This window comes from Scytonema sp. PCC 10023, from assembly GCF_963920835.1.
Taxonomy (GTDB): domain Bacteria; phylum Cyanobacteriota; class Cyanobacteriia; order Cyanobacteriales; family Nostocaceae; genus Kalymmatonema.
This window is the reverse complement of sequence record NZ_CAWUDP010000055.1, coordinates 1-57,671: the sequence shown is the minus strand read 5'-3', so window position 1 is coordinate 57,671 and position 57,671 is coordinate 1. Positions and strand designations below refer to the sequence as shown.

The window sequence follows — 57,671 nt, the reverse complement described above, 5'->3', positions numbered from 1 at the left end:
ATAAAAAAAGTCTATTGATACCGGAACTAGAGTTGCGCAATTTAGCTAGAAGCATTGCCTCACATTCTCACGTCTTCGTAACTAGAGAACAGCGATTATTAGATATAGCAGATGAAATTTATGAAAATTTTAGAATGTTAATTATTCGTTCTAGTGACCTGCTTATTCAACTAGAGGAGCTTCGTCGAAAACCTGACTATCAGCCTGTAAGATTGGCTGGTACTCGACTGGAGCAAGTACGAGTTCAAAGAGGACAGGAATATTTATTAAAAAATGATTTTCATAGTGTAAAACAGGGTGAAACTAAGGCTGAATTTCAGCAGCAGTTGCAGCGGTTTCTTACTGAATCAGAAAAATTTGAGTGTTATGTCATTTTTGAAAAAGAAAATCTACCTCTTGCTTTAGTGGTGTATGGTAAACATAAAAACTATGAGCTAGAAATTCCCATACTAAGGATTGGAGACAATCCTCTATCAGCCACACTTGTACGCCACCTGATTTTTAAGTCAATATTACGTTCTGCTCGTGAACGTCGGCAATTTACAAGAATCACTGAGTCTTACTTAGAAGAAACCGTTATTAAGGCTATTCAAGAAGATGCTTTTGTCCGAGTAAATAATGGATGGCTGAAAGTGAACTTAGCAGTTGCTGAAACTGCATCACAGCTATCCACACGTCTCACTAGTCTAGCCTCTACTTTGGGATCAGAATACAATTTTTGCCGACACATCGCCGCTAGTCTTAATACAGAAAGTTTAATCACAGATGTTCAAGCATCAGCAGATATTGAACACTTTCTTTTCCCAGCCAAAATTATTGATGCTGAAATTCCTACGTTTATCATTCCCATTCAACCTAGATGGGCAAAGGATTTATTCGATGAAGAATTAGCTAACCAAACGCTATTTGGAGCTAAACCTGAGCTTGCCTTCAACCGTGAAGCTGTCTATTATAGATCAGTTCAAAACTCCGGAGGATTAAAAGCCCCATGCCGAATTTTATGGTATGTAAGTGGAAAACAAACGGAAGGTAAAGGTAAAGGATTCAGCGGAGTAGAAGCAATTCGAGCCTGTTCTCGTCTTGATGAAGTCATAATTGGTAAACCTAAGGAGCTTTATCAACGTTTCCAGCGATTAGGCGTGTACACATTAAGTGATATTTTAAAGATAAATACAGATAAAGATGGAAATATTATGGCTCTTCGTTTCAGCGATATACAGTTATTCATATCACCTGTAACCTTAAAGAAACTTCAAGAAATATCATCTTTAAATTTATTACTTATATCACCTTATAAAATTCCTCAAAATTTATTTGATAAAGTGTATAATTTAGGTGTATTCAATTAAATATGAACGGTATAAAAATGCCTAGTAATATCCTGCTACTATCAATACGTCCTAAATATGCAAAAAAAATATTTGAGGGTAATAAGAAAGTAGAACTGCGGCGGGTTCGTACTCGATTAGATAACGGTGACTTAGTGCTAGTCTATGCTTCGTCTCCTCAAAAGGCTTTGATAGGCTCCTTTGAAGTAGATAGTATTTTGGAAATTCCTATTCAAAAATTTCCGGAAGACCTTAATAAAATTTGGAATAAAGTCAGTGAAAAAGCGGAAATAAGCCGCCAAGAATTTGATATTTATTATGCGGGTGCTTCTCTATGTGTATGTATATTTTTTAAAAATGTTGAGCTTTTACCTAATCCTGTAAATTTAACACGTTTAAGAGAGGAATTTTCTGACTTTAGACCGCCACAAAGTTATCATTACCTAACATAAAATGAATTTAATATCATTAAGTATATAGCACAAAATAATACTTCTAGTGTTTCGGGTTATTAAGTATATTATTCATAAATAAGAAAAAAATTACAGTATACGATTACATAATGTTCGCGGAAAAGAAAGATGAATTTGCGAGGCTGTTTCAGGAATTTTTAAACTCATATCCCTACACACCACTTGGGCTACGTCACACAGCAGCCTATGAAGAGCAGCGTCAGCAGGGGAAGAGGAACTTTGAAGCGATCGCAGCAGCAGCAGACTCTGGAGAAGACGTAATAGAGTTAATACTACTGCAACTACTACCTTATCCAGACACCACCAAAAATCGTCAAAGGGGGGCTTGGATTCATATTGGTTCATCTGCCACCAAAGACATAAAAGAATGTTTTGAGGCAGCAATATGGATAAAGCCGGAAGAGTGGCAGTACATTGCTTTGGCGATTTTGAATTTTGTCCGTCGCTGCAATGATGAGCCAAAGCAGTTGTCAGCAGCTTGTGGAAATTTTTCGCAACTGCCTTATGCCCAATATTTACAAACAGGAACGATCACGCCTATCCTCAACGCACTGCAACCAGAGGAATTTCTATTGCTCAACAACCAATTGATACGAGTTATTAACTATTTTGCAAATACAGCCTATACGGAAAAACTAACTGATTATCCTATATTGAATCTTACTGGAAAAAAGCTGATTGCACAATTCTCGCAGCAGATGCACCAATCAGGTGTGCCAGCTTTGAGAGACGATGACTTGTTCGATATGTTTTCTAACTGGCTAGTAGCTGTTAAAAAGTATGATTTTACTGGCAAGGATAACCCACGATTTAAAGAAGTGGAATCGCAACCAGAATATACCTTAGCTGAATGCACTGAAAAAATCGGCTTCAATGAAGCAGAACTAGAACGCTGGATACGCGCAATTAATCGCAAAAAACAAGCCATACTATATGGATCACCCGGAACTGGAAAAACATTCATTGCAGAAAAACTTGCCCAACACTTAATCGGCGGCGGTAATGGCTTTTCTGAACTGGTGCAATTTCACCCAGCGTACTCTTATGAAGACTTCATTCAAGGCATACGTCCCCAAAATGAAGATGGAAAATTATTATATCCGCTGGTTCCAGGTCGCTTTGTACAATTCTGTAAAGAGGCAGAAAACCGTCAAGGTATTTGCGTTTTAATAATTGACGAAATCAACCGTGCAAATTTAGCTCAAGTTTTTGGTGAACTAATGTATTTGTTGGAGTACCGCGACAAAGAAATCCCTCTAGCGGGCGGTAACAGGTTTCACATTCCCGCTAACGTTCGTATCATTGGCACGATGAACACAGCAGATAGGTCAATTGCTTTAGTAGATTATGCACTGCGCCGCCGCTTCGCATTTATTGAACTCCGCCCAAACTACGATGTGCTACGACGGTATCACCTGAAAACTGGTTTGGTGGTAGAGGGGTTGATTCAAACTTTACAGCGCTTGAATCAGACAATTAATGACAAAAACTATGAAATAGGTATTTCATTTTTCTTAACAGATAATTTAAGTGAAGATATTGAAGATATCTGGCGCATGGAAATTGAGCCTTATTTAGAAGAATACTTCTTTAACCAGCTAGAAAAAGTAAATGAGTTTCGCTGGGAGAAAGTCAAGCAACAGTTATCACTATGAAGTCAGGACAAGCAAGAATTCTTGAACTGACTGAATATGCAACACAGTCATTTCATTATAACGAGATACCCGAAGCAGTAGGAATAGAGTTATTTAATAAATATAAAAACCAACTAAATATAGATTTTCCTACTTATAAAACAGGTAATAAATGGCAACTCAAATCAAATGGATGGGTAGGTTACATTCCTTTAAGCACTGAATTTGATTTAAAACTTAATCCCAAAGTGCCTATAAAAAACCTTTTTGGAATGCTGGAATATGCATACACTCTAAAGAGTTTCCGCTTTTTAGAAGGGCTGATGGATTGCGAATCTCTAGAGGAATTTTACAGCCATCTGGCTTATGTCTTAGCCCAGCAAATTCTAGAACGTTATCGAAAAGGATTATATCGTACATACTTACCTAAAACAGAGCAACTAAGCTATGTATGGGGAAGGTTAGATGTGCGACAGGCTATTCAAAACCTGTGGGATATTAAACTTAAATGCCACTACGAAGAACATACGGCTGATATTAAAGAAAACCAAATTCTAGCCTGGACACTTTTTATTATTGGTTGCAGCGGCTTGTGTTCAAAAAGAGTATCTCCAACGGTACGAAAAGCTTATCACGCTCTGCAAGGATTGGTAACGCTGCAACCCTGTAGTTCACAAGATTGTATTGGGCGACAGTACAACCGCTTGAATGAAGATTATCGATTATTACATAATCTCTGCCGATTTTTCTTAGACAACACTGCACCAACTCATGAAAGGGGCGATCGCACAATGCTACCCTTTCTCGTCAATATGGCAAAGCTGTATGAAAGTTTCGTTGCAGAATGGCTGAAGCAAAACGCGCCAAAAGGCTATTTTTTCAAGCAGCAACATCAGGTAGAAATAGGTCAGAATCGACGGTTTTCTATCGACCTACTACTGTGCGATGCTGCTACTAGCAAAACATTAGCAGTGTTGGATACTAAGTATAAAGCTCCTGATAAAGCGGCAGATGCTGACATTCATCAAATGGTAAGCTATGCCACAGCTACAAAGTGTAACCAAGCCATTTTGATATACCCAAAACAGCTTACACAGCCTTTGGATGTTAAAAGTGACGACATCCAAATCCGCAGCCTCATCTTTTCCCTAGATGATAACCTTGATAGCGCAGGTCAGACCTTCTTAAAAAACCTCCTCCCCCTCTGTTAAACTTCTCTTTCCTCTGTGTCAACGGACACTTTCCTCAACGGGGGGAACCCCCGCACGGAAGTGTCCTCCTCTGCGCCTCTGCGGTTCATTAAACGCCGAAAATCACCCAAACAGGTGAATCAACAAGGCGAAGCGCACACTCAATAACAAATCGTACCCTGCATACTCGCGGTGATATTTTTTAGGCAAAGACACCAACTTTATCTTTGCGCCTTTGCGCCTTTGCGCGAAATTATCCGAAATTGTGGTCAGGGAACTGTAGTTAATACTAACGAGATTGCGCTATAATCTCTATGTAGTACAATAGTAATATACAATCAACATAAAGAGAGGCAAAAAATGAACCATCGGGACTTCTAAAACCGGACTTGACGAACCCGGCTCATGGCATTCATGCTATAAATCTTATCGTCTACAAAATAGCCGAGGATCTTCAAGCTTCCGGATATCCAGAACCAACAATTTGGCGTTCTTCCCCTATCACTACAGTCGCGAACAACTTCGACAAACTTTATTTCCCTTCAGATAGCTTGTCGCGATCGCCAAAATACACCCGCTACCTCAGCGACGGTAAACTACTCAGAACTCACACCACCGCCATCATGCCAGATTTACTCCCTAAATTGCAGGGAGAACAACTCATCGTCCACTCCGGTATTTGCTATCGCCGGGATGTGGTGGATAAACGCCATGTAGGCGAACCCCACCAAATGGACATATGGCTGATGAGCGAACATCAGCATCTGGGTAGAGAAGCTTTAGTTAAATTCATTCAAACCATCATCCATGCAATTCTTCCTGGTGTATCCTATCGCCTGAATGAAACCTCACACCCATACACCTGTAATGGTTTAGAAATTGAGGTTTTAGTAGATAACAAATGGATTGAAGTGGGAGAATGTGGCGAAGCTCATCCTGGTTTATTAAAACCAGGTTACACGGGTTTGGCATCTGGTTGGGGATTAGACCGTTTGGTGATGGTGATTAAGGGAATTGATGATATTCGCTTGCTGCGAAGCACAAATCCCAAAATTGCCGCGCAGATGACTAACCTAGAACCCTACACTCCAGTATCAAATCAACCCAGTATCAGCCGCGATATGTCCATTGTCACCGGAATAGATACCGAGTTGGAGGATATTTGCGAACAAATAGTAGAAGTGTTAAAAGATGACGCTGAACTACTAGAGTCAGTAGATATCCTAAGCGAAACCCAATATCACCAACTTCCCCAACAGGCGATTCAACGCTTGGGTATCGAACCCTATCAGAAAAATCTGCTGGTGCGAATGACTCTCCAGAGTCTACACATGTCCATCACAAATCAAAAAGCCAATATCTTAAGGGGATTAGTTTACCAGAAAATCCATCAGGGCAACAAATAATTTAACAAATGTAACGGATAAGTTATCTGTGGCTCTCACAAATAAACTATCCGTTACATCCGTTACGCTCATCCGCTGCTTACCACTTAAGTGCTGCTTCGCTTCAGCATCTGCAATTTGCCCTTATACGGAGCGTATCGCCATTTGGGATCGCTCCGCAAAGATGTGTTTAACACACTTTTGTAATGGGAAAAGGTGTCAAAACTGGCTTTACCGTGATAGTTACCAATACCGCTATCACCAACACCGCCAAATGGTAAAGATGGCACAGTAAAATGCATCACTGTGTCGTTGATACAAACTCCACCGGATGAAGTTTCCTGCAATACTCGCTTTTGAAGGTTTTTGTTTCTAGAAAATAAGTACAAAGCCAGGGGTTTTGGTCTTTCGTTAATAATTGCGATCGCCTCTGTTACATCGGTGTATGAAATCACAGGAAGAATGGGACCAAAAATTTCATTCTGCATCACCGACTCTTCCAGTGAAACATTATCAATCACCGTGGGGGCAATATAACAATCATCTGGGTTGGTTTCGCCCCCAATGATAATTTCACCATCTTTCAAAAATTCGCGCAGCCTGTCCAAGTGTTTGTGATTGATAATCCTGGCATAATCTGGGCTGCTAACTGGATTATCGCCATAAAATTCTCGGATGCATTTTTGGATGTTATCCAACAAATCTTGCTTGATAGTTTTATCTACTAAAAGATAGTCAGGGGCGATGCAAGTTTGACCAGCATTAATAAACTTGCCCCAAGTAATCCTTCTGGCGGTGTGTTCGACGTTGATGTCAGAATCTACAATACAAGGACTCTTCCCGCCCAATTCAAGAGTAACTGGTGTCAGATGTTTTGCCGCTGCCTCCATGACAATTTTGCCAATCGCTGTTCCGCCAGTAAAAAAGATGTGGTCAAACTTTTCTGCCAACAGTTTTTGGCTGGTTTCCACACCTCCTTCTACCACAGCAATATAAGCTGGGTCGAAATGCTTTTGGATAATATCAGCCAAAACATGAGAGGTATGAGGGGCAATTTCTGAAGGCTTGAGAATCGCACAGTTCCCCGCTGCGATCGCACCCACTAACGGCGAAACAACCAGCCCGAATGGGTAGTTCCAAGGTCCAATTATCAGAACAACTCCGAGCGGTTCTGGATAAATTTGCGCTCCTGTGGTAAATTGCTCAAGCAGGCGGCTTGCGGCTTTCTTGGGCTTAGTCCAGGCATTGATATGTTTGATAGCATAATCAATTTCCTGAATGACGCCAACCTCAGTTATAAAAGTCTCAAATTCTGGTTTATTAAAATCCGATCTCAACGCCTCAATAATTGCAGCTAGATGTTCGCCGACTGCTTTCTTTAGAGTTTTGAGCTGTTCAATGCGAAAAGCAACATCTTTGGTTTTACCAGTTTTAAAAAAGTCACGTTGTTGGCGGATAATGTCTCCAACGGCTAATTGAGCAATCATCATTTTTTCCTTAAAAATCCAAATTTTGGATCATGGCTTGTAGCGAAAAACCGCAACTGGTCAGTTAACAGTTACCAGTTATCAGTTATCAGTTATCAAGTATCCGCACGCTTCAGTTTCATCATTGGGAGAAACACCACACTCCTGTGCACAGAAAGCGTTGGTGTCAGTACAACCACACCAGCCCGAGAAAGCGTCACTGCGTAGGTAGCTGTTCACTGTTTTAAATTGTTGGTGCTGTAAGTCCGAACCGTTCTTGAAAAATACAAGCGCTCAACAACCTCATCAAGATAAAGTCAATTGAAGTGCGTGTAGTATCATCCATTTCAGGCAGTTCGTCTAGCAGTGCGATAACTGCTGCTTGGTTGTAAAAGGGCAATGATGCCATAGCTGAGCCGCGCAGTGTGTCTTGGATCAGTTCGTGCAATCGCTCATTCGGTTTAAAGGTAGAAGGCGGGGCAAGGAACGGGTGCTTTTGACGGTGGTAAACCGTGTCCGTCAGGAAGGGACGTGCCGCTTCTCGCAACACATATTTCTCGGTCATGCCGCGAATTTTCAGCGAAACCGGCATTTTACACACTAGCTCAACGACATGGTGATCGAGAAATGGCAAACGTCCTTCGACAGAGTGCGCCATTTCCACGCTGTCGCTCAGCATTCTGAGAATGTAGTGCAGAAAAATTGATTTAGACCACAAATAGAGGGATTGATCCACTGGTGAGCGCCCAGCAAGTTGCCCCTGCACATCGAATTGATTTAAAAAGATGCGATAGGCGTCCCGGTGTGCAAACTTTGCGGCAAATTCAGGCGCGTAGAGAGCGCAAACTTTAATACTGGTGGCTGAATTGGCTTCTATCCATGTGGGTACAAAACCTAACGTCCGTTTTATACTTGCCAACGACATCACTGCGCCGTCAGGTAGCATGAAGCCGGAAGAGACTGCATTGTTGCGCTGTAATGACAATAACTGCTGTACAGTATCTTCCTCTTGCCGTTGTGTGTTGTAGAGCAACATATCCCGGCGTAAATGGGGATAGCCTCCAAATATTTCGTCGGCACCTTCACCAGTCAGTACAACTTTGTAGCCAGCCTCACGCACAGCCTTACTCATTAGGTATTTGGCAGCACTAGAGGCGTTGTTGAAAAGTACCTCACCATGCCAAACTGCGTCAGCAAAATTGTCGGCAAGGTCAGATTGGCTCACCGGAATGATTTGGTGATTTGCCCCGGTTCGCGTTGCTGTCTCGCGAGCGATCGCTTCTTCGTCATAGGCTGCATCGTCAAAGGAGATGGTAAACGCACGAATTGGTTCAGAAGTGTGCGTTGCCGCTATCCCCAACAAGGCAGACGAATCGAGTCCGCCACTGAGATAGCAACCAACTGGCACATCAGCCCGTAAGCGGAGTCGAACCGCCTCGTCCAATGTGTACCGAAGTTTTTCAATGTATTCGCTTTCGGTATATTGAGGAAGCGGATCGTCCGTGCGGGGGTAATTAAAATCCCAGTAGCTAATCAGTTGAGTGTGGTAGCGCGAAGCAAGGAGGAAGTAACCAGGCGGCACCTGATACACGCCTTGAAAAAAGGTGCGCTGTTGGTCGAACGAGACGTTGCTGGCTTGAAAAAAGGACTCGGGATCCCATTGGGCGGGCACACCGGCTGCAAACAATGCCTTGACTTCGGATGCCACATACAGGGTATCGTTATGTACAGTCCAGTACAGCGGCTTGATGCCAAAGCGATCGCGAGCGGCAAACAGAAGCTCGTTTCGTTCGTCCCAGAGCACAAAGGCGAATTCCCCACGCAGATGATGCAAGCATTGTGTACCGAATTCGTTGTACAGGTGGAGGGCTATCTCACTATCAGAATTGGTACTGAGTCGGTAACCCCATCGTTTCAAGTCACGCTGCGTTTGTTCAAAGTCATAAAACTCGCCGTTAACAACAATATGCAGATTTTCGTCTTCGTTAGCAATCGGCTGGTCCCCCGTTCTCAGGTCGATAATGCTGAGTCTGGCGTGACCTAATCCTACTCGTCCATGGGGGGCAACCCAAGACTTCTGTCCGTCTGGTCCTCGATGGTGTAAGCTAGCAATCGCTCGCTTCAACGAGTCCTCTGAAATGGTTTCGTGTTTTGACAACAATGCCACAATTCCACACATAAATTAGGCCTCCGTTTTCCAAGTGCCATGAAAACCAAAGGGAACGGTACTGGGTAATGCCAGCCTGCAAATAGGTTCGGCGTCAAGATGAGCGGCGTCAAATATCCAAACCTCACTTTTGTCGCGATCGCCATCAAACACCACGGTCAAAACCCAACCCTGTTCCGGATTGGACGCGTCTCTTACATAAATGGGTTCTACCGGGTAACAGTTTTCACCCAAGTTTGCTTCCATGAGCCTTCCGGTTTGATGGTCGAAACGACCGATCGTACCCCACAAATCCTGCTTAAGATCAGCCCCTGACCGATATAACAATAAATAGGTAAAGCGCGAAGCTTGTCCCACCTGCTCGGAAGCGACAGTAGGGAACTCGCAGCCGCGATCAAGAACTTCATACATCTCGGTTATCTTGCCTGTTTGCGGGTTAAGGCGCAGCTGCCACAGGCTGCCTTTGGCTGCTGTCTCGGTCTGACCTGTTGGTATTTCCCTAAAATACTGATGGCTGCGAAAATCCTCGTAGCGCACAACGTCCACTACCACAGTTCCACTCGCATCTAGGTAACCATTGCTAAAATGCCACTGGAACCACGGCTCGGCTTCTCCACGACTGACCACCTCCAGAGTGGCTCGATCAATGACCAAAATCTGCGTGCCCTTGTTTGGCACCCAGGAAAACGAGTCACTAAAGCTTTTCTGCTTTGCCATGAAAGGCAATGGATTCATCCGCAGGGGAGGAATGAAAAACACCAGATACCTGCCCGCCAGGACAAAATCATGAAAAAACGGCAGACCATCGAGGGCGATCGCGGCTTGTTGCAGAATCTGTCCGGTGCGATCGCTCTTGAAGAGATTCAACACCCCTTCTTTGCCGTAGCTAATTCCATAGTTATAAATTTCTCCCGTTTGCGGGTCGCGCTTGGGATGGGCGGAATAGGCGGAGCTAGCCTTTAGCTTTCCTAATGTATCGAGTCCAAAAGTCTTTAAAGTCTGTAAATCAAGCGCATGAGGTGGTCCCCCTTCCCACATAGCTAACAGCTTATCTGGCAATGCTATCACAGAAGTGTTCGCAGCATTCTTCAACTCCATACCGAACCGTTTCCACATGTCCCCTGGTGGCGTCATGCCATAGCCCCCAAAGATCAGCTTTCCAGCTTTTTCTTCCGCTTGGTATCCTACCGTTTGCACGTAGCGATAGACCCCAGTGGCTTCTTGATTTCTGAAATGCACTCCTAGAACTGCCCCATCCCCATCAATCCAATGGTTCATTCGCTGTCCCCCGCGCTCGAATCGTGCTGGTCCATTGCGATACAGAGTACCACGCAATCCTGTGGGTATGGCACCGGAAAGAATGGGTAGTGGCGTCGATCCAAACTCAGTTGGAGGATGGGCGAATGCCTTTGCCCAAGCTTTAGCTTGAGTTGGTTGAGTCGAGAAAACCATCAAAGACCCTCCTTTTTGTGTAATTTTTTACAAAATCCCGTGCAAAACTGGGTATGAACCCAATACTTCTGGGTTAACCTCTCCAGGTGCCCCCCCGGCGTGGGGAGAGGGGAGGTAGTTTCCCCCATTCCCTTGTAGGGAACTCGGGGTCCCCACGGAGTGGGGATTAGGGTCAGGGGGGCTAGGGGGGTTAGGTCTGCCTTATCCTTTGAAGTATTGGATATGAACCCCCACTCTCCCCCTCACTTTTGTACGACGCAGGCGACCATTCGTTCTGGTCCTCGGGACAGTTGCAGTGGAAAGGTCAAGACCTGTAGCCGCTGGTTATCAACTATACCGCTGAATAAGACGGTGTCAGCTTTGCATAAGCTAATTTCGAGGCTAATTTCAGAGCCGTTGATTGCCTTACGCAAAGCCTCCACGGCTGTCCAGATCCGAGTTCCGGCTCTGGCTAGGGTATCTGTATTGTCCAGGAGTTGCTTCAAAATTGGCTGGTGTACATTGCTCAACAAGCCAGTCCATTGCAACAGCGTTCGTTGTACAACCCGTTCAATATCACAGCCTTGTGGTCCCTGTCCAACAACACAGACACAGACTTGATTGTCGTGGGAGAGGGAAACATCCAAATCCAGTCCCTCCACCGACTCAAGTACTGGTTTTCCAGACTCGCTCCACCTGAATTGAACCATTGCAGTAACATCATCGCTACTGTTTAGAGCTAGGCTGGCTGCCTTGTATAAAAGAGGCAGTTCACGCTGGTGCCGTTCCTCTTTGGGCAGCAAATGTAAACCTGGAAGATGAGCCAACGATATTTTCGGAGCGATCAAGTTGAATTGCTCAGCTTGCTCGTTCAGTTTACGGCGCAGGATTGTTTCATCCCGCGGGCTGGGAGCGACGATTTCTTCAGCAGTCGGATGATCCTCACGATGTTCCAAAAGCCGTGTCACATAACCGTTAAGCCTTTCGGTGATGTACCCGTCATCATCAATCGCAAATACAGTGCTGCTGTACTCACTCTCGTTACGCGTTTGAGGAGTCATGACTCCGACACGCATTCCAGAGAAACCGCTGTGGCGTTGATAGATTTCAATGCTATCAATCCGCACAGGTAAACACAAATCTTTCGGAATCACAACTTGAGCAGATTGGAGCAGCGCGTCCCTAAAATAGGGGTCTCCAAGTAGTAAGGGCATTGCTTTTTCATCGGAAAAGCCGTTCTTACCTGCGGACGATTCGGCACGCATTTGGGCACCGAATACAAACTTATTAGACTCAAGGCTGTAAATCTGTTGTAGACGCTGGAAGAGCGGACCTTGAAACAGTAGCCAGGTGTAGAGATCCTCCTGTGGCTGAATATCGAGAGGAGCTTCTGGAAGTTTGATATCCTCCTTTGGAGGGTTGTTTTCGATTCCTAGGACAAAGGTGGCAGAGAAATGATCGATAGCGAACCCTGTTTGCTCTGTTCTGATTGATGCGCATACCCGCCGCACTGAGTCTGAAGACTCTCGCTCGATGACTTCCGCATGAATTTCAATGTCCACTCCTTTGTCTTTTGAGACGACGATCGGACGTTCAAGCCGGATGTCTTCGATGCGAAGAGCTTCTAAGGTATGCTCACCGGTTGCATAGGCAACTGCTTGAGCCATAGCTTCTAAGCCGAACACGGTTGGGAACAGGTATGACCCCTTATAGATGTGATCCCGCAGGTATAAATCCCGCTCAAGGCTGAGGTGCGATCGCGCCACAACCTCTACGCCTGATTCGTTGACAAGAATCTGCTCAAGAAACCTTGACGCGGCTGGAAGTGGATACGGGGGTGGGTTCCAGGTATCGAAGCCTTGCATATCTAGCGCGGCTTTTGTGTACATCGCAGCTACGACCACAACTTGAACATCGCCTGGATCGTTTTTGGTTAGCCGCAAAAATCGACGTACACCCTCATCTTTAGGAATTGCGCCTATACCCATCTTCTCGAGACTCCGCACACTTCCCATCCGCGCACCCATTCCGACCTCATCCCACACACTGTATGCGACGGAAACAACAGCGGTTTGCGGGTGTTGAGCTTTAAAGCCGCGTAGAATCAAATCCATAGCTTCATTAGAGAAGGCATACCAAGCATTGCGTTGCATCCCTGTAACGCCGATAACTGACGAAAGAGCAGCAAAAAGCTTCAGTGGTGTACCTTGAAGCGCATGATACAAGTTCATGACGCCTTTGAGCTTAGGGCTGACTTCATCAAACGCCGATGCTGTAGATACCTGCTCCGCACGTCTTGGCCAGTTGAGGGCGGCTCCATGAACTACGCCTGTGATCTCGCCTAGCTCTTGTCGTATTCGTTGAATCACAGTCGTTACTGAGTCGAAATCGGAAACGTCGCATGTGTAGTACTCACAAGTCAACCCAAGAGACCTAAAGCGTTCAAGAGTACGCGCTGTTTCTGTACTCCCGCGTCCATCTTCTTTTGGGTGCGGTGAACGACCGACAAGCGCCAGGCGAGCGCCTGTATCCTGAGCTATGGCGATCGCACACTCTGCGGTGATCCCCTTGCCTCCACCTGTTACAATAATTACATCTTTAGACGACCATGTAATATTGCGGCTGTGATAAAGAGCGGGTTCTTGCAAACATGGTCTGGGAACACGACGGAGCAGTTGTGTATCATAACCCACAGCCATGTAGCCATCTTGGGTGGAGAGTTCAGTGAGTACGCGTTCCGCCAGCAAGGCTGGATTTACCTCCGGCGAGAAATCGATGACGCGAACTTTCAGATCAGGTCGCTCGAGATGAATGGTGGCTGCAAAAGAAACGGCGCAGCATTGCTGCATATCGGCTATCTGTGGCTGTGTTCCGAAATATCCCCCGCCAAATTGGACATAAGCCACCGTCGTACGCTTACCTGCTTTTCGCTCTGCTGATGGTATAGCTGCCAAACTGTTTAACCGCCCAATCGCATCGAGCAGACGAGCCTCTGGCGACAACTCGCTACTTGGTATACGGGGTAGCACAGCAATGAAGTGGGTAAAATCAGTGCTTTCCGTCAGTGCGCTAAGACGTGCTTCGGCAAAGGAGACGGCTTCAACTTTAGCCCCTTGATCGTGGAGTTGGTCGTACAACGCCTGTGCGATGTTTAGGTTGCTTTCTTCACAGAGGATGAGTACGTTCGCAGTTTGCCAATTTTCCTGAACATGTCCTTCTTTTGGAACTGATGGCAATTCCTCGACCATAGCCCGGACGATAAAGTCACGCACTAGGGTCTTTCGTTTTACCTCTTTTATCACTCCTGGCACGACACGGTTTCTATTTCCGTTTGGCTCGCTCTTGACAGTTGACCCATTCACTGATGGCTGTGTCAGTGCAGCAGCGACTTCACTGATGGTGCCGCTACTATCTGCCATGACTGCACGAATCGCTTCGGCAATCTCCTGGATTTTGGCGTTGGCTAAAGACGCTGGGTCGATCTTCGCTGCTACACCAAATTCGGAGGCGCTGGCTGCTATTACTTCACCCGCTTTGATTGAATCCAGGTTGAGATCGTCAAGTAGTCGGGTTTCTGGCGTGATGCTCTGTGGTGTGAATCCTGTTTGTTGAGCAATCAGGTTCACAAGGAAGTCCTCGATACTACCTGTTTTGTCCGAGCTAATAACATTGTGCGTTGCCGCGATTTCACTGATGGTGCCGCTACTATCTGCCATGACTGCACGAATCGCCTCGGCAATCTCTTGGATTTTGGCGTTAGCTAGAGACGCTGGGTCGATCTTCGCTGCTACACCAAATTCGGAGGCGGTGGTTGCTATTACTTCACCTGCTTTGATTGAATCCAGGTTGAGATCGTCAAGTAGTCGGGTTTCTGGTGTGATGCTCTGTGGTGTGAATCCTGTTTGTTGAGCAATCAGGTTCACGAGGATGTCCTGGATACTATCGGTTTTGTCCCGGCTGGCAATAACACCCTGTGTTGCCGCAGGCTTAGGCACTTCAGGACTAGAAGTAGGGGACACAAAAACTGGTGCCTTCCCTGTGCCATTGCTACCAATGGGAGAAGTGGAAAGCAGCGGCAAAGTTTGCAAGTCCGCTCGAATTATCTCTGTCAGAAACCCCGCACGCCGAGAAATGTAATCAGACAGTACCCCCCAGGGAACCTGAGTCTGTTCGGTGAGCATTGAATGAAGCGAGGTTTCGGACGCTCCAAGGGCAGGAGATACGCTCGTCTTAGACACCTGGAACGGTCTTTCCAACGGGTTTTCGATGAACATACGTTTTGATGCTGGGATAAAGGGACGCACAAGACGACCCTCGTACAAGGCTTCCCAGTTGATTTCACACCCGTGGACAAACAGGGCGGCTAGCATCGTGTTCAAATCCCGGTCAAGTCCGGCTTTCGATTCAACAGGAAAACACTTTGGCTGTTCTGAACCAACAATATCGCGCACCAAACCGGAAAGCACTTTGCCAGGACCTACCTCTACTAGCAAATCGCTCTTCTGTACCAGTGTTTTCACTAGAGAGATGAAATCTACTTGTGCGACTACTTGATTTGCAAAGTGTTCACGCAGTCGAAGTCCCTGTGCTGGTTCCCGCCCGTCCAAACTTGAAAATAGGGCAAAAGGTGTCTCTAAGAGCGTTTCTGGTACCAGTTCGTACTGACTCAGATGCTTGGCGGCTGTAGAGACTAGTTGAGAATGAAAGCCATTAGAAACCGGAAGCCGACGCGTTTGGATTCCGGAAGCTGTGGCAAGTTCAATCACCTGCTCAATACTCGCCTGCTCTCCAGAAATCACCATCTGCTTTGGGCTATTGATGTTTGCTAGGACGGCGTAGCCACTGACTTGCTTTAACAGTGTTTCGGCTGTTTGTTGCGAGCAAGCGAGACTTGCCATAGCGCCTTGGCTATTGCCGTTTGCGGATACGGACATAGCCTGTCCTCGAACCGCTGCTAGACGTAGCAGAGCCTCCTCGTCAAAAGCACCTGCTGCGTGAAAAGCAGTTAGCTCTCCCAGGCTATGACCACCCACAGCAGTTGGCTTTACCCCGAGACGATTGAGGTAACGCATCCAAAGAAGCGAAGCAAGACAGATAGCTGGCTGAGCAACTTCGGTTTGTGCCAGTGTCCTCGACCACCCTTCAACTTGCTCTGTATTAATAGCGCGGTCTACTGGACGGTAAATGAATTCACTCACTCCTTGGCAACCAACAGAGCGCAGCCAGCCATCCGCCTGCTCCACCAGTTCCCGTGCCCAGCTAAAGCGCTCTACAAGCGATCGCGCCATATTTAACTGCTGGGAACCCTGTCCAGGAAACAGAAAGCCGACTTGGTTCTGCCGAACAGCATTCCCAACCCAGACTTCTTTCTCTTGAGAGATGACTACCTCTCCTTTAGGAGGGGGTGTTTCACGCAACAATTTTTCCAGCAGGCTGAGACGTTCAATCAGCTCCTTAGGTGTACCCGCAATCACCGTTGCTCGAAGAGGCATTTGCGGTTCTAGTTCGCGGGTAAGGTGCAAAGCCAGATCGGTAAGTTCGCACACGCTCAACCCGGACGCAATACTCATCACAGCCGCAGTGCGTTGCAGCAAAGCAGAAACGGATGCAGCACTGAGCACGAATATCTCCGTTTCTTGGTTGGAAACCAGCAAAGACCGCTCCTCAATAAACGGTTTGAAGTGAGCAGCCGGAGCATCGCCAGATTCAAGAGTCACGTGGCAATTAATTCCACCGAATCCCATTGCAGAAACGCCTGCACGCACGGTCTCCGTCGGGCTGCGAATTTGTCCTTGCAGGATCGGGTAAAGACACTGGGCGGAACTCTCAAATACTGCGTTTGGCTCCTTGCAGCCAGCTACCGGAGGCAAAACACGACGGTTGACAGCCATAACCGCTTTAATGAAAGCTCCTATACCAGCCGCCGCTTTGGTATGACCGACGAGGGATTTGAAGGAGGTGACACCGCAGGAGCGAGGACTTGGCTCATCAGAACTCATTGCCAAGGCAATTGCTTCGAGTTCGGTGCGATCGCCCACAGGTGTGCCGGTGCCATGTCCCTCTATGAAGTCGAGTTTGCACGGACTGTAAGGAGCTCGCTCATACGCACGGCGTAAGGCTTTCGCCTGCCCTTGGCGGCTCGGGGCTGTCAGTCCACCTTTTCCATCAGATGAGATTCCCCACCCATTCAACACGGCGTACACATAGTTACCGTCAGCGCGAGCATCCTCTAAACGCTTAAGAACAACAAACCCACATCCCTCTCCTGGAATAAAGCCACTCGCCTTACGGTCGTAAACTGTCATATCTCCAGCAGTTAGGGCACCGGTCTTGGCAAAACCAATCAATTCAAAAGTGTCCAGACTGATATCGACGCCCCCAGCAAGGGCAAGGTCGAGGTCGCCGTTGGTCAGAGCGTTAGCAGCAGTGGCTACGGCAATCAGTGATGAAGAACAAGCTCCATCCACTGTGTAACCGCCACCGTCAAAGTTGAAGAAGTTGCAGATTCTGCCTGCGATCGTGTTGGAAAGATTACCTGAAAGCGTGTCCTCGGTAATTGGTGAAAACACAGACTTGTAATACTCCTCCATAGTCTCTGCTAGGGAGGTGACAACTTGCGACGGTAGACCTTTTGCCTCGGCTGCTGCAATCAATGCACGGCGGACATACGGCCAGCGCAGTCGAACGTTAGTAGAGCGCGAAAACTCTCCTGTCATAGTGTTTCCGAGCAACACGCCAGTACGTTCAGTCGCAACACTTTCACGTGTGTACCCAGCATCCTCTAAAGCCTTCGTCGCGACTTCTAAAGCCACCCAGTGGGCGATATCTGCTGTGTCAACCACCGTTTTCGGAATGCGTTTACTGGCCCAGTCGAACTCAAACCCATCAATAACCGCCATCCGAGATCCGTAGGTTTTGTCTGGCACTGTAGGATCTGGAGCTTGATAGTCAGAAAGCGGTAACCGCTGATCTGGCGTTCGCCGGAACTGTTGCCGCCTCGCCAGTATGTTTTCCCAGAGTTGCCGTAAATCGCTTGCTCCTGGATACAAGCAGCCCATTCCAATAATTGCAATACCTGGGGTAGATGCTTTGGTTTGCATAACAGTGTTTTTTCTGATTCAATATACAGATAACTGGTTTAAAGGCTTATGTCACAGGTTTTTCAAACATACCGCCTATCATCAATTCACGCGCTGTCGTTGGATTCATATAAATGGGCACTTACGTTTCCGGTAGGCGAGTGTGAAGATAGCCTTGGGTAGAAATTCCCCTCGCCAGACCGATATAATGATTCAAGCCTGCCGCCACCAACTGCTCAACGGCGAAATAGAGAAACAAACGGTTGAGGCGCATCCATTTTGGCAGTATCGGTGCAAGCTGTGTGAACTGGTCGGCAGCTATGCGGTCTATCTCAAAGTTGTGGTTGCCGCCTAAAAGGTAGTTGTTAATGCGACTGACGCTAGGCTTGGTTGTCTCGATGTCCATTTAGCTCTCCGTTAACAGAGTTGTGCTCAGAAGAGAGGTTTGGCACTACAGAAACGATTCTGTGCGCTTATAGACCAGGGACTGTTACCTTAGTATAATTACTACTAGTGTTGGCAAACTTAAAATTAATATCAATCATATACTCAGCTAAAATGCGGTTGCCATGAATAATATTTTGATAACTTTGTCATTTCTTTCGATCTTGTTTTTGTAGAGTCTGATCCACCAGCACCTTACCCACAGCCCACAATATCCATACCGAGCAGCACCGACCTATCCAACGGATCTCGGCTACTACGCCAGGGCAAATACATCTAAATCTGCTTGACAAATTATTATTTATCTGGCTAAAAAAATGGGATAATCGTGTGTCGTAAACTATCTGACTCTCCAAACAGGGCGATCGCTTCCTTTAGAGAATCGATAATGGTGGTATTGTTCAGAAAGACTCTTTAAAGCAAGAAAAACCACCGTATAGAGCAAGTTCCTCTGAAAGTGAAGCCGAAAATTACGATTCCAGACCACTTTGCTGATTTGGAAGATCCCAGAGTAGAGCGCACAAAACAGCATAAATTAATTGATATAATCACTATCGCCATCTGTGCTGTCATTTGTGGAGCAGATAGTTGGGTTCTTCCTCCCTATCTCCCCACCTACTCCTGTGCGTCCTCTGCGCCTGGTGCGGTTGATTTCTCCCACCCCCTCATCGCCAACAACGCCGTCCCATACGCCGCTTCCATGTTCACAGGCTGCACCACAGGAACCTGCAAAAGACGCTCCCTAATTGCCGTCCAGGTAAAATTCGCCGCACCACCACCAGCAGTATAGACGCGGGTTAATCGGTCGGCTCCCAATTCCTGTAACAATTCATACCCTCGTACTTCTATCCGAGCAATGCTTTCCAGCAACCCATGCAAAAATTCCACATCATTATTCGGGCGCGGTTCCAATCGCGGCGGTAAATTTGCCTCATTAATCGGAAAGCGTTCCCCAAGCTTCAACAACGGATAATAATCTAACTCGCTGACTTTTGACCCATCAATCTCACGACTCAACCTTTCTAACTCAGCATGAGTGAAAAATTGCCTTAGCACAGCACCCCCAGTATTGGAAGCACCTCCAGTCAGCCATAACCCCCCCTCTGTCCCCCCCTTGTTAAGGGGGGGAAGGCGGTGGCTGTAAATCCCATATTTCGCATCTTCCACACGGGTGCAACTCAACAGTTTCAGCACCAGTGTTGAACCAAGCGAAGTTACTGCTTCACCAGGGAATTGGGCACCACTGGCGAGAAAAGCTGCAATACTATCAGTTGTTCCAGCACATACATAGCAATCTCGATGCAAACCGAACTGAGACGCAATCTCAGGGCGTAATTCAGCAATAAAAGTTCCAGGAGTTACTACTTTAGGTAGATGAATTCCTATTTGGATACTCTCTAACCAGTCTGGGTATGTTAACTTTTCTACGTCATAACCCAGCTTTAAAGCATTGTGGTAGTCACTAATACCTAATTGCCCATGTAGGAGAAATGCCAGCCAGTCAGCTTGATGCAGAAAATATCGGGCTTGAGCAAAAGATGGTAATTGCGACATCCACAGAAGTTTAGCAAGGCTAGAAGTTGCACTTAATACTGTATGATTTGAAGGCGCTATGCTTCTCAACTGCTCTATCACCGTCGCTCCTCGTGCATCGTTGTACAGCAGTGGTACATCCACAGGTTTACCAGCATCATCGCACAGTAAGACCGTGGAAGACGTGCCGTTGATTGCGATCGCCCTCATTTCGCCCCGCAATTGTTGAGGAATTTGCTCAAGCAAGCTAAACAATGCTGTTTTCCAACAACTTGCTAAGTCCGAAACTTCTGACATTTCAAAGGGATAACGCCCTTGGGCTTGAATACAAGCTTGCTCGTCAATCACCACAGCCCTTGCACCTGACGTGCCAAAGTCTATGCCCAAATAACAATCCATATTTTTATAAATTTTTTTAATAACTCATAACTTATGATCAGCGATTGTTGCATCTTGTAACAACCTATTCCCCAATCTTGGCAAAACAAGGAAAAGTAGTAAACGAGCTATTCAAAATCTGTTGATATTGGGAGGTTTCAAATCATGTCAATGTTAGATACTCTGTACCTTGCTCAGGTGACAACTTCGATCTCAGATACTCAAGTGTACATCGCTCTTGTTGTGGCGCTGATTCCAGGCGTTCTTGCTTGGCGGTTGGCAACAGCACTTTACAATTCGTAACACCTTGAAGAGCTAATATAGCGCTTCTTGTTTAGATGAAGTACAGATTTATCTGTGTTCATCTGTGTCCATCTGTGGTTCTTATTTCTTGATGTATTGCACTCAACTAAGAACCGTTATAAACCTGGCAGTCCAGGGTGCAGTTCAAAAGACGCTTGCGGCTTACTGTCGTAATTTGTTGGAAACCGCACACGTAGTCATGCCAGGTTTATTTTTTCAACAAATAATCTCAGTGTGCCAAGTGCGAAAAAATGAAGTAATATGACAGCTAAATAAAACCGCAATTAGTGCAGCTACGCTTTTTGTGGTGCGTCCGCTCATAAGTGCGAGGTTCTTTTTATCACTATGAACGCCTTTCAACCCTCTAGACCCCCGCTACAACCTATACAACAGCGTCGAGTCACCCCTCGACCAAAGCGACGTCTGCGCCAACGCTCTTATCAAGTGATGGCAGTGGAAACTACGGCAAAAATAGCGGTTAATGTTGTCATTTCAACAGCAGCAATATCCGCTCTGATACAACTTTTGCCTGAGCATTGGTCACAGCAAGATAAGTTACGAGCGATCAGCATTGATGTCAAGCAAATGGAAGAACGTGTGTATAAGTTGCAGGCAGAATTTAGCCGTAGCTTTGATCCGCGCCAAGCTAAGATGATTATGCAAGAACAGGGCTATCGATTTGACCCTAACCAGCGTCAGATCGTCTTTCCAAAGGATGCCACAGAAGTTGAACAAGCACAATAAAATAAAACTGATTCCTTATTGCGTAGTTATGACTCCATCAATAAATTGGGGAGATTGCAACAAAGATAATAGCTAATAGTGAATAGCTAGTAGCTCAGTTTTTAGGAGCTATGTAGTTATCATCTATTAGCCATTGATGGTTATCAGGATGTTTCTGACTTTGCATTTCATGGATACGCCATGCATACGGCAATGAGTGCAAAATCTACCAGTTAAGATGCTGTGGACGCAGCAATTCATCTAACCAATTCTCAACTTGTAAACGCAAGCGCAAACCTGGCTCCTCGCTGTTAAACCCAACAGAAGGCAGTTGAGTTAAGGCGCGACGATAATCAGCGATCGCACAATTCCAATCGCCCCAAATATGATAAGTTCTACCTCGTTCTGCTATAATATGCCCTTCTAATTGACCAAAAAGCAGAGCCACCTCAAAATTCTCAATTGCCTCTTCGTATTGCCCCAAGTCGCGTAAGGTAATGCCTCGGTTAATCCATGCCCTAACGTGGCTGGGATTTAAATCTAATGCCCGATCATAATCAGCGATCGCTGCCACCAATTCTCCACACGCTGCATAGTAGTTCGCTCGATTGTTATAGGCGCTGGCTAATTTCGGATTTAGTTCCAACGCTGTATTATAATCACAAAAGGCTTTTTGGGTTTCGCCACTTTGAAAATAAATCAGCCCTCGATTGTTGTAATCAATAGCATTGTGGGGATGACGATGAATTAATTGACTCAATAACGCGATCGCCTCAATGTAGTTTCCTTCCTGAGCCTTTGTTAGAGCACGAGAGCGCAAGTAGCTGTCTCCCAAAGCAGGTTTGCTGCTACCGTTAGCCCCTTGCTGTTGTAGTACGCTTGTATTATTCAAGGCAAATGGGTTGCGGTGATTTTGCTTGTCACCAAAGGGTAAAAATGAGTGACTGTTCATATATTCCTACCTGAGCTGCTTGCTCTGTGAGATCAACTTATAGGGTTCCCCGTTCTTGTGGTTTTCTAACTGTGTCACTTGTTAAGGTGGCTATGAGTATTTGGGCATAAGCATTGCCGCTATATGCAACCAAAGGTAATGTGTGATCTATGTCTACAAAAGCCATATAGCACTTTCCGTTCCACCAGATAAAGGCACACTATACTCAATAGATGTTTCAATCTAATAATTGATACGTCTTCCCCAAGTCGAATTCCAGAAATAGCCAGATCAATCTCATTGAGTATTCAAGTAGTGTGAGCTACAAGTTGATAAAATGCCAAAAAGCCCTTGTTGTCAAAGAACTCAGAATTTAGGTGTCAGAACACAGAAAAATAAAGATATTGTGAAGACTGAGTCCGGAATTCTGAATTCTATTTTGAAGTTTTGAGAAATTTTTCTTATGGCAAGTGTCACTTCTTATCCCAATGCTCCTGATTTAGCAGCTGACGACTACATCGTCATCGGCTTAGCAACTTGCTTTGTCAAAGAAGACGGAGAAGTTTATGAAGTCGAAGTTATAGAACCTATTCCGTCTGCGTCTTTGGAAACGCTTGTTAAGGGTATTTCTACCTCCTTTAAGTTCGCTTGTGCCACAACTTTGGGTTCTGTACTGGAGGAAGACAAACTTCAAATTCCGGCTGGTTTTCCGCAAACGGCTCAGTTTTGTGATGATTTTGTGGAACGGGCGATCGCCGCTGCTCGCACCTACAAGCGCCGTGAAGCTGCTAAATCTCTGATTCCTCTGGGCGCAACTTATACTGAGTTTAAATATTCTACTGAACGCAAGCGGGTGCTAAATGCTTCCCGAGTTGTTACAAAGGAAGACAACGTTAAACAGCATTCCCATACTCATAAAGTTCTTTAATCGGTCATCAGTTATCAGTTAGGATTTATATGTCTTATAAATTACTATAAATATACCATATAATTACTGGTAACTGATGACAGTTCATTATCGCTGATTTAGTTAGTATGTTGAAACTTTACGGTGGCGCACGTAGTCGCGCATCAATTGTTCGTTGGTATTTAGAGGAACTAGGAATTCCTTACGAATTTGTCAAACTGGATATGCAAGCGGGTGAACACCGTCAGCCTGAGTACTTGGCAATTAACCCTATAGGAAAAGTTCCGGCGATTGTTGATGGTGATTTGCAACTTTGGGAATCTGGGGCAAATTTACTGTATCTCGCCGAAAAGTACGGCAAAACTACCTCGTTAGAACAGAGGGCTATATTAGCCCAGTGGATATTATTTGCCAATGCCACTTTGAGTCCAGGAATTTTTGTGGAAGCAAACCGAGAGCGAGAAATGCCCCTCTTGATGAATGCTTTAAATGAAATTTTTGAGCGTCAACCTTTCTTATTAGGCAATGAATTTACAGTTGCTGACGTAGCTGTAGGTTCCGTTCTATCTTACATTCCTATTATGCTCAAGTTAGACCTCAGCCCCTACCCAGCTGTATTGAACTACATTAAACAGCTGTCTGAGCGTCCAGCTTTCCAAAACAGTATTGGCGGACGTGGTTGATGAAGTGGTGGGCGATACTCACTATTCAACTCATTGCTGTATGTGTTTGTAATAAGTAGGCCAGGCATATTGCCTGCCCTAAAGGTTCAATTTAATTTGAAATCAATAGTCGTTGGATATGGCACTTCTCAATTGGCTGTAATACTGATTGTTTGTAAGGGTACAGCAATGCTGTGCCCCTACGGTCTGCTTCTATTCTAAACAAGCGAGAATCCGTATCTTTGTCCTAAATTCTTATTAAGAACTAAGGACTAACGATAATTTGTAAATTGCAAAGCAACAGGCAAATCTTCTTGCTTCAGCCGTTGAATAACAGCTTGCAAGTCATCTTTATTTTTAGCGGTAACACGCACTGCGTCCCCTTGTATTGAGGCTTGCACCTTTTTAAATTCGTCGCGAATCAACTTGGAAATTTGCTTGGCAATCTCCTGATTAATGCCTTTTTGAAGTTTGATTTCTTGACGAACGCGGTTACCACTAGAAGATTCTACTTTGCCAAAATCAAAGATTTTCTGCGAGAGATTGCGCTTTGCAGCTTTTTCGCGCAGTATGTTGTGTACGGATTCTAAAGTGAACTCGCTGTCAGTGTTCACGGTAATACTTTGTTCACCTAACTCAACAGTTGTTTGAGTATCTTTGAGGTCGTAGCGACTTTTAATATCTCGCACAGTTTGGTCAACAGCGTTGACCAATTCTTGTCTATCAAAGTCGCTTACAATGTCAAAGGAATAGGTAGAAGCCATAAAGCATTTCGGATTTTAAATTTTGGATTTTGGATTGGTAATTAGTAATGACTAGTAGTTAGTAGTTATTGAATTTTTTATTAACCAATAAACTACTAACCACTAACCACTAAGCACTAACTACTAACTAGTCCTCACTTTCCAATTAGCTAGTTGCTTGAATAATACTGAGGACAATGAGCATGGCATAGCCAAGGGAGCCTACGACAAACATGAGCGAGCGTAAAACGGGTATATTCAATATATAAAAAATCGAGTATAGCAACCTAGCCACGAGAAAAGCGATGACCGCCCCAATAGCTAGGGGAGAATTAACACCCGTCACATATGCCATCAATGCTGCTGCGGCAAAAATCATAAACGCTTCAAACGAGTTTTGGTGTGCCCAAGTCGCTCGTTGAGCGTATGGTGGTAGTTTATCAAACATGGCGCGCGGAGCAGACATATCGTACCCAACACGGACACGAGCATAACCTACCACGAGAAACGGCAGGTAAATCAGTACGACAGCAGCAGCAATGGAGTACAAAAAAATAATCATTAGTCACTAGTCAAACACAATAGACAAAAAACAAAGGACAAATGACAAATGATTAATCAAAGTAGAATAGTGTCACCACCTTTCTTTGTTCTTCTGCATCTTTACAAGTTCGCAGCAGAATGCCACTTTCGTGAAACGCAAAGCATATCAGTTGCTGACAGCGCGAGACAATCTCTTTATTGCACAAGTAACTAGCTTCAGCAAGGGACAGATGGTCATTATTAGGATTTTCCACCAGATGCATTACCTGTTCTAGTTGCTGGCGCGATTCATGAGGCTGGCGTTCTAAGCTTTGAGGTAGAATCACCGTCAACAAATTGGGATCAGCCCGCATTGCTCCCTTGATGGCAGCTGAATTCGTACCCGCAGCACCAGAGGTGATCAGCCGATTGCCTGATAAAACCAGGGCATAGGTCATCATCTCGATGAGATTCTGATGGGTAATCGGGACATGACGTGAACCCAGCACCGCGATTCGCTTGGAACCCGTTTGCTGGATTGTCGCCAGTTCTTGCGCTAATGAATCGACGTTGATAAGGTCTGTTGACTGGCTCAAAGACGGACAAAATCAGATTAAACAACCTAGCTATTGTAACAGACAAAGGGGGAGTTCCCTGTAAGCTATTTATCCTTGAGTAGAGATGCAATTGTGCTATTTTATCAACTCAATAGCTGGATTGCTTGCTCACCCCAAGCAATCCAATGTGTTTCATAACTTATACCATTGAGCAGAGTCAGGTACTGAAACTTTGCTTGTTCTGCCAGGAGTGCCCGCCGGGGCGCGATCGCAGTTCACTGTCGGATGCACAGTGACGGTCACTTCACCAAAGTGCTTCATCCCTCAGTTGCTCACCAAAATCGGCAAATTCCAGAACCACTATTACCTAATGGAATACCACTACATCCAAGGAAAAAAAATTCTTTCGATCATAACCAATTCAAAATTCAAAATCGTCAAGCTGTATCTTACTCAAATGAAATGTGTGACAGATGATTTGTAAGGGCACTACACGGGGGCGCTGTGCCCCTACTACATCTTCATGAGTGGATCAAACTGCGTAGGGTTTTTAAGAGAGTGCAGCTGCTGGTCTTAAATCCAGTAGAGCAAGCAAGCGGTCAACATCAAAATGTTCAGCCATGAGATGGCGGATGCACTCGACCTTAATCGGTTCGTTGACACGAACTGTCCCAAAAGTGCGGTCAATAATTTCCACAGTCGTTAGGGTATCCAAGTCAACCGATAAAATTGGGATTTCTAATTCTTCAGCACGATTGAGAATGAAAGGCGGGGGAGGCAATTGTCCGGTGAGAATCAGGCATTGGGTAGAAGTTTCCAAAGCAGCTTGCTGAATTTCTACGCGATCGCCCCCTGTCACCACTGCCATATTTCGGCGCTTCCGAAAATACTTGACTGCGGCGTTGACATTCATCGCCCCAATCGCCAAGCTTTCCACCATCAAATCCAAGCGTTCATTGCAGCAAAGAACTTCTGCACCAAGCTGTTTTGCCAGTTCACCAACGCTGACACTGCACAACAAAAGACTTTTTGGTAACATTCCCAGCACGGGAACACCATGCTGTTCCAGAAACGGACGGATAGTGGTGTTGACAGCTTGTAATTGTTCTGTAGGAATATCGTTGATGACAACACCAACTAGGCGATCGCCGATGCGCTGTTTAGCAGACAATAAAGCTTCAGCTGAAAGCAGCGATTTGTACCGGGCTACCAAAAGCACAGCAGCATCCACCACTTGGGCTACTTGTAGCACAGACAAATTAAACAAGCTGCCTTCTTCCAAATTACCAGGACCCTCAAGCAACACTAAGTCGCCGAAGACCATTTGCGAATATTGCTGCGCTAGGGACTTTTGATAATCTATCTTATTCTCCCCGCGCAAACGTTTTTGCACAGTGACTTCATTCAAAGCCAGCATTGTCGGTGCAATACGGTTTTTTGGGAGCTTGAGGCTATCAGTTATGAACTGAACATCCTCCTCAACCACGGTTCCCTCTGATGGACTCAAACATGTGCCTAGCGGTTTGCCATAACTAATATCCAGCCCTTTGCGCTGGAGTTGATAAGACAAACCTAGGACTGTTGCAGATTTCCCGCAGTAAGCCTCCGTAGAGCCAATTAATAAGTATTTAGCAGATTTTGGCACACATGCACTCCTAATTTCAAAAGTCAAGTAGCTTTCAGCAATTTTGTTGATCTTAGCTGTAGACGCCCGTAAGGCACCAGCAAGCAAAGTCAGCTGATAGCTTATTGCTGAGAGCTTTTTACAATTCAGCTAGGTTCTACTCATTTTAGGTCGAACTATGCAATTGAAGTTGTAAACCAAGTTGACGATAAGAATGATTGCTCAACTTGCAAGGAGTGTTGATAGTTCAAAAAAAGTTATTTGATAGTGGTATAGCACAGCCATAACCAACAATTTATGTAGTTATGTTGCGAAAACGTACAATTCAATCCTCGATACGCAGTAGCTTGCGGTAAAACCCTTGGGAAAAATCGCTTACGCGGTAACGTTTATAATTTTCTATCAGTTCAATTAAAAAATTAATAAACTCAAAGCTTGCCATCATCACTTCATAGCTTAATTCCGCGTTGCCATCAAACTGCATTCGGCAACGGGTTAAGTCTGAGGGTAGAGTCGCAACATTCCAAGTCGCGACAAAGGAAATATTATCACTGCCTTCTATCTTACGGTGTCCTTCCAAAGCGCCCTTTTGATAGAGACTAATCGCATAGCGCAAGAAATTACGTTTGCTAGCTTGAATATAAGGCAAGTAGACGCTTGCTTGTTGTTGAGTAACGGGTTCGAGTTGCTCTAAAACCATCTTTAAACATTCCTTAAGTAAGTTGACAACTAGGCTGCTTAGGGGATGTTAATAGTTTTCCCAAAAAAATTTCTGTTTACACATCTGTTGCGGGAGATGGGGAGACAAGCGGACACAGTGATAGAGAGAAGAACTCATGACTACTCCCTTCTCGCCCGTTCGCCCCTCTTGCGTTCTTGTAGGGAAGAATACCTAATTTAACCTAGACGCAAGAACTGTGAGGCAGTAATTGGTTGACTCTTTGTGAACTCCGTTTCAAGATGTCTTAAGGAAACTTAGGTGGTTTTACGCTATGGCTCCACTGGTCGCAAATTACTACTTGACTTACCGCTGTAATGCCAGATGCCATTTTTGTAACATTTGGTCATTAGAGCCAGGAAAAGAAGCTGATTATCAGACAATTAAGCATAATTTAGAGGATTTACGCCGCTTGGGAGTCAAGTATGTGGACTTTACAGGTGGTGAACCGCTGCTGCGGCATGATGTAGGGGAAATTTATACGGAGGCGAAACGTCAGGGTTTTATCACCAGCATGACGACGAATACAATTCTGTATCCGAAGAAAGCCAAAGAAATTCAGGGATTAGTAGACTATTTGAATTTCTCTTTGGATGGTGGAGATGCAGAAATTCATGATCAGTCGCGAGGAGTAAAAATTTTTGACACATTGGTAGAGTCGGTGGCGATCGCCAAGTCTCTGGGACAATACCCAGTTCTTAATCACACTGTCACCGCCCAGAATTACCATCGCATTGACGAAGTGGGAGAATTAGGCAAAAAACTCGGTGTTCGGGTTTGGCTGAACCCAGCCTTTACAGCACACGAACACTACAACTCGAATAAGAATCCCACGGCGGAAATGGTAGCAGCAATTGAAGGAACTGCAAAGAAATATAACAATGTCGGGTACAATAGGGCTGCACTCGCTTTTATTGAAGCTGGGGGAAATAATACTAAAAATCCCCGTTGTAAGGCGGTAGATGCCGTTATTGCTATTTCTCCCAACGACGAGCTGCTGCTACCTTGCTACCACTTCGCCCAAACGGGAATTCCCATTAATGGGCGACTGTACGAGCTTTATCGTGAGTCTGAGGAGGTAGACAAATACCGCCAATCTCAAGGTAAACTCAAGGTATGTGAAGGTTGCACTGTTTGGTGTTACTTAATACCCAGCTTCTTTATGGGTGTAGACAAATACTGGTGGTTGAATCAGGTAACCTATGCCAGCGAATTCCTGGCCCGACAACGATTCTTACAACGAGCTTGATCCGCTCAACTCGTTATTTTCTGACCTCTCTATCTCACAAGAGGAGTCAGAAGAAGAGTTAGAGGAGGAGACATTCACAAGCGTGTCTCTTCCATCCCGCTTTCAAGGTCGTAGACGCAAAGCCGCTCTAGTTTTGACAATGGTCTGGAGTGGCACAATTGCACTGCATTTGGTTTCCTGGGGAACTCTGTTCGTACTAGGGCTGACGACCATCATAGGCATTCACGTCCTAGTGGTGGTATTTGCTCGACCAAAACGCATGAACGAGCAAATCCAGGAAGATTTGCCATCTGTATCAGTGTTGGTGGCAGCTAAAAATGAAGAGGCAGTCATTGGTAGATTAGTCAAAAACCTTTGTAATCTAGAATACCCAGAAGGACAATATGAAGTATGGGTGATTGATGATAACAGCACCGACAGGACGCCCCAGTTGTTGGCAGAACTAGCGCAGGAATACGACAAACTCAAGATACTGCGGCGAAAGCCAGAAGCAGGCGGAGGAAAATCAGGAGCGTTGAATCAGGTGCTAGGGCTGACAAAAGGGGAAATTTTGGCGGTGTTTGATGCCGATGCCCAAGTGTCATCGGACTTGCTAGTGCGTGTCATACCGTTGTTTCAACGGGAAAATGTGGGCGCAGTGCAAGTGCGAAAGGCGATCGCCAATGCCAATGAAAATTTCTGGACAAAAGGTCAAGCCGCAGAAATGGCAGTCGATACTTTTCTGCAGCATCAAAGGACAGCAGCAGGCGGTATTGGCGAACTGCGGGGTAACGGTCAGTTTGTCCGGCGAGAAGCGCTCTTGCGTTGCGGCGGCTGGAATGAGGAAACAATTACCGATGATCTAGACTTGGCATTACGCTTGCATCTAGATAAGTGGGATATTGAGTGCGTGTTCAACCCAGCGGTAGAGGAAGAAGGCGTGACAAATGCGATCGCCCTCTGGCATCAGCGCAGCCGTTGGGCAGAAGGCGGATATCAGCGGTATTTGGATTACTGGGATCTGATTCTCAAAAACCGCATGGGAACCCGCAAAACCTTGAATTTATTCATATTCTTTATCCTGCTCCAGTACATCTTACCCACAGCGGCAGTACCAGATTTATTGATGGCGATCGCCCGACATCGTCCACCAATTTTAAGCCCAGTAACTGGTTTGACGGTGACGGTATCAATGGCGGGGATGTTCGCAGGTCTGCGGCGGATACGTCAACAAAAGGAATTCAAATTATCCACTTATCTTGTCCTACTGCTTCAGACCTTGCGTGGCGCTTTATATATGTTCCACTGGATTGTGGTCATCAGTAGCACCACAGCCCGAATGTCAGTGCGACCAAAGCGCCTGAAATGGATCAAAACTGTGCATCAAGGTAAAGAATAAAAAATGAAGAGAGAAGAATGAAGAGAGCAGATTTTTTTATCTTCTCTCTTTTATTTTGTTTAATAAGATCGCGGCAAGAAGTCTCTATCCCTTTATAGGCTGGGGAAGAATTGCCGGTGCCGGTATTGGGGACGCTTGGATTAGGGATTAGGGATTGGGTATTGGGAGGATTATAGACGGGGATTCAAACCCCGCCGAAATCCTGTAAGAACATCTTCCCCAGTTCCCACTCCCCAATCCAAGCGTCCCCAGTCCCCACTCCCGGTTAAAATTCATCTTCAGCGTCTGAATCATCTTCCCACTCAGATATGCTTGTTAAGTTTTGTCGTTCTGTGTCATCTGTAAATCGGATGATTTCTCCATCGAAGAATTGTGCCAAACGTTGAGCCGCGGCTGCGACTTCATCAACTTCCCAATGTTCTGTGGAAGCTTGAGGTTGGGGTGGGGAAGGTGTAGCACTGCGATTGGCTTTGCCACTGCCCTCTGGGCAATCGCTGGTGTCTGAAGTAGGTACCTTACCATTATTCGTCGCATTTGAAGTTGTTGTCGGAGGTGTTTCCGTTGATTTAGGAACTTCAGGAGAAGGCGCACGAGGAGGTTCGTAACTCGCAGGAGTGACAGGCTTGTTTTGAGCAGGAGAAGTCTTCGCAGGGATAGAAGTTGATGCGGTTGCCAATTCCAGATTTATCTTGACGTCACACTTGAAAGTTTCCTTAAACGCTGCGGCAATTTTAGGTTGATCTGATTGGACTTTTTTATACCATGCTTGTTTAATGGCAACACGGGCTACAGCACCATCAAATTCTATAAGATGGCACATTTGGCGCAGTAATTCTCGCCTCGAAATCGGCTGGAGATTAGCAAGTACTTGCTGCCAAACTTGGGTTAAGTCAAATTGTGTTACCTCAGTAACTTCCTGTGTTTGGGGTACTGAGGATACGGCTTCTACTTTAGGGGGAGGAGAGGGAGATGAGGGAGTGAGGGAGTGAGGGAGTGAGGGAGATGAGGGAGGAGGGGGAGATGAGGGAGATGAGGGAGATGAGGGAGATGAGGGAGTAGGAACAGTGGGAGTTTGTGATGAGTTATGTGTTTGGTGGTTTTTTACTTCTTCTTCTACAGTTTTTGAAACGAATTCAGTTGTTCTCAGGTTGTTTTCTGGTGCTGATACGGAAGGTGTCTCACGGCTTGCAACTGGCGTTTGTTCACCTTTTCCTACAGGTGGTGGCATTGGAGGTGGTGAAACTCTAGGTGTGAAAACTGCGCCTCTACCATTTTGCTGAACAGGGATATTCGCTGAGGGTAACAATCCCAGCAATGTAACCTCTAACCACAAACGGGGTTGTGTAGTGTTTTTCAATTGCACTTCAGCGGTTCGCAAGTGTTGTTGTCCCGCCAAAATTGTACTTATGTCAAACTCTTGGGCAAAATCAATCAGCGCTTCCCAAGTTTGAGGAGTGCAAGCAACCAAATCGTTGCGACGAGATGCAGTTTTAGCTATCAGTAAATCTCGGTAAAATCCTGCGAAATTCTGGAGAATAATTAGAGGTTCGCGACCGGAATCCAGAATTTTTCGAGTGCAGTCTAGAACAGCTTCGGGGTTGTCAGAGGCGATCGCATTTAACAAAAAAAGCAAATCGCGTTCGCTTACCGAACCGACCAAATCCCAAACTCTGTCTGGTGTGACTTCACCTGACAATAAACTTAACTGGTCAAGGAGGCTTTCTGCATCGCGTAATCCGCCTTGAGCAATTTGCGCTATCAGTGTGATCGATTCTGGAGTAATATTAATATTTTCTTTGTAAGCGATATAACTTAAATGCATCGCCATCGCTTCTAAATCTATTCGGCGAAAGTCGAAGCGTTGACACCGGGAAATAATCGTAGGTAAGACTCGTTGCGGGTCAGTCGTCGCCAGTACAAAGACAACGTGTTTCGGTGGTTCTTCGAGCGTCTTCAGTAGCGCGTTGAACGCTGCCGTACTGAGCATGTGGCAGTTATGCAAGGAAAGCCCGTTAGCTACAAAGTTATGATTATCCTCAACTTCGATGTCATAGACTCGCTCAATTTCACCGAGACGAACAGATTCAACAGTTTCTAAACTTGTAATCCATTGCTGGAATTGAATATATTTGAAGGTCGGAAATCCATTTTTTGCTGCTTGCACCCAAGTTGATGTAGCAGTATGTCTTGTCTCCGTTACTTCTGCTATTAACTTTTGTTGTTGAATACCCCATTGCGGCAAGCCAATTGCTAAGGATTTGATTTTCTTCGGTACAAAATCCCTCTGTATGTAATTTAATCCTTGGACTTCCTGAAGTGGTAAAACTGAGTGAACCATCATCCATAAACCACCAAGCAAGTCCTTCTGGGGTAACTCGATTGATCCACTCCATGGAAACCCGTTTTTTATCCCCATTGGGTTTGACGATGTCAAAAACTTCCTTGAGTTGGGGATGGCAGGATGTGTTGCAATAGACCGCCATTTTTCCAAAGCCGTATCCCCTGTTAGGTGCTGAGAAAAGTTTTGGTCGGAGTACTGCAAGGCGATGGGATTTGTATTCCAACCATTCTTGCTGCTGCTTTCCATGTCCGAAAGCCAATCTAGGGAATCTACTAAATTTATTTGGCTAACTGATGGAACAATCCCCCAGTAGCGTTCCGTAAAGAAGTCCGAGTGTTTCTGTTGAGAAAATTTCGGCATTGGCAAGGAAATTTTCTGTTCTAAGTTCCCAAATTCTGTGCCCTTTTTTGTATGGATGTCTTTTCCAGTGAGACTGGATGCTGCCAAGTCCTTTGCCTTTTTGTTGTAAAAATGCCGGGATATCAAGCTTCTCCCCACAACCACAGGCACATAGGGGACGGAGTCATTCTGCTTGCTTAAGAATGGATTCCAAATCGTATGATTTTTTGCCGTATGTATTCCCCGTGAACTGGTGTCCAGGTACAAACCTCCGGATACGCCCATCGATTCCAAATTTGTAAATGAGGGTACCGCATCCACATTCACAGGGGATAGTATCCTCATTCCTTCTTTTACGTTTCTTGCTGCTATCCATCCCCGCTCTGTCCTGATCAAATGGTTGCCCGTACATCTGATTTCACGGTTAGTTGTTTTTATAACCAGCGTTTCACGTTCTCCCTGGTCTAACCACCTGAGAACTTTCTTGAATTCCCACTGTCCTGTAGAGTCGTTATAGCTAAGAACCTGTTTACCTTTAATCTTGGGATCGTCAATTCTGACAAGACCTTCACTGGTTAAAACTTGAGAATCCCCAGTTAAACATTCATCAATAACATAAACCTTATACCGACACTGAATCGGAGCATATTGCGCTCTTTCTATAATCTCGCGGATATTATCGACACCAGTGTTACTTGCAGCGTCAATTTCAATAACATCTAAAGAATAGCCTTTGGTGATTCCCTGACATACATCACATATGCCGCAGGGTTGAGGCGTAGGTTTGTCACTATTTACACAATTAAGTGATTTTGCCAAAATACGAGCGCTGGAGGTTTTGCCCGTACCTCTAGGACCAGTGAACAGGTATGCGGGGGCAATTTTGGCAGCACGGATAGCATTGGTCAGGGTGGTAGCGATCGCCTCTTGCCCCACTAGTTCAGCAAAATTTTTTGGGCGATACTTGTGGTGCAGGGGTTCATAAGACATGGATTTGGAAATGTCAATCCCTCTGAGGGTTAATAACTAGCACCCAACCGAATTTGGGATGAAACCATTTTAAACACACACAGTCACTTTAAACATTGATAATTCACTTTTTATAGTACAAAATTACCATAAAGGAACAGTGTATGGTTTAAAGATATTTTTCTCTTTATGCAAATATTTATGTCGTACTATTGACGGAAAAGTTTCCATGTGTACATCTTATTTACATCCTATTTAATTGAGTAGCCCAATGGTGCAGTGCCCAGACGCGTAAGACACCGCTACAATCTTATGGTAAACACCAACACTTACGGGTGCGGGAGATGCTCAAGCGGTTAATTCAATGGCTCAAAAAGTTTTTTCAACGCTTGTTTGGCAAAAACCAAACTCTAGCCAAATCAGGGGCGTATGTTCAAAAAGAACCGCCTCCACCCCTTACCGATACGGATCTGGAATTTCTGTTTACAGAACTCTTAGAAGGCGTACATCAGGCACGAGGGCAAGCATGGGCGCAGAAATGGCTGGATAATATTGAACATCGTGTTTCAACTCAACGTTGGGTGGAGTGGTTGCAGCGTTTTGGCGAAAGATTGCTAGCAGCACCTACACCCAATAATGAACTAGCCTCCCGAATGGTACAACTAGGTGAGTTGGAGGTTGGAGAAGTTGGAGACGTTGCCTATGATATTGGGATGCAATTGTTAACGCGCCTAGGCGGCGAGCCAATATGGGAATATGAAGGACCAGATGCAGAAAAGCAAATCCCTGCACCTGCAGAAACTTTTGACAACCAAGCCGAAGTGATGGAAGTAGAAAACCTTCCAGAAGGAGAATACCAAACCATCACGTTAGATCAGTTGCTTGTGCTATTGCAGGAAGATGAGAACTTACGCAACCAGATTTCTGAGCAAATGGGAATTGAGACTGAAGATCCACAAGTTATTATCCAGGCTTTGCTGAATCAGTTCCATGCTGCTAATGAATCGAGTAGCAATCAAACAGAACCATAATTCAATACCTAATTTTTCCTACTATAATGTATAGTACTATACATTATTAGACAGACGTTGGTTCCTTTTTTTATGTAAAACTGTTGTGAATGACAAACAACCTTGTTTCATAGGGCTGTTAGTATGCTGTTGGTTTTCCAAACATACGATCAATTGCCCATATGGTTATGTGAGGTTTTTGGGTAACTCATAACTTTTTTAACACTGTGATCGCTAAAATCTTATGATGAACAACCTCCAATAGTGTCCGAAATGCTCAAGCGGCTAGTAAAGTGGCTTAACAAGTTTTTCAGATTCCTCTTTAGGAAAAAGCAGACTCGTTCTATGTATCCTACAGCGGAACAGAAGGTGGAATCTCCACCTGAGCTGACAAATGCGGATTTGGAATATTTGTTTACTCAGCTGCTAGAAGGTGTGCATCAGGCAAGAGGGCAACAGTGGGCGCTCAAATACATCCAAAGAATGGAACACCGGATCTCTGTTGAGCGCTGGATAGATTGGCTGCTGGATTTTGGCGAGAAATTGTTGATATCTCCTGCACCAAATATTCAATTAGCAGAACGCATGGTACAGCTAGGCGAACTGGATATCGGGACAATTGGAGATTTATCGTACGACATTGGATTACGGTTGTTGACGCGAAACTTGGGCGATGCGTATTGGGAAAAAGACGACGCACAAGATACAGAAAGTATCACTCCTGCAACCCCGCTGATCGCAATACAAGAAGGGTTGACACCAAAAAGCGGCAAAGAGTATTCAGACAATAAAGGCAGGCATGAAACAGAAACGACTATGCCTGCACCTGTTTCAAACTCTCCACAGCAAGAGTATACCAATCATCGAGAGGAATTGATATGGGAATACGATGGACCAGATGCCCAAACCACAGCATCACCTGTAGAAACTCCGGTTGAGCAAGAGGAAGAAGAATCTCGAGTAGCAAAAGAAATTCAAGCAGTCACATCTGAAGCTCCTATATTACCTGAGCCTTCGGATTTATTGCCACCCGTAGCTGTAACGTTGGATGAATTGTTAGTCAGGTTAGACCAGAGTAGCAGTTTAGTTCAGCAGCTGGCTTCTGGGCTAGGAATTCAAAGCGAAGCACCAGTTAAGACGAATGCGCTTAGCAATCAACGACAGCAGACTCCTTTTGAACAAGCAGAAGGATGGTTTTACACTGGTCTTAAGCAAGCAAAAACAGGTGATTTATCTGGAGCAATTGCATCTTATGACAAAGCGATAGAAATTAACCCCAACTCGCATGAATATTGGTTTAACCGGGGGTTAACATTATTTTATTTAGGGCATTTTTCAGAGGCGATCGCATCTTACGACTCTGCAATTGCGCTCAAACCTGACTTCTATAAATCTTGGTATAATCGAGGCGGGGCACTCGGTGAAATCGGACGCTTTGAAGATGCCATCTTCTGCTTTGATACAGCTATAGAGATTAAGTTTAATTATCCCGATGCTTGGTCTAGTCGGGGTATGGCGTTGCAAAAGTTAGGGCGTCCATTGGAAGCAGTTGCCAGTTACGACCAAGCAGTGATGCTGGAACCCCAAGACCAAGATAATTGGTATCAACGAGGTGTGGCGTTAGCACAGGCTGGGCGAACGAATGATGCGATCGCATCGTTTGAGAAAGCCTTAGAAATCCAACCTGACTTCGATTTAGCTTGGTACAGCCGAGGTGTAGAACTTTCTAATTTAGGACGATTTGAAGATGCAATAGCAAGCTTAGAGCAAGCAATAGAAATTCAACGCGACTTTTACGAAGCTTGGTACGCTCTAGCAAGTGCATTGGGTAAAATAGGACGACATGAAGATGCGATCGCATCTTACGAACAAGCAGCTCAAATCAATCCAGCCTCACAGGAAGTTTGGATTGATCGCGGTGTGGTAGAGGCGAATTTGGGACGCTGGTATGATGCGATCGCATCGTGGGACAAAGCTTTAGAAATCAAACCGGACTACTACTTAGCCTGGTTTAATTGCGCGATCGCATTGGAAAATTTAGGACACCATCAAGAGGCAATTGCTTCCTATGATAAAGCTATAGAAATTAACCCCGAGTTTGACTTAGCTTGGTACAACCGAGCTGTAATGCTATTTTATTTGCAGAGATTTGAAGAAGCGATCGCCTCATATGACAACGCTTTGCAAATCAAACCTGACACCTGGGAAGCTTGGATTGGGCGAGGGTATGCAGCAGGAAATGTAGTTTCTAGCGACTCGCCTCTGACTTTTTTCAGTACCATAGCTGCAGCAAATCCAGATCTGTGTCAACGCGGCTATGAAGGAAAATTGGCAAGCTACGAGCAAGGATTGAAATATGTTCACCAAGATACACAGCCAGAAGGTTGGGGCAGATTGCGTCTGGCGCTTGGCAATGCACATTACGAGCAAGGAAAGAGACACAGCACACCTTCCTATTATTGGCACCAAGCCGTAGCTGAGTACAATCAAGCCCTCAATACTATCACACCAGAAGCTTTTCCTCAATTACATCTGGAGGTTTTGCAAAACCTCATCAAAACGCTTGTATGTTTGAGCGAAACTTCGCAAGCCCAAGAATTACATCAATACGCTATAGATTTATTGCAATACTTACTTAGTGAAACCACTGCCTCTGATGAAGAAAAAAAAGAGTTGGCGCTCAAGTATGCAGCTTTTGAACAGTTGGCAGTTGATATAGCCGTGCAGTTCGGTGAGATAGCGCAAGCTTTAGAAATCGCGGAACATGGGAAAAATGCTTGTTTAACCTGGCTTCTTTCTGGTTGGACAGATGAGATTATTTCCCCTAACTATCGATCAATTCACCAGCTTCTCAACCCCACAACTGCAATTATCTACTGGCATATCAGCCCTTGTACCTTACGCACCTTCATCATTAAATACAACTCTCCAGAACCGATTCCTATTTTTACACCTGTCCTGAATGTCGCCGTTATTGATGAAATGCCTCTACCCGAAGCGGTGCAACGCTTAGTTGAATTTGAAGATTGGTTAGAAGATTGGAATCAACAATACACGGAATATCGGCAATTTCAGCCAAATGATGCATCGAACAAAAGTAGTCATTCTTGGCAAGCAGATATGGAACAGAGGCTATTAAATCTAAAAAATATCCTCAATGTTTCCACAATTGTCAATGAACTCGAAGATATCACTCATCTGATTTTAATTCCCCACCGTGACTTACATAGATTTCCGCTCCACGCCCTTTTCAATATCTCCTCTGCTTGGGATGAAGAGTTATTCCAACCGCATAATTTCACATTTGCATATCTGCCTAGCGCCCAAATTGGCTTGTCTTTGGAATCTCAACCTCCCCATCAAGTGCAAATACCATTACTGTTTGTGGAACATCCCGAAAGTACAAATGATCCTGCACGACAATTTGCTCAACTCGAATCTGAAGCTATTAGACTCATGTTCAGTCGTTGTCAACGTATCGAAGGCTCACTAGTTTCTAAAAGCCAGTTAGAAATTGCTTTATCTGGTAATTACAATATATTTCATTTTCAAGGCTATGTAACTGACAATTTTAGTCAACCGCAAAAATCAGAATTTGTGTTAGCTGGTGAAGACAAATTAACCGTAGAAGAAATCTGCAATAAGCCAATTGCGAATTACAACTTGATCACTCTCTCAAGTTGCGAAACAGCGATAAATAGCAACCAAAATATCACCACCGAATACGTCGGTTTAGTCAGCGTTTTTCTCACTCAAGGAGTCAGCCAGGTCTTAAGTACGCTGTGGGCTACAGAATCGGCAGCTAGTGCTTTTGTGATGATAGAGTTTTATCGACGACTTCAGCAAAACAAATCAGCACCCAGTGCTTTAGCAGAAGCAACTCAATGGCTTAAGGAATTGACTGCTGGCGAATTCAAACAATGGTATGAACAATTACGAAATCAACTAGCTCAAAGAGGAGTCATCATTAAGGAAGATTTAGCAACGGAATTGAATAGAAGTGGTGAGATCTCAGCAGAAACAAAGCTTTACAATCATCCTTACTACTGGGCAGCATTTAAAATTACAGCTAAGTTTTATTTTTAAAGCAGCACATATAATCGCCACGCAAGCGATACAGTAACCTAAATGAACGTTGCTGTTGCTTCTTCTGCAAGCAGCCAAGCTTTCTGAGTCCATGCTTCATTGAATAACCCAACCGTTGGCACTTTCAATTCAAATGGATGAGGTGGTGGCGCAAGCAATGAGGGTAAATTTTTGTCATAAGCCTGAACTAAACTCACTACCCAAGGGAGAAAGTCTAAGATTTCCCCTGGCAATAAGGTTAACTCGAAGTCCCACACGCGATTAAGACCTCGACATTCTTGCCCCTTTTTTACTACCGTGACTCTACCAGCACTCTTGTTAATGGCTAAGCGAAGAATGAACGGGCGGAATGGGATAAATTCATCAGGTGCTGTGTAAGCGTAGACATTCAAGTAGTTTAGGCGTTGCCTATCATCCACCCAAGACGCGATAGGGGAATTACTACTATAGGATGCACCAGTTATTCTCACCGGCACATTCATCGCAGCAGCGAACAGACAGTAGAACTCATGCCTAAGTTCGCTAACTATGTGTTTGGTTTCTGGGGTCACGGTTAACTATACCTGTTAATAAAACATTCGTTAAGCAAATCTTTTTTTAAGTTGTAATCTACTCTCACTCAAAATATCTTTATAATCTTTAAATATCCTTATGATGTTTAAAGCGTGATGACTGTTCCTTACTGAGTCATCTTGTGTTCCATCAAACATTGTTACCCAGGCAATTGGGCATAGCTGAGTACTGCCTGGGTAATTATGACATCAGTTTGGTCAGCATAGCTTGATTTGCTGATACTTGTCCTCAATATCGGAAACGACTCTTACGCTGCTTGTGATTAGCAACTGCTTTACGCTTGCGTTTTTGAAGGGGTGTTTCAAAGTGACGATGCTTCTTCAAATCTGGAAAAATTCCTGCCTTGGAAACTTCTCGTTTAAATCTCCGGAGGGCTGACTCAATTCCTTCATTTTCGCCAAGAATCACTTGGGTCATCCTATCTCCTTTTAAATTAGCTAAATTAGTGGTTGGACATGAGCAATTCTGTAAGCTGGATAGCAAAAAAGGGCAGACAAGGAATCTGCCCTTGAAATCTTAGACTTAAATTCTTTGTTTCAAAGCTGATTAGTAGCGATCACGAGAGTATCCGCCACCACCACCACCACGATTGTTCCCCCATCTACCACCACCACCAGAACCTGAGTCTGACTTGGGCTTAGCTTTATTAACCTTCAGATTACGACCCATCCACTCAGCACTGTCCAGGGCTTCAATCGCTGCGGCTTCTTCTGCCTCTGATCCCATTTCTACAAAAGCGAACCCACGCACACGACCCGTTTCCCGGTCTAGAGGCAATTGAACGCTCTTAACAGTTCCATATTCTGCAAAGACGCGTTTGAGGTCATCTTGCTCGACCTGGTAAGATAAATTACCTACGTAAATTGACATGAAACATCTCCAGAATCAGACTATGTAGAGAGTTAGATTCGGAGAGACGCTTGTAAATAGATAAAACACAAACTGCACAACCGAATATAAATCCTATAACCCAGGATAACATAAATCTACAAAATATGTTGCTAAGGTTAGAGGAAATCCTATTAATTTTTCAAATATATCAACTACAGAGCCTTTGTGGGCAAAAAAATGCAAAAAAAGTTGGATATTTAAAGTGACACGACTAGCGGCTCCCAGCGGTGTCGAGAACCACTTACAATTTTATAACAAAAAGATCCCCGACTTCTTGAAGAAGTCGGGGATCTAAGCCTCTGGGTGTTTGCAAATCAAATAGGATTGCTATATAAAACGTAGTACATCTGAATCCCCAACGAAAGTGCATTCTGCTCTCTGAGTTCTGTCCAAGCTGGGTTTTTCTTCAACTAATCACTGAACCCTCTTAAGGTACACAAGCGACTTGCTCAATTCGATTGAACAGTTCTGTGTTCAATCCATACACCACAGGATAGTAAAATTTTATTCTCTCAAGTGATGAAAAAATAGTGCTTGTCGGAGAAGCTAATATTTCAGTTAGTATGTCATTCAGAAAAGTTTTTCTTTCAGGCGCTGAATCATAAAAATCAAAATAATCAGCTAAACAAAATGCCGCTAGTCTTTGGAATCCTTGGATGATTAGGTAATCTTGGCTAAGGGTTTCGTACTGGTTAATAGTTGATACTATTTCCTCAAATTTTACACAAATTTGTTGAATACCTAAATTACTTGAATCTAAATTTTTTGCTGCCTTGATAAATTCAAAAGCCGCTCTCCACATATTAAAATCAACTGATTGAGCAGCACTTTTTGCAATTTCAATTCCCATATTTGCAAATCGGTTAGCAGCATATTGTCGTATTTCTAATATATTTTCAGGTAGTAAAGATATTATTCTCTTGGCTATGACTTCAATTTTGTGTGACTGATTATTACAAAAGTGAACACGGCAAATAAAGAAAAGAGCTTCAAAGTCATTATAATCAGCTTTTCCATCAGCAGCAATAGCCAGTTCTGCCCAAGCCAATGCTTCTGAGTAATTCGTTTCACTAAGGTAAGTTTCTGCTATCTCTAAATAAGGTACAGAATTAAATGATTCCAAGTTAACTGCTTGCTGATAGCATTCACGAGCATTGTGATAAAGTTGAAATTTACTAAACTCTTGCTTATTGAAACACTCAGCTTGCAGTTTGTAAGCACAACCCAAATTACTCCAATAAAGTGCTACATCAGGATTAGTTTTAGTTAATGCTTTGTAGACTTTGACAGCAAAATCCCAATTTTTAGTATGAATGTAACAAAGACCTAGTAGATTGCGAGCAGTATCCATTTTTGGTGCTAGAACAAGAACTTGCTTAAGCAAGGGAATCGCAGTTGACCATTCTTCTAGTTGGATGTTCTTTTCTGCTTGGTCAATCAAGTCTTTAATTTCGTCACCGTGCTTTTGCATGGCGTCATAATTTTCTCGCGATTTTGGATCAGAAAGCGTGTTATAAGCGACGCGAATTTGCTGAAACCGTTCTGGATCTTTTTCAGGAGAATATTTGCGAACTAACCGGAAGTAAGCTTGTTTGATTTCATCAGCAGATGCCTGAGAGGAAATCTCCAGGATATGATAAAATTCATATACCATTTGTTAGTCTTCCATGTCGTTTTCTAAGTCAAACAAGAAGTCTACAAGGCGATCGCCCACGTTTTGGATTTCTTCAATGCTGTCATTCATCAAAGCTTTTTTGAGTTCCATAACAATATCAGAGAGCGGCGACCTTTCCTGAGGCGGGATTCCAGCCATATACCGTTCTGCCTTATTGATTAACCCTTCGTATTGCTTTGCCTTGGCATTTTGCTTCCACAGTTCTTTGAGGCGAGAAGCAGCATCAGCTATATCTTTACTAGCCATGCGCTTGACTGAGTAACCGTAGGATAACTCTACACTTTTGTTAATGTTGGGAATGGTGGCTTTAAGTTTAGCTATCCCATTGATGTCATAAGAAAATTCTACTTCCACAGGATAGGGATGACCGTCAGCAGCCGGAGGAATATCTATAATTTCTGTGGCTATTCCTGTGTCAATCGCTTCATTCGGTAGCTTTGCGCTTCCTGTATTGTCTTGATAAAGACGAACTTCTAGCCGCTTTTGATCTGCTCTTAAAAGTGTGTAAGTTTTTTGAGTAGAATAAGGAATTGTTGTATTAGGCTGAATCAAAGGTTCGTAGGTCAGCATATATTGTCCGCCAACGTTACTCACCACTTCAATCCCCAATCCAAAGGGAGCAACATCGGTGAGAATAAGACCTGAATCTTCAGGAATGAAATTTTGAGCAAGAGCAGCATGAACAGATGCACCAACACCCACAGCCAAGTCTGCACCAATATCGGGTGCTTTACCTTCTTTGCCAAACATTTCTGCGACTAATTGGCGAACAGCAGGAATGTAAGTTGTACCGCCTACAAGTAACACCCGGTTGATAGCACTGGGGCGTAGCTTTTTAGCATTCAGTGCTTGACGTATGCACTCCCGCGCCTTTTCTAACAGAGGTGCGATCGCCTCCTCAAATTCTTGCTGCGTCAGTTCCACCTCTAAGTCAATAAATTCACCATCTTGGGCTGCAAAATAGGGAATTCGTACGTCATGCGATCGCTGTGTAGAAAGCACTTTTTTAGCTTTTTCTGCTGCTTCTTTGAGTGCGCCATGAGCTTTTTCAGAAATTTCTGCTCCAGGATTTTCAGCTTGAAATTTAGCCTTCAGTAATGCCATCATTGCCTCATCGAAATCTTTACCTCCCAACTGGGGATTACCAAAACTACACTTGACATCAAGAACACCAGCAACCATTTCTAATACGGTAATATCTAATGTTCCACCACCGAAATCAAAGACAACAAGCTGTTCTTCAATATCAATATTATTGATGCCAAAACTTAAAGCTGCTGCTGTTGGTTCATTAATCAGGCGAATAATTTTTAATCCTGCCAATTCACCTGCATTCAGTGTTGCTTGCCGAGCAGCATCTGGAAAGTTAGCTGGAACAGAAAGTACAACTTCTCGAATCGTAATTCCTAGTGCTTCTTCAGCATTTTCCTTAAGTTTGCGAAGAATCAGAGCCGAAATTTCTTCAGGTCGATACTCTGTATCTAGCAGTTTCACTGTTTCTCCAGTTCCCATTTTCCGCTTAACTTCGCGAACTCCACGACCTGATACATCAACCCAACTGCGGGCATTTTCTCCTACTAAAAGTTCACCTTTTTTATTAATAGCAACAATTGATGGAATAATAGCCAATTTTGTAGCAGGGTCAGGAATTGGAAATGATTCATTATTTCGGTAAACACAAATTTCAGATGTGGAAGTTCCTAAATCAATTCCAATAGCATAATTTTTGGTCATTGCTTAAATTACTCCTTTCCCAGCGTAAAATTTTCACTTCACTATATTGGGCATTGACTACCTTACAACTGAGTTCCATTTTCAGCTTTTTGTAATGGTGATGCCACAACTACCTTCGCTTTTTCAATCATTTTGTCCCCAATTTTATAACCCCAACTAACACATCTAATAATATTTCCTGGTGTGATATTTGATTCTTCCTCATCAATAGCTTCATGAAATTTTTCGTTGAGTGATTCATCTGGTTGTGGAATTATACGCTCCATTCCTAAATTCATGACAATACGAGCAAATCCATCTAATATTCTATTTATTAACCGTGTATTTTCATCTGTTTCATAATCAGCAGCCCTCTCTAGTAAACAAAAAAACTCGGTAGCAGCCTGTTCCCAATGATTAATTTTTCGTTGCAGTTCCCCATTTATCTGGCGTTGCTCTATAAGCATTTTTTCCACAGAATTTCTAAAATCGTCAAGTTCTCCCAACGTTTGTTCAAGTTTATCGTATAATTCTTTAACAGCAGTACTGTTGTCGAGGATCGCGTTAGTATTTGTGTAATAAGTCCGTTGTAATTTTTTTTGCTCCTCTATATATTTATTAAAACTTTCTAGTATACAATTTTCTAGATGCTTATTTAAGCTTTCATCTATAATTTTCTGTAAATTTTCCTGGATAGTTTCCCGTAAAATTTCATCAAAATTTTGCAAATTTTTATTGTTCATTTTTTTTGAATTCATATCAATCTACCTTATAAAGGCTAAAAATTATCTGTCAAATATAGAACATTATAATGAATTAAGTATCACTGCTAATAATAACTAATTGCTAACAATGATAACAAGGCAATTAGCTATTAGCCGATAGCTATGTGCAAACCTCACACATTGCGTTTATTTCTATACAGATAGCCATAAATGATTCTCACGCATTACTACCATAGAGATGATTGTCCATTTCAAAACTTGTCATCTCTAAACCAGCAAGACGCTCTCAAAGTGATATCTGACTTGCACAGTCGAACTGGGGCTGTGTATCGCAGGTTTAGCAACCCTGAGAAATACCTAAAGTTCAGGCGAGAAACAGAGAGCTGGTTGAGAGACGAGTTTATTAAGAAGGGAGGTCAACCAGCTTCTATGTATCCCCAATACTTTGTGGTTGAACGAGCGATATGGATTGAAGAAGGTTACTCTGGACAGAGCAATAAGATACAGCTTCCTGTATCAGTTTTTAGTTCAGAACAAATTAGCTTCACCTATCCCGATAGCATGATAAGCTATTGGTTGCGAAGTCAGACAGACAAGGTTTTCTATCACTCCGAATATCATGGTCAGGTATTTTTATTGAACGAAATTTTCAAAATCATTGACAAGTTTGGAACTCCAAGCGAGGAATGGCGGACAGAGGAAAGCCGAAAATACGACCTTTTTATTGAAGCTCAGGTATGGGATGTTTGCCCGTTTCAGGAGTCACAGGAGTCATCGTTTTCAGGATAAAATCACAAAATCACCTAAACCCAGATCCCTCAACGATTTTCATTAATGTTAGCTTATTAACAACAGGAAGCTTGGAGCAAGAGGCTGTAAATCTCTACTTGCCTACCTTTCAGTTATTTTTCTTATATCGAATTCAGGTTTTAACAGTGGTTTCATAGTTGCAGTGGGATTGGTAAAGGGTTTAGGCAAAAAGAAAACAGTATGGTACAAATTCGCGGAATCGTCAAAGCAGCTCAAGTAGCACGAAATCGCTTGCAGGCTGGGATAGCACCGAGCGATGTTGCAGATTTTAAAAAATTCATGACAAACTCTATCGAGACTATTGAGCAGTTGTGTGCTCACGGGAGAATGACACCAAGTCAGTTACCAACGCGATCGCGTCAGGCTTACTATTTTCTCAAGAGTATTGACTTGGACAACTTGCCTTTAGCTGAAACTCAGCCGACTCAAGATAAAGTGCAGACAATCCGCCTCAAGAACATCAAAACGCAACAAGGTGCAATTTTGCAGAAGATTGCCAACTTAGCCTCAAGTCCGACACCAAACACTGCTCAGATACAAGAACTCGCTAAAACTTTGATTCAAACTGTTGCAGCAATTGAAAAAATTTGCGCTGCATCGCAAGCAACACCAGCCAATCTCACCCGTTCCTCACGCCAAATTTATGCATGGATGAAGTTTTTGACTTATGAACGCAACCTCCAACTTCATCTTCAAACAATTTATCGAGTCAAGCAAATTGCTGAAAAACTCTGTAAGATATATGCTCAGCCGCTCAATGTCGTTGTTGAGTTAACTCATTTAACGGGGATATATAAATGCAAACGCTCTTTAGTAGAAGCGGCTCTCACACTTAGCGAAGGTTTCATCAATGCTAGTGATGACACTTTGGAAGCACTCGTGAAAGCAGCTTTGTTCGGCAAGTGTCAACAAACGACGCGGCTTATTAGAGATTATGCAGCAAGCGAAGAATATAGCTCTGTATTGATAGAGCTTGATTTAATAACTGAAGTGATTGTAGAGAATGCAAGAGGAAAGTGCTATAACCTGGATGAGTTATTTGACAAAGTCAATCGTGAATATTTCGCTTGTTCTTTAGTCAAACCGCGTCTCATTTGGAGCCAGATTAACACTTATCGTAAATTCGGTCATTATGAGCCAGCAAGAGACAGGGTAATGATTGGTTTGACTCTTGACGATGCAAAAATTCCCGAGTTTGTGGTTGAGTTTGTCTTGTATCACGAACTCCTGCACAAATTCCACGGCGCTACATGGGTGAATGGCAGAAGAATGGTTCATACACCAGAGTTTCGCCGGGATGAGCGTAAGTTTAAGTTGTACAAAGAAGCCGAGGAATGGCTGAAAAAGTTGGCATCATATTTCATTTAAAACCACAGATGCACAGAGATTAGGGATTTCCAACAAATAAATTATCCAATCTTGTGGGGTGGGCATCCAGCCCGCCCACTTTATAGGACGGGCTAGATGCCCATCCCACAAAAAAAGTTGGATATTTTTTAATTTGGAACGCTGAACACGAGTTATTTATCTGTGTCCATCTGTGTTAATCTGTGGTTTAATTTTGATTAGTTTTGGCTAACTAGCAAAGCCACAGGGAAATGTTTCAGCGCTTCGCCAATCAGTAGAGTGCCATTAGCTTGAACTGGTTGTTCAGTAATCGCCTCTTTCCACGCTGAACCCCCCACTGCTGGTAACTTCAGGCTTGTGTCATCCCAAACTTGTTGTCCCAGGGGATACTCTCCTGGCTGAATTAAATTGGTGAAGAAGCGGGGAGCAATAGTAACAATCGTCTTACTACCATTGCTTCTTGCAAAGGCAAGGATATGTTCTTTAAACTTGCCGCTCAGCTCTAGAGGTAAGTAGCTGCCTTTCTCAAAAACTTCTAGAGACTCTCTTCTCGCTTTTAAAGCTTGGGTAGTTAGGAACAGCTTGATTCTGGCATCTTCTTTATTCGCCAGTAATTCATCTATCAACTTGAGAATATCTGTCTTGGCTTGCTCCTTAATTGCTTTGAGATAGGATTGCCGAGTTTCATAGTCAACCGGACGGCGATTATCAGGATCAACCAAACTGAAATCCCACAGTTCAGTTCCTTGATAAAAGTCTGGGATTCCAGGAGAGGCAACTTTCAGCAAAGCTTGAGACAAAGAGTTGAAAATGCCATAGTAAGCAACCCGTTTCTGAAAAGGCACAAATTCTTTTAAGAAAGGATTGTCTTGCGAAGGTTCCAGAACAGCTGAGACAAAATCAATGAAGGCATTTTCATAAGTGCTATTTTGCCGCAGCCAAGCAGTGTAAACTTTCGCTTCTCTAATCGCTTTGAGCAAATAATCTTTTACGCGCTCAACACAGCTTGCATACTCATGTTCAAAAAACGGATAAGCCCCAACAAGCGTTTGGTAGAAAAGATATTCATCGTTCCTGTCTGGCATAGTTAAACGCTTGACGGTCTTTTTATGAGAACGATTGATTTCACTCCAGGTGCGGACTTGTTTTTGCCATTCCTCAGGAATCTCCGAGAGAACATTTAGCCTTGCCCTGATATCTTCACCCCGCTTAGTATCATGAGTTGAGCTAGCACTCATTGCCAGAGGCCAACTGTCTTGCCGTTTTTGATTGAACTCATGGAACTCTGAAGCGCTAATGCCAAAGCGACCAGGTTCGCTCCCAACTTCGTTTAAGGCAATGAAGCGGTTATAGACGTATAAAGCGGTGTCTTCAACCCCTTTCGCCATCAATGGTCCGGTGTACTGTTGCAATCTCATGACAAAGTACAGCCACTGGTCTTTCTCTGCTTGAGTCAGAGAATCATCGTATTCCAGCAACAGCAATTTCTCGATAAAGTTCAATTCATTTTGCAACAGCGGGGTGTTGGCTTTGGCTGCTTCAATCACTTCCTGCGTATAGAGGCGATCGCTTTCGGATATACCCTCTTGAGTGATATAAGTTCGGTAAATAGGAAAGCGAGTGAGAACTTCTGCCAGCGCTCGCTTCAAACCATTGATTGTAAAGTCATTGCCATAGCGATACTTACCCGATATCTTCTTTAAGAGAAAAGCCAGGTTATCAATATCACCTGCTAAATTTCTATCTATGATCAGGTGCTTTTTCTCTGGGACAATTTCCTCAAAAGTTGTTCTACTTCCTGTAAAATCCCAGTAGATTTGAGTAAACCTGTCTTCATTGTCAGTTTTACAGAAAATTCCATTGAGATAATTTAAGTAATCATAGCCAGAAGTACCTTGAACTGGCCAGTTACTTGGTAAGTCTTCTCCAGGCTGCAAAATCTTTTCAACAGTAATGTAGGTATCCCCTGTTTTTTCTTTCAGCCTCTCTAAATACTGAGTTGGGTCATACAGACCATCAATATGGTCTATTCGCAGGCCAGTAAACTTACCTTCATCCACTAGCTTACAAATCAGATCATGCGTATTATTAAATACCTTTAATTCTTCTATCTTGACTGATATCAACTCATTGACGGTAAAAAATCTTCTATAATTCATCTCTTCAGCCCCTACTTTCCAATAAGAGAGGCGAAAGAACTGTTCAGTAAGCAGACTATCTAAAAGATTAAAACTTTCTGGCTTTCCTGGTTCACCGTTAAAAAGTTGTAAATTCTCATCAATAAATGTTCTTACATCATCATTATCCGTATAAAGCTCCCAAAGAAGCCCTTTAACAAAAGCTGCTTGGTCTTGTCTTTGCTGAGCTGTAGCCTCCGAAGGAATATTTTTTACCATGTAAAGGATACCAAGCAATCTCACAAAGATTGGATGCTTCCTACCTAAATTTTTGGCTAATTTGCCTAAATTTTGAGTCAAAAATTTGGCATAAGATTCTAGTTTGAGAGGCAACTTTAAATTATAATAATTAACATTCAGCCCACTCTCATCATACTTCAATTGAATTTCACCATTCTCCAAAGAATCTCCGTAAAAGTTGCCTAGCAATGGAGCCAAAATCGGTTCATGACTACTAGCAAAAGGAGAATTCCAGGCGATATCAAAGTAGTCAACATAATTTGAATCAGGACCATTTTCCAGGACATCCATTAGATACTTATTTTCGCTGTCATAAGCCATATGGTTGGGGACAATATCCTGCAACCAACCGATGCTGCGCTGTTGTAAATCCTGGACTAAGGCTTCAAAAGCTTCCTGGGTTCCTAATTCTGGATTTAACACAGTGGGATCAACAATATCGTATCCGTGGGTACTTCCTGCTCTTGCTTTAAAGATGGGAGAAGCATAAAGGTCAGAAATTCCAAGTTCCGCTAGATAGTTTGTAATTGCTTTTGCTGCATCAAAGCCAAAAGCAGAATTGAACTGAATTCGATAAGTTGCAATTGGAATTCTCATATCAGTTTCCACTAATTATTTATCATTTATTATTTATTCAGTTTTCAAGTATCAGCGAACAAGGATAATTGTTCGCTGATTACTGTTTACAGATTACTGTCCACTGCTTTCGTAAAGTGCGAAACTTTGAGAACGCAGGGTTAATTCTTGTGCATTGCTCATTTTTTCTGGTAAAAGAGAACCAGAACCTTGCCACTTTTCATCCGCAGAATCTAAAATTTTCCGACCGTCGTTAACCGGAAAAGTAGGGGTAAAAGTGGTATCGCTTTGGTTGAAGTTCATCAGGCAAAGTATCTGCTTATCTTCACTCCATCTACGCCACCAAACAATTTTTTCAGCTTCAAGAAAGCCTACTTCCATATTTTGGCGCTCTTGTTTCACTAAAGCTGGAATGGTATTACGCAATTGGATGAGGTGTTGATACAACGACCAGAGAGCTTGGTGTTTTCCTTCTTTGCGTTTTTCCCAATTCAATTTGCTCTTGAGAAAGGTTTCCGTAGATTCGGGATCGGGTGGTTCTCCTTGAGCATGAAATGCAGCAAATTCTTGTTTCCGCCCTTGCCTAACTGCTCTAATTAAATCGGGATCAGAGTGGCTAACAAAGTAGATAAAAGGTGCGTCTTCCCCATACTCTTCACCCATAAATAAAAGAGGAATATATGGAGAGAGTAACAGAGCACCAGCGGCTAGTTTCTGGGCTTCAAAGGATACGAGGTGCGATAACCGCTCACCCAGCATTCTATTACCGACTTGGTCATGATTCTGGGTGCAGATGACAAACTGATTGAAAGGGCGATCGCCTGCTGAGTTCCCGTGAAAGCGTTGGCGATGGGGTGAATACTTCCAGTCATACACAAACGTGTCCTGGTAAGCCTTTGCTAGGTGTTCGCACTTGCCAAAATCTGAGTAATACCCAGTCTGTTCCTCAGTGAGCAACGCGTGCAAGGCATGATGGAAGTCATCACTCCACTGCGCGTCAATTCCGTATCCCCCTGACTCTACAGGACGAACCACTCGGGGATCATTTAAATCACTTTCTGCAATCAGATAAAGTTTTCGCCCCTGTTGCTGCCCAAGATCTGCAACATTTTCTGCCAGTTCTTCTAAAAAATGTTTAGCGCCTAAATCGTAGATTGCGTGAACGGCATCTAGACGTAGCCCATCAATATGATAATCCCGCAGCCAGTACAAAGCATTTTGAATAAAAAAGTTACGTACATTATCGCTTTGGGCATCATCAAAATTCATGGCACTGCCCCAAGGAGTGCGATAAGTCTCCGTAAAATAGGGACCAAAGTGGCTCATGTAATTGCCTTCTGGACCAAAGTGGTTATAAACCACATCCAGAATTACCGCAATTCCTTGTTGGTGACACGCATCAACCAGACGCTTCAACCCTTCGGGACCACCATAAGAGCTTTGCACTGCAAACGGATAAACGCCATCATAACCCCAGTTGCGATCGCCTGGAAATTGAGCCACTGGCATGATTTCTATCGCGTTTACCCCTAGCTCTTGTAAATCCTTAAGTCGGGAAATAATTGCCTCAAAAGTTCCTTCCGGGGTGAAAGTCCCAACGTGCAATTCGTAAATAATCATGCTTTCTAAAGGGATGCCAGACCAACTGCTGTCATTCCAAGTAAAGCTGTGATCAATCACCTGTGAAGGACCATGTACATCCAAAGGTTGCAAGTTTGAGGCTGGATCGGGTCTCGATTCACCATTATTTAATTGGTAGAAGTACTGTGTTCCTGGTTGAATGTCATCAGTGGTAAGGTGCCAGTAGCCCCCTTCCTGCTGCTCCATGGGGACTATGCGTTCTTGGGGTGAGACTATTTTTACCGTAGCTGCTTCTGCATTCGGTGCCCAAACCCTAAATTCACAACGACCGTCACCTAAATAATGAGCGCCAATTCTCATACGAAGTCCTGAGTCCTGAATTGAAGAATTCTGAGTGAGGGAGATCAGGAAAACGAGGAAGAATAATAGTTGTTCTGTTCCTTCCTCATTTTCCTAGTCTCTTGCGTTTATCCAAACCGACGTAGTACTACCATTGAGCGAGCGACAACTGGCACTGCTTGAGTCCCTGTGTAACGTCTTTCCTCTGTAACGAAGCGAGGCTCCTTTGTGTCAATCACAACAGCCCATTCTTTATGCTGCATTCCCTCTGGTAAGGAAAACTCTATCGTGTCATAGTGAGCGTTAAAGAATAGGAGAAAACTATCATCACTGATGCGCTCGCCCTTAGGACCAACACTAGGAAGTTGGTTGCCATCCAAGAAAACTGCAACCGACTTAGCATAACCAACGTCCCACTGTTCCTCAGTCATGTCAGAACCATCAGGGTTGAACCAAGCAATATCACTGATACCTTTTCCGTAAATGGGTCTGCCTTGAAACCACTTGCGCCGCCGAAATACTGGATGCTGTTTTCGGAAGTAGATCAGCTCGCGGGCAAAATTTACCAGATCCTCATTTCCCTGTGGCAACTCCCAATCGAACCAGGAGATTTCATTGTCTTGACAATAAGCATTGTTGTTGCCCTTTTGAGTCCGCCCAATTTCATCTCCCCCTACCAACATCGGGATACCTTGGGACAGCATCAAAGTTGCTAAGAAGTTCCGTCGGAGGCGTTCCCGTAATTCCAACACTTCTGGATCATCCGTTTCACCTTCAGCTCCACAATTCCAAGAGCGGTTGTGGCTTTCCCCATCCCGGTTGTCTTCTCCGTTAGCTTCGTTGTGTTTCTCGTTGTAGCTGACAAGGTCGTTCAGGGTAAAGCCATCGTGTGCTGTGATGAAGTTAACACTCGCATTAGGTCGCCGTCCGTTCAACGCATACAGGTCAGGGCTACCCGTGAAACAGTAAGCAAATTGTCCCAAGCTCTCATCAATACCACGCCAGAAGTCCCGCACGGTATCGCGATACCTACCATTCCACTCGGACCACAGAACTGGGAATTGACCCACTTGATAACCACCAGTTCCCAGATCCCAAGGTTCGGCAATCAGCTTTACACCAGCCAGCACAGGGTCTTGGTGAATAATGTCAAAGAAAGCTGCCAGACTATTCACTTCATATAGCTCTCGCGCTAAAGCCGAGGCTAAGTCGAAGCGGAACCCATCTACGTGCATCTCCAACACCCAATACCGCAAGCTATCCATGATTAACTTTAGAACTTGCGGTTGGCGCACGTATAGAGAATTACCGCAACCTGTATAATCCATGTAGTAACGCTGGTCATTCTCTACCAGACGGTAATAAATGGCATTATCGATGCCTCGCAGCGTGAGTGTAGGACCTAAATGGTTGCCTTCTCCCGTATGGTTGTAGACCACATCCAGAATGACCTCAATTCCCGCACGATGCAGTGCTTTGACCATCTCTTTGAACTCAGTAACCTGTTCTCCCACTCTTCCAGACGAACTGTAGCCGGAGTAGGGAGCAAAATAGTTGACCGAGTCATAGCCCCAATAATTCTTTAACCCTTTGCTAACAAGATGTCCCGGATGGGACAAAAAGTGATGCACGGGCATAAGTTCAACTGCTGTGATCCCAAGCCTTTGGAGATGCTCAATTGCTGCGGGATGTCCAAGTCCAGCATAAGTACCCCTTAGTTTTTCCGGCATATCTGGATGCAGCTTGGTAAAGCCCTTAACGTGAGTTTCATAAATCACAGTTTCGTGCCAAGGGGTTCGCAGCAGATCGTCACCCTCCCAATCAAAGGACTGATCGATCACAACAGACTTTGGCATCAAATGGGCGCTATCTAGTTCTGAGAAAGATAAATCCTCTTCAGGAGACTCCCAAGAGTAGCCAAAAAGTTCTGGGCCATTGCCAATATCGCCATCAATCGCCTTCGTATATGGGTCAATCAGCAGTTTGTTGGGGTTGAAGCGATGACCCTCGCTTGGTGCATAAGGACCATGCACTCTATACCCATACCGTTGTCCTGGTCCTACTCCTGGCAGATAACCGTGCCAAACGAAGTTGCTTACTTCAGTCAGGGCGATGCGTGTTTCATTATCTTCTTTATCAAATAAACAAAGCTCGACACCTGTTGCGTTTTCCGAAAACAAAGCGAAGTTTGTACCTTTACCATCCCAGGTTGCCCCTAAGGGATAAACGTTACCGGGCCAGAGCGCTACGAACATAGATAAATCTCGAATAAAACTTTAGTTGTACAAAAAACTTTGAAGCGCAGCTTCTGCTCATTATTTGCTACAAACAATTCATTTTGAGTCTACCTTTAGGAGGATGTTCTGAGATGAAACTAGGTAGAAATCTCCATTGTCTAGATATACGTCTTTGGAAATAAAGAGCTTTGTTGTAGCATAACATTAGAACTCAGCGGACTAAATTCTTATTTGCCCCAATTAGTAAAAAAGGCGACAGTCCCAACACTTTATGATTGCAGTTGCAAACCATTCCAAAATTCTGAAACGCCTAGAGATTAAGTACAAAAGCGTACTTTGGGTCTTGTGATTTGCATAACTAACGAGAACAGCACAAATCTCACAGATGACAACAACGGGGAACTCTGAAACAGCAGATTTAGCAATGATCCCCATGTGCAAATGTCTGCATACACTTGACATAGGCGATTACTAACAATCGTGCGATTTCGCAAAGTGCAGTGTCTTTTGAGCGATGGCGCTTTTCTCCTGCTGAGTCCTCCGGACACGTTACCGTATGCCTGCGGCACGCTTTGCGCTTACGCAATAGGCAAAGTCCCGCCAAGGGCGATTGCGCGGAGCGCATGCCTTACGGCGATCGCATAGATCAATCAATTCGGGTACTAATTACGATAATGCTTGAAAGACTTACTTGCTCGAGGTTGTCTGTTTGTAAGCAGGAAGGAAGTAAATTTTGAAATGCCTGGAAACATTTGATTTTTAAAAAAATAAATTAAGTAATTAGCATGCTTTCTTACAGTAACTTGAGCTTAGTATTCCTTTCTCAGCCCTAAGAAAGAAGAATTCGCTCTACCATTGAATGGTTGTTTTTTACAAAAAAAATGTGTTTTTAATCACAAAACGTTTGAATACTATCTTTCACTACTTAAACTCTATTTATTTAGCTCTAGGCTGAAGTAGTATTTACTACATAAATATAATAAGATATCTCTGGGTTGACAGGTATAAATTAAAACTTTATTCCCGTCTTGGAATTCTAAGATATTAATTATTCATAACTCATAAAAAATTAAGTTATGGATGGAAGTAAAACGCTGTTCCTAAAACAGTATAAGTAATCAGTAACAAAACGCCTTCTAACCAATTAGAACGACCATCGTTGCTAATTGAATTTGTAATCAACACAGCCATAGCAACGGCTACAAGTTCAAAAGGATTAAAGCTTAAATTCATTGGTTGACCCAATACCCAACCAACCAAAACTAAAATAGGAGCTACAAACAAGGCAATTTGTAAACTAGATCCTATAGCTACAGCAACGGCCAAGTCCATCTTATTTTTGGTGGCGAACGTGATACAAGTTATATATTCTACGAATCCGCCAAAAAGAGGAATAAGAATTACACCTGTAAATAGGCTAGTCAAACCCAGGGTAGAAATAGCTTGATCCAAACTCTCAACAAGAATATCAGAGACAAATACAAGCCCTAAAGTGCAAGTTAGTAAAACAGCAACTTGTAACCCTAAATTAACTTTATGGGGATTCGATTCATTAGTCGGATCATCAGCATCTCCAAGAAAATCTGTAGGTGTAGAAGTTCTCATTGAGAACAATAGCATGAGACTGTAGAAAATAAGTAATAATATTGATGCAGCGTAGGAAAAATAATTTAAAGTAGAGGACGGCAAACCATCAGAAGTAAATTGGATGGCAGCAGGTGTGAACAAAACAATTACCGCTAATGTTAAAGAAGAACCATTAAGACGAGCTACAGCAGGTTGAAAGCTTTGTTCACTAAAGCGCAACCCGCCAAAAAGAATAGCAAGACCTAATGCTAAGAGCAAATTAGCAATTATTGAGCCTGTTAAGCTAGCTTTTACCACATCAACTAAACCAGCACGCAAAGCAACAATTGAGATAATCATCTCAGTAGCATTGCCAAAAGTAGCATTGAGTAGACCTCCTAAAGATGGACCAATAACAGTTGCAATTTCTTCAGTAGAATTAGCTATCAACGCTGCCAAAGGAATAATTGCTAGACCAGAAGTAACAAAAATGATTAAAGGATTCAGATGCAGTGATTGTGCAATAATTGAAATGGGGACAAAAACCAGCATCGACAATAGAATTATATTTTTCTTTTTCATAATTACAACTTTATACTTTGTTATGAAATTGCGGTTTGAGTTCAAGCACGTAACTTCTTAAAGTCAAGAATTTAACCGCTGGTAAATCCTTTGATTTGCAAAAAAAAAATTTATGTCATGCAAAGCTAAGCACTAGTATGCTCGACATCTCTAGCCAGTCTTAGAGTTGTTACATATCCTACTGTTTCTGGATTGTCTGTTTTTCTGAGCTACTATGATTCTTCATGAAATTGCTGCTTAAATTGCTGATCATTACTTGAGAGGCAAGGCAACCAGAAATTTCTCTAGCGCTAAAACACCTTGGTTATCCACAAATACTTGGTCAGCGTTGACACAAGCAAGATATAACGCTGTTTGTGGTAATACATCTATCTATAGTTACGAAAATTCTAAAAACTCTTGATGTCACCCTAGCGGTATACCATACAGATTTTGATTGACGGGTTTTGTGTTCGCGTTTTTCGCTCTTAGACGTAGTAAGCTACGTCTTTACATACCCGTCATAGCAGCAGATGTGGCGTACTACTACTAGCGAAGCTCCTTGCACCAGGTAGAGAATGCTAATCATAATTGCTTAAGGGTAAACTCGTTGAGTGTAGATGCTTGGTTATTGATGATGATCGCAATATGCGATCGCCCTTGCCAGAACTTTGCCCATCGCATAAGCGCAAAGCATACCGCTGCGCATAGCGTGTCCTTAAGCCTGGCGATCCCGCAGGTTTAAGGCTCAGTGGGAGAAAAGCGCCATCGCCCAAACAGCGGTTCTTAGACTGCATCGTCTTTATTAATAGCCCAGATGCTACGCGCTAAGAGTGTCTGTTTGCAAGACTGACGGCGCTGTAGTTCCGCAGCGATCGCATAAGATAAGAACGGAATTTTACCCTGGTTGATTTGAGTCGTTAAGACAACTATTGAACGATTCAATCGCTGAACAACCCAATCTCTAACTACGTTTAACGGTTAAACAAAGCAAAGCTCGAAGACACGCGGAACCTTAGAAAACAAAACAGGGGAAGCAAAAAGCTGAGTTCAAAATTTTGAGCTATGATAGGACAGTTGCCGCAAAGCG

General features: G+C 43.8%; 42 protein-coding genes and 2 pseudogenes (1 of these 44 running past the window's edge). 16 read left to right on the top strand and 28 right to left on the bottom strand.

Going from position 1 to position 57,671, the window contains the following annotated elements; genetic code table 11:
- The 5 genes from ACM0OZ_RS28875 to ACM0OZ_RS28855 all read left to right on the top strand — a co-directional run.
- Positions 1–1,349, top strand: the 3' portion of a protein-coding gene (locus ACM0OZ_RS28875; protein ID WP_414586275.1) for a GNAT family N-acetyltransferase. 766 nt of this gene lie to the left of the window's left edge; the window shows 1,349 of its 2,115 coding nt (coding positions 767–2,115); its start codon lies off the left edge, out of view; its stop codon occupies positions 1,347–1,349.
- 2 nt (positions 1,350–1,351) lie between these two features.
- Positions 1,352–1,780: an ASCH domain-containing protein gene (locus ACM0OZ_RS28870; RefSeq protein WP_414586274.1), complete on the top strand. Its 429-nt coding sequence runs from the start codon at positions 1,352–1,354 to the stop codon at positions 1,778–1,780.
- A gap of 110 nt (positions 1,781–1,890) precedes the next feature.
- Positions 1,891–3,456, top strand: a complete 1,566-nt coding sequence (locus ACM0OZ_RS28865) for an McrB family protein (RefSeq protein WP_414586273.1) — start codon at positions 1,891–1,893, stop codon at positions 3,454–3,456.
- Entirely contained in the window at positions 3,453–4,646 is a 1,194-nt protein-coding gene (locus tag ACM0OZ_RS28860; RefSeq protein WP_414586272.1) for an McrC family protein, read from the top strand. Before ACM0OZ_RS28865 ends, ACM0OZ_RS28860 begins: the two co-directional genes overlap by 4 nt.
- A 368-nt stretch (positions 4,647–5,014) precedes the next feature.
- Positions 5,015–6,031, top strand: coding sequence for a hypothetical protein (locus ACM0OZ_RS28855; RefSeq protein WP_414586271.1), 1,017 nt, complete (start codon positions 5,015–5,017; stop codon positions 6,029–6,031).
- Positions 6,032–6,117: 86 nt separating this feature from the next.
- Here the strand turns inward: ACM0OZ_RS28855 and ACM0OZ_RS28850 are convergent, their stop codons facing one another.
- The 5 genes from ACM0OZ_RS28850 to ACM0OZ_RS28830 all read right to left on the bottom strand — a co-directional run bounded on the left by ACM0OZ_RS28850 (position 6,118) and on the right by ACM0OZ_RS28830 (position 18,559).
- Positions 6,118–7,500 carry an aldehyde dehydrogenase gene (locus ACM0OZ_RS28850; protein WP_414586270.1) on the bottom strand — a complete coding sequence of 461 codons (1,383 nt, stop codon included), beginning with the start codon at positions 7,498–7,500 and terminating at the stop codon, positions 6,118–6,120.
- 220 nt (positions 7,501–7,720) lie between these two features.
- Complete coding sequence (gene asnB / locus ACM0OZ_RS28845; protein ID WP_414586269.1) at positions 7,721–9,655, bottom strand: asparagine synthase (glutamine-hydrolyzing); 1,935 nt, start codon at positions 9,653–9,655, stop codon at positions 7,721–7,723.
- 3 nt (positions 9,656–9,658) lie between these two features.
- Positions 9,659–11,095, bottom strand: coding sequence for a carotenoid oxygenase family protein (locus tag ACM0OZ_RS28840; protein WP_414586268.1), 1,437 nt, complete (start codon positions 11,093–11,095; stop codon positions 9,659–9,661).
- 242 nt (positions 11,096–11,337) lie between these two features.
- Entirely contained in the window at positions 11,338–18,174 is a 6,837-nt protein-coding gene (locus ACM0OZ_RS28835; protein WP_414586267.1) for an SDR family NAD(P)-dependent oxidoreductase, read from the bottom strand.
- A 121-nt stretch (positions 18,175–18,295) separates the two neighbouring features.
- Positions 18,296–18,559 carry an SAM-dependent methyltransferase gene (locus tag ACM0OZ_RS28830; protein ID WP_414586266.1) on the bottom strand — a complete coding sequence of 88 codons (264 nt, stop codon included), beginning with the start codon at positions 18,557–18,559 and terminating at the stop codon, positions 18,296–18,298.
- A 489-nt stretch (positions 18,560–19,048) separates the two neighbouring features.
- On the opposite strand from ACM0OZ_RS28830, the pseudogene ACM0OZ_RS28825 reads away from it, so the two are divergent.
- Positions 19,049–19,192: pseudogene (locus ACM0OZ_RS28825) on the top strand (transposase family protein); the annotation flags it as partial.
- A 20-nt stretch (positions 19,193–19,212) separates the two neighbouring features.
- On the opposite strand, the gene ACM0OZ_RS28820 reads toward ACM0OZ_RS28825, so the two are convergent.
- On the bottom strand, positions 19,213–20,529 hold the full coding sequence (locus ACM0OZ_RS28820; RefSeq protein WP_414586265.1) for an FGGY-family carbohydrate kinase: 1,317 nt from the start codon (positions 20,527–20,529) through the stop codon (positions 19,213–19,215).
- Positions 20,530–20,718: 189 nt separating this feature from the next.
- Here ACM0OZ_RS28820 and psaM point away from each other — a divergent pair, with 189 nt between their 5' ends.
- Positions 20,719–20,811, top strand: a complete 93-nt coding sequence (gene psaM, locus ACM0OZ_RS28815) for a photosystem I reaction center subunit XII (RefSeq protein ID WP_414586289.1) — start codon at positions 20,719–20,721, stop codon at positions 20,809–20,811.
- 345 nt (positions 20,812–21,156) lie between these two features.
- A complete protein-coding gene (locus ACM0OZ_RS28810; protein WP_414586264.1) occupies positions 21,157–21,555 on the top strand; it encodes a hypothetical protein in 399 nt (132 codons plus the stop codon).
- A 205-nt stretch (positions 21,556–21,760) separates the two neighbouring features.
- On the opposite strand, the gene ACM0OZ_RS28805 is transcribed toward ACM0OZ_RS28810, so the two are convergent.
- Both ACM0OZ_RS28805 and ACM0OZ_RS28800 read right to left on the bottom strand, forming a co-directional pair.
- On the bottom strand, positions 21,761–22,486 hold the full coding sequence (locus ACM0OZ_RS28805) for a tetratricopeptide repeat protein (RefSeq protein WP_414586263.1): 726 nt from the start codon (positions 22,484–22,486) through the stop codon (positions 21,761–21,763).
- A gap of 37 nt (positions 22,487–22,523) precedes the next feature.
- Positions 22,524–22,652: a hypothetical protein gene (locus ACM0OZ_RS28800; protein WP_414586262.1), complete on the bottom strand. Its 129-nt coding sequence runs from the start codon at positions 22,650–22,652 to the stop codon at positions 22,524–22,526.
- A gap of 276 nt (positions 22,653–22,928) precedes the next feature.
- Here ACM0OZ_RS28800 and ACM0OZ_RS28795 point away from each other — a divergent pair, with 276 nt between their 5' ends.
- Positions 22,929–23,393: a hypothetical protein gene (locus tag ACM0OZ_RS28795; RefSeq protein ID WP_414586261.1), complete on the top strand. Its 465-nt coding sequence runs from the start codon at positions 22,929–22,931 to the stop codon at positions 23,391–23,393.
- A gap of 107 nt (positions 23,394–23,500) precedes the next feature.
- Positions 23,501–24,055, top strand: coding sequence for a glutathione S-transferase family protein (locus ACM0OZ_RS28790; RefSeq protein WP_414586260.1), 555 nt, complete (start codon positions 23,501–23,503; stop codon positions 24,053–24,055).
- Positions 24,056–24,306: 251 nt separating this feature from the next.
- On the opposite strand, the gene ACM0OZ_RS28785 is transcribed toward ACM0OZ_RS28790, so the two are convergent.
- The 7 genes from ACM0OZ_RS28785 to ebsA form a co-directional block, all read right to left on the bottom strand.
- On the bottom strand, positions 24,307–24,798 hold the full coding sequence (locus tag ACM0OZ_RS28785) for a YajQ family cyclic di-GMP-binding protein (RefSeq protein WP_414586259.1): 492 nt from the start codon (positions 24,796–24,798) through the stop codon (positions 24,307–24,309).
- Positions 24,799–24,943: 145 nt separating this feature from the next.
- Complete coding sequence (locus ACM0OZ_RS28780; RefSeq protein ID WP_414586258.1) at positions 24,944–25,339, bottom strand: MAPEG family protein; 396 nt, start codon at positions 25,337–25,339, stop codon at positions 24,944–24,946.
- A gap of 52 nt (positions 25,340–25,391) precedes the next feature.
- Positions 25,392–25,895 carry a DNA recombination-mediator protein A gene (locus ACM0OZ_RS28775; RefSeq protein ID WP_414586257.1) on the bottom strand — a complete coding sequence of 168 codons (504 nt, stop codon included), beginning with the start codon at positions 25,893–25,895 and terminating at the stop codon, positions 25,392–25,394.
- A 104-nt stretch (positions 25,896–25,999) separates the two neighbouring features.
- The gene (locus ACM0OZ_RS28770; protein ID WP_414586288.1) at positions 26,000–26,071 is read right to left on the bottom strand and encodes a hypothetical protein; all 72 of its coding nucleotides are present in this window, start codon (positions 26,069–26,071) and stop codon (positions 26,000–26,002) included.
- Positions 26,049–26,177: a hypothetical protein gene (locus ACM0OZ_RS28765; protein ID WP_414586256.1), complete on the bottom strand. Its 129-nt coding sequence runs from the start codon at positions 26,175–26,177 to the stop codon at positions 26,049–26,051. The genes ACM0OZ_RS28770 and ACM0OZ_RS28765 overlap by 23 nt, the downstream gene beginning before the upstream one ends.
- A 229-nt stretch (positions 26,178–26,406) precedes the next feature.
- Positions 26,407–27,501, bottom strand: coding sequence for a phosphotransacetylase family protein (locus ACM0OZ_RS28760; protein ID WP_414586255.1), 1,095 nt, complete (start codon positions 27,499–27,501; stop codon positions 26,407–26,409).
- A 304-nt stretch (positions 27,502–27,805) separates the two neighbouring features.
- The gene (gene ebsA, locus ACM0OZ_RS28755; protein ID WP_414586253.1) at positions 27,806–28,180 is read right to left on the bottom strand and encodes a type IV pilus biogenesis protein EbsA; all 375 of its coding nucleotides are present in this window, start codon (positions 28,178–28,180) and stop codon (positions 27,806–27,808) included.
- Between the two features lie 292 nt (positions 28,181–28,472).
- Between ebsA and ACM0OZ_RS28750 the strand changes: the two genes are divergently transcribed.
- Together ACM0OZ_RS28750 and ACM0OZ_RS28745 are read left to right on the top strand one after the other, a co-directional pair.
- A complete protein-coding gene (locus ACM0OZ_RS28750) occupies positions 28,473–29,447 on the top strand; it encodes a radical SAM protein (RefSeq protein ID WP_414586252.1) in 975 nt (324 codons plus the stop codon).
- Complete coding sequence (locus tag ACM0OZ_RS28745; protein ID WP_414586251.1) at positions 29,401–30,825, top strand: glycosyltransferase; 1,425 nt, start codon at positions 29,401–29,403, stop codon at positions 30,823–30,825. The genes ACM0OZ_RS28750 and ACM0OZ_RS28745 overlap by 47 nt, the downstream gene beginning before the upstream one ends.
- Before the next feature lie 265 nt (positions 30,826–31,090).
- On the opposite strand, the gene dnaX is transcribed toward ACM0OZ_RS28745, so the two are convergent.
- On the bottom strand, positions 31,091–34,495 hold the full coding sequence (dnaX, locus tag ACM0OZ_RS28740; RefSeq protein ID WP_414586250.1) for a DNA polymerase III subunit gamma/tau: 3,405 nt from the start codon (positions 34,493–34,495) through the stop codon (positions 31,091–31,093).
- A gap of 323 nt (positions 34,496–34,818) precedes the next feature.
- Between dnaX and ACM0OZ_RS28735 the strand changes: the two genes are divergently transcribed.
- Entirely contained in the window at positions 34,819–35,505 is a 687-nt protein-coding gene (locus ACM0OZ_RS28735) for a hypothetical protein (protein WP_414586249.1), read from the top strand.
- Positions 35,506–35,829: 324 nt separating this feature from the next.
- Entirely contained in the window at positions 35,830–39,570 is a 3,741-nt protein-coding gene (locus tag ACM0OZ_RS28730; RefSeq protein ID WP_414586248.1) for a tetratricopeptide repeat protein, read from the top strand.
- A gap of 38 nt (positions 39,571–39,608) precedes the next feature.
- On the opposite strand, the gene ACM0OZ_RS28725 is transcribed toward ACM0OZ_RS28730, so the two are convergent.
- The 7 genes and pseudogenes from ACM0OZ_RS28725 to grpE form a co-directional block, all read right to left on the bottom strand.
- Positions 39,609–40,121: a hypothetical protein gene (locus ACM0OZ_RS28725; protein WP_414586247.1), complete on the bottom strand. Its 513-nt coding sequence runs from the start codon at positions 40,119–40,121 to the stop codon at positions 39,609–39,611.
- Between the two features lie 250 nt (positions 40,122–40,371).
- Positions 40,372–40,560: a 30S ribosomal protein S21 gene (rpsU, locus tag ACM0OZ_RS28720; protein WP_041034005.1), complete on the bottom strand. Its 189-nt coding sequence runs from the start codon at positions 40,558–40,560 to the stop codon at positions 40,372–40,374.
- 129 nt (positions 40,561–40,689) lie between these two features.
- Positions 40,690–41,013, bottom strand: a complete 324-nt coding sequence (locus ACM0OZ_RS28715; protein ID WP_414586246.1) for an RNA recognition motif domain-containing protein — start codon at positions 41,011–41,013, stop codon at positions 40,690–40,692.
- 448 nt (positions 41,014–41,461) lie between these two features.
- Positions 41,462–42,505, bottom strand: a complete 1,044-nt coding sequence (locus ACM0OZ_RS28710; protein ID WP_414586287.1) for a tetratricopeptide repeat protein — start codon at positions 42,503–42,505, stop codon at positions 41,462–41,464.
- Positions 42,506–42,520: 15 nt separating this feature from the next.
- Positions 42,521–42,688, bottom strand: a pseudogene (locus tag ACM0OZ_RS28705) (DnaJ domain-containing protein); the annotation flags it as partial.
- A gap of 3 nt (positions 42,689–42,691) precedes the next feature.
- A complete protein-coding gene (locus tag ACM0OZ_RS28700; protein ID WP_414586245.1) occupies positions 42,692–44,443 on the bottom strand; it encodes an Hsp70 family protein in 1,752 nt (583 codons plus the stop codon).
- Positions 44,444–44,505: 62 nt separating this feature from the next.
- A complete protein-coding gene (gene grpE, locus ACM0OZ_RS28695) occupies positions 44,506–45,180 on the bottom strand; it encodes a nucleotide exchange factor GrpE (RefSeq protein WP_414586244.1) in 675 nt (224 codons plus the stop codon).
- A gap of 177 nt (positions 45,181–45,357) precedes the next feature.
- On the opposite strand from grpE, the gene ACM0OZ_RS28690 reads away from it, so the two are divergent.
- On the top strand, positions 45,358–45,936 hold the full coding sequence (locus tag ACM0OZ_RS28690) for a hypothetical protein (protein WP_414586243.1): 579 nt from the start codon (positions 45,358–45,360) through the stop codon (positions 45,934–45,936).
- A 201-nt stretch (positions 45,937–46,137) separates the two neighbouring features.
- Entirely contained in the window at positions 46,138–47,325 is a 1,188-nt protein-coding gene (locus ACM0OZ_RS28685) for a M48 family peptidase (RefSeq protein ID WP_414586242.1), read from the top strand.
- Between the two features lie 197 nt (positions 47,326–47,522).
- On the opposite strand, the gene treY is transcribed toward ACM0OZ_RS28685, so the two are convergent.
- The 5 genes from treY to ACM0OZ_RS28660 all read right to left on the bottom strand — a co-directional run bounded on the left by treY (position 47,523) and on the right by ACM0OZ_RS28660 (position 57,526).
- Positions 47,523–50,318 (bottom strand): malto-oligosyltrehalose synthase, encoded by a 2,796-nt coding sequence (gene treY, locus ACM0OZ_RS28680; RefSeq protein ID WP_414586241.1) that lies wholly within the window; start codon positions 50,316–50,318, stop codon positions 47,523–47,525.
- Positions 50,319–50,411: 93 nt separating this feature from the next.
- Entirely contained in the window at positions 50,412–52,238 is a 1,827-nt protein-coding gene (treZ, locus tag ACM0OZ_RS28675) for a malto-oligosyltrehalose trehalohydrolase (protein WP_414586240.1), read from the bottom strand.
- 107 nt (positions 52,239–52,345) lie between these two features.
- The gene (gene glgX / locus ACM0OZ_RS28670) at positions 52,346–54,472 is read right to left on the bottom strand and encodes a glycogen debranching protein GlgX (protein WP_414586239.1); all 2,127 of its coding nucleotides are present in this window, start codon (positions 54,470–54,472) and stop codon (positions 52,346–52,348) included.
- Positions 54,473–55,528: 1,056 nt separating this feature from the next.
- Positions 55,529–56,602, bottom strand: a complete 1,074-nt coding sequence (cax, locus tag ACM0OZ_RS28665) for a calcium/proton exchanger (RefSeq protein ID WP_414586238.1) — start codon at positions 56,600–56,602, stop codon at positions 55,529–55,531.
- A gap of 765 nt (positions 56,603–57,367) precedes the next feature.
- A complete protein-coding gene (locus ACM0OZ_RS28660) occupies positions 57,368–57,526 on the bottom strand; it encodes a hypothetical protein (protein WP_414586237.1) in 159 nt (52 codons plus the stop codon).
- Between the last annotated feature and the right edge of the window lie 145 nt (positions 57,527–57,671).

Coding starts and splice junctions, on each gene's coding strand:
- ACM0OZ_RS28750 (WP_414586252.1), top strand. CDS start 28,473: ATGGCTCCACTGGTCGCAAATTACTACTTGACTTACCGCTGTAATGCC.
- glgX (WP_414586239.1), bottom strand. CDS start 54,472: ATGTTCGTAGCGCTCTGGCCCGGTAACGTTTATCCCTTAGGGGCAACC.
- ACM0OZ_RS28830 (WP_414586266.1), bottom strand. CDS start 18,559: ATGGACATCGAGACAACCAAGCCTAGCGTCAGTCGCATTAACAACTAC.
- ACM0OZ_RS28860 (WP_414586272.1), top strand. CDS start 3,453: ATGAAGTCAGGACAAGCAAGAATTCTTGAACTGACTGAATATGCAACA.
- ebsA (WP_414586253.1), bottom strand. CDS start 28,180: ATGGTTTTAGAGCAACTCGAACCCGTTACTCAACAACAAGCAAGCGTC.
- ACM0OZ_RS28685 (WP_414586242.1), top strand. CDS start 46,138: ATGGTACAAATTCGCGGAATCGTCAAAGCAGCTCAAGTAGCACGAAAT.
- ACM0OZ_RS28840 (WP_414586268.1), bottom strand. CDS start 11,095: ATGGTTTTCTCGACTCAACCAACTCAAGCTAAAGCTTGGGCAAAGGCA.
- ACM0OZ_RS28835 (WP_414586267.1), bottom strand. CDS start 18,174: ATGCAAACCAAAGCATCTACCCCAGGTATTGCAATTATTGGAATGGGC.
- ACM0OZ_RS28800 (WP_414586262.1), bottom strand. CDS start 22,652: ATGGCTTTTGTAGACATAGATCACACATTACCTTTGGTTGCATATAGC.
- ACM0OZ_RS28765 (WP_414586256.1), bottom strand. CDS start 26,177: ATGAAGCACTTTGGTGAAGTGACCGTCACTGTGCATCCGACAGTGAAC.
- asnB (WP_414586269.1), bottom strand. CDS start 9,655: ATGTGTGGAATTGTGGCATTGTTGTCAAAACACGAAACCATTTCAGAG.
- ACM0OZ_RS28745 (WP_414586251.1), top strand. CDS start 29,401: ATGCCAGCGAATTCCTGGCCCGACAACGATTCTTACAACGAGCTTGAT.
- ACM0OZ_RS28715 (WP_414586246.1), bottom strand. CDS start 41,013: ATGTCAATTTACGTAGGTAATTTATCTTACCAGGTCGAGCAAGATGAC.
- ACM0OZ_RS28690 (WP_414586243.1), top strand. CDS start 45,358: ATGATTCTCACGCATTACTACCATAGAGATGATTGTCCATTTCAAAAC.
- rpsU (WP_041034005.1), bottom strand. CDS start 40,560: ATGACCCAAGTGATTCTTGGCGAAAATGAAGGAATTGAGTCAGCCCTC.
- ACM0OZ_RS28810 (WP_414586264.1), top strand. CDS start 21,157: ATGAACGCCTTTCAACCCTCTAGACCCCCGCTACAACCTATACAACAG.
- treY (WP_414586241.1), bottom strand. CDS start 50,318: ATGAGAATTCCAATTGCAACTTATCGAATTCAGTTCAATTCTGCTTTT.
- treZ (WP_414586240.1), bottom strand. CDS start 52,238: ATGAGAATTGGCGCTCATTATTTAGGTGACGGTCGTTGTGAATTTAGG.
- ACM0OZ_RS28790 (WP_414586260.1), top strand. CDS start 23,501: ATGTTGAAACTTTACGGTGGCGCACGTAGTCGCGCATCAATTGTTCGT.
- ACM0OZ_RS28870 (WP_414586274.1), top strand. CDS start 1,352: ATGAACGGTATAAAAATGCCTAGTAATATCCTGCTACTATCAATACGT.
- ACM0OZ_RS28805 (WP_414586263.1), bottom strand. CDS start 22,486: ATGAACAGTCACTCATTTTTACCCTTTGGTGACAAGCAAAATCACCGC.
- cax (WP_414586238.1), bottom strand. CDS start 56,602: ATGAAAAAGAAAAATATAATTCTATTGTCGATGCTGGTTTTTGTCCCC.
- ACM0OZ_RS28865 (WP_414586273.1), top strand. CDS start 1,891: ATGTTCGCGGAAAAGAAAGATGAATTTGCGAGGCTGTTTCAGGAATTT.
- ACM0OZ_RS28785 (WP_414586259.1), bottom strand. CDS start 24,798: ATGGCTTCTACCTATTCCTTTGACATTGTAAGCGACTTTGATAGACAA.
- grpE (WP_414586244.1), bottom strand. CDS start 45,180: ATGAATTCAAAAAAAATGAACAATAAAAATTTGCAAAATTTTGATGAA.
- ACM0OZ_RS28780 (WP_414586258.1), bottom strand. CDS start 25,339: ATGATTATTTTTTTGTACTCCATTGCTGCTGCTGTCGTACTGATTTAC.
- dnaX (WP_414586250.1), bottom strand. CDS start 34,495: ATGTCTTATGAACCCCTGCACCACAAGTATCGCCCAAAAAATTTTGCT.
- ACM0OZ_RS28730 (WP_414586248.1), top strand. CDS start 35,830: ATGTATCCTACAGCGGAACAGAAGGTGGAATCTCCACCTGAGCTGACA.
- ACM0OZ_RS28700 (WP_414586245.1), bottom strand. CDS start 44,443: ATGACCAAAAATTATGCTATTGGAATTGATTTAGGAACTTCCACATCT.
- ACM0OZ_RS28710 (WP_414586287.1), bottom strand. CDS start 42,505: ATGCAAAAGCACGGTGACGAAATTAAAGACTTGATTGACCAAGCAGAA.
- ACM0OZ_RS28795 (WP_414586261.1), top strand. CDS start 22,929: ATGGCAAGTGTCACTTCTTATCCCAATGCTCCTGATTTAGCAGCTGAC.
- ACM0OZ_RS28820 (WP_414586265.1), bottom strand. CDS start 20,529: ATGGATTGTTATTTGGGCATAGACTTTGGCACGTCAGGTGCAAGGGCT.
- ACM0OZ_RS28735 (WP_414586249.1), top strand. CDS start 34,819: ATGCTCAAGCGGTTAATTCAATGGCTCAAAAAGTTTTTTCAACGCTTG.
- ACM0OZ_RS28850 (WP_414586270.1), bottom strand. CDS start 7,500: ATGATGATTGCTCAATTAGCCGTTGGAGACATTATCCGCCAACAACGT.